53 protein-coding genes (2 of these 53 running past the window's edge) are annotated in these 55,584 nt (G+C 72.1%); 23 read left to right on the top strand and 30 right to left on the bottom strand.

Annotated features, from left to right (window positions below; all coding sequences use genetic code 11):
* A protein-coding gene (locus tag FHR33_RS04795; RefSeq protein WP_183644063.1) for an HAD-IA family hydrolase crosses the window boundary here: on the bottom strand, window positions 1-390 show its 5' portion. It extends 279 nt beyond the left edge of the window; 390 of the gene's 669 nt are visible here — the first part of the coding sequence; the start codon lies at window positions 388-390; its stop codon lies off the left edge, out of view.
* A gap of 55 nt (window positions 391-445) precedes the next feature.
* Between FHR33_RS04795 and FHR33_RS04800 the strand changes: the two genes are divergently transcribed.
* Window positions 446-1,624, top strand: a complete 1,179-nt coding sequence (locus FHR33_RS04800) for an ROK family transcriptional regulator (RefSeq protein WP_183644066.1) — start codon at window positions 446-448, stop codon at window positions 1,622-1,624.
* 28 nt (window positions 1,625-1,652) lie between these two features.
* Here the strand turns inward: FHR33_RS04800 and FHR33_RS04805 are convergent, their stop codons facing one another.
* On the bottom strand, window positions 1,653-1,976 hold the full coding sequence (locus tag FHR33_RS04805; RefSeq protein WP_183644069.1) for an NIPSNAP family protein: 324 nt from the start codon (window positions 1,974-1,976) through the stop codon (window positions 1,653-1,655).
* Between the two features lie 162 nt (window positions 1,977-2,138).
* On the opposite strand from FHR33_RS04805, the gene FHR33_RS04810 reads away from it, so the two are divergent.
* On the top strand, window positions 2,139-2,546 hold the full coding sequence (locus tag FHR33_RS04810) for a RidA family protein (RefSeq protein WP_183644072.1): 408 nt from the start codon (window positions 2,139-2,141) through the stop codon (window positions 2,544-2,546).
* 84 nt (window positions 2,547-2,630) lie between these two features.
* Here FHR33_RS04810 and FHR33_RS04815 read toward each other — a convergent pair whose 3' ends face one another.
* A complete protein-coding gene (locus FHR33_RS04815; RefSeq protein WP_183644074.1) occupies window positions 2,631-3,344 on the bottom strand; it encodes a carbon-nitrogen hydrolase family protein in 714 nt (237 codons plus the stop codon).
* 708 nt (window positions 3,345-4,052) lie between these two features.
* On the opposite strand from FHR33_RS04815, the gene FHR33_RS04820 reads away from it, so the two are divergent.
* Entirely contained in the window at window positions 4,053-4,214 is a 162-nt protein-coding gene (locus FHR33_RS04820; RefSeq protein ID WP_183644077.1) for a hypothetical protein, read from the top strand.
* Between the two features lie 101 nt (window positions 4,215-4,315).
* Here FHR33_RS04820 and FHR33_RS04825 read toward each other — a convergent pair whose 3' ends face one another.
* Both FHR33_RS04825 and FHR33_RS04830 read right to left on the bottom strand, forming a co-directional pair.
* A complete protein-coding gene (locus tag FHR33_RS04825; protein ID WP_183644080.1) occupies window positions 4,316-4,693 on the bottom strand; it encodes a GntR family transcriptional regulator in 378 nt (125 codons plus the stop codon).
* Window positions 4,690-5,268, bottom strand: coding sequence for a hypothetical protein (locus FHR33_RS04830; protein WP_183644083.1), 579 nt, complete (start codon window positions 5,266-5,268; stop codon window positions 4,690-4,692). The genes FHR33_RS04825 and FHR33_RS04830 overlap by 4 nt, the downstream gene beginning before the upstream one ends.
* Window positions 5,269-5,475: 207 nt before the next feature.
* On the opposite strand from FHR33_RS04830, the gene FHR33_RS04835 reads away from it, so the two are divergent.
* The 10 genes from FHR33_RS04835 to FHR33_RS04880 all read left to right on the top strand — a co-directional run bounded on the left by FHR33_RS04835 (window position 5,476) and on the right by FHR33_RS04880 (window position 16,827).
* A complete protein-coding gene (locus FHR33_RS04835) occupies window positions 5,476-6,909 on the top strand; it encodes an MFS transporter (protein WP_183644086.1) in 1,434 nt (477 codons plus the stop codon).
* Window positions 6,906-8,432 carry an FGGY family carbohydrate kinase gene (locus FHR33_RS04840; protein ID WP_183644089.1) on the top strand — a complete coding sequence of 509 codons (1,527 nt, stop codon included), beginning with the start codon at window positions 6,906-6,908 and terminating at the stop codon, window positions 8,430-8,432. The genes FHR33_RS04835 and FHR33_RS04840 overlap by 4 nt, the downstream gene beginning before the upstream one ends.
* Window positions 8,429-10,102 (top strand): glycerol-3-phosphate dehydrogenase/oxidase, encoded by a 1,674-nt coding sequence (locus FHR33_RS04845; protein WP_183644091.1) that lies wholly within the window; start codon window positions 8,429-8,431, stop codon window positions 10,100-10,102. The genes FHR33_RS04840 and FHR33_RS04845 overlap by 4 nt, the downstream gene beginning before the upstream one ends.
* On the top strand, window positions 10,099-11,652 hold the full coding sequence (locus FHR33_RS04850) for an FAD-binding oxidoreductase (protein ID WP_183644094.1): 1,554 nt from the start codon (window positions 10,099-10,101) through the stop codon (window positions 11,650-11,652). Before FHR33_RS04845 ends, FHR33_RS04850 begins: the two co-directional genes overlap by 4 nt.
* Before the next feature lie 10 nt (window positions 11,653-11,662).
* Window positions 11,663-12,274, top strand: a complete 612-nt coding sequence (locus tag FHR33_RS04855; RefSeq protein ID WP_221240936.1) for a glycerol-3-phosphate responsive antiterminator — start codon at window positions 11,663-11,665, stop codon at window positions 12,272-12,274.
* A 23-nt stretch (window positions 12,275-12,297) separates the two neighbouring features.
* Window positions 12,298-13,197, top strand: coding sequence for a DMT family transporter (locus FHR33_RS04860; protein ID WP_183644095.1), 900 nt, complete (start codon window positions 12,298-12,300; stop codon window positions 13,195-13,197).
* A complete protein-coding gene (locus FHR33_RS04865) occupies window positions 13,197-14,297 on the top strand; it encodes an alcohol dehydrogenase catalytic domain-containing protein (protein ID WP_183644098.1) in 1,101 nt (366 codons plus the stop codon). Before FHR33_RS04860 ends, FHR33_RS04865 begins: the two co-directional genes overlap by 1 nt.
* Before the next feature lie 285 nt (window positions 14,298-14,582).
* Window positions 14,583-15,119, top strand: coding sequence for a GNAT family N-acetyltransferase (locus FHR33_RS53170; protein ID WP_376773278.1), 537 nt, complete (start codon window positions 14,583-14,585; stop codon window positions 15,117-15,119).
* 221 nt (window positions 15,120-15,340) lie between these two features.
* Entirely contained in the window at window positions 15,341-16,069 is a 729-nt protein-coding gene (locus tag FHR33_RS04875) for a class I SAM-dependent methyltransferase (protein WP_183644101.1), read from the top strand.
* Window positions 16,070-16,167: 98 nt separating this feature from the next.
* Window positions 16,168-16,827, top strand: a complete 660-nt coding sequence (locus tag FHR33_RS04880) for a class I SAM-dependent methyltransferase (protein ID WP_183644104.1) — start codon at window positions 16,168-16,170, stop codon at window positions 16,825-16,827.
* Window positions 16,828-16,935: 108 nt separating this feature from the next.
* On the opposite strand, the gene FHR33_RS04885 is transcribed toward FHR33_RS04880, so the two are convergent.
* The 5 genes from FHR33_RS04885 to FHR33_RS04905 form a co-directional block, all read right to left on the bottom strand.
* The gene (locus FHR33_RS04885; protein ID WP_312895368.1) at window positions 16,936-17,358 is read right to left on the bottom strand and encodes an HflX-like GTP-binding protein; all 423 of its coding nucleotides are present in this window, start codon (window positions 17,356-17,358) and stop codon (window positions 16,936-16,938) included.
* Between the two features lie 207 nt (window positions 17,359-17,565).
* Complete coding sequence (locus FHR33_RS04890) at window positions 17,566-17,985, bottom strand: hypothetical protein (protein ID WP_183644107.1); 420 nt, start codon at window positions 17,983-17,985, stop codon at window positions 17,566-17,568.
* Window positions 17,986-18,294: 309 nt separating this feature from the next.
* Complete coding sequence (locus tag FHR33_RS04895; protein WP_221240939.1) at window positions 18,295-19,458, bottom strand: carbohydrate-binding protein; 1,164 nt, start codon at window positions 19,456-19,458, stop codon at window positions 18,295-18,297.
* A gap of 11 nt (window positions 19,459-19,469) precedes the next feature.
* Window positions 19,470-21,866: a PQQ-dependent sugar dehydrogenase gene (locus FHR33_RS04900; RefSeq protein WP_183644110.1), complete on the bottom strand. Its 2,397-nt coding sequence runs from the start codon at window positions 21,864-21,866 to the stop codon at window positions 19,470-19,472.
* A 179-nt stretch (window positions 21,867-22,045) separates the two neighbouring features.
* The gene (locus FHR33_RS04905; protein ID WP_183644113.1) at window positions 22,046-22,684 is read right to left on the bottom strand and encodes an Lrp/AsnC ligand binding domain-containing protein; all 639 of its coding nucleotides are present in this window, start codon (window positions 22,682-22,684) and stop codon (window positions 22,046-22,048) included.
* Between the two features lie 110 nt (window positions 22,685-22,794).
* Between FHR33_RS04905 and FHR33_RS04910 the strand changes: the two genes are divergently transcribed.
* From FHR33_RS04910 to FHR33_RS04935, 6 genes are read left to right on the top strand one after another with little or no spacing between them, the layout of a single operon-like run.
* Window positions 22,795-24,372, top strand: coding sequence for an ABC transporter substrate-binding protein (locus FHR33_RS04910; RefSeq protein ID WP_183644115.1), 1,578 nt, complete (start codon window positions 22,795-22,797; stop codon window positions 24,370-24,372).
* A 9-nt stretch (window positions 24,373-24,381) separates the two neighbouring features.
* The gene (locus FHR33_RS04915; protein ID WP_183644117.1) at window positions 24,382-25,497 is read left to right on the top strand and encodes an ABC transporter permease; all 1,116 of its coding nucleotides are present in this window, start codon (window positions 24,382-24,384) and stop codon (window positions 25,495-25,497) included.
* Window positions 25,494-26,339 (top strand): ABC transporter permease, encoded by an 846-nt coding sequence (locus FHR33_RS04920; RefSeq protein WP_183644118.1) that lies wholly within the window; start codon window positions 25,494-25,496, stop codon window positions 26,337-26,339. The genes FHR33_RS04915 and FHR33_RS04920 overlap by 4 nt, the downstream gene beginning before the upstream one ends.
* On the top strand, window positions 26,339-27,154 hold the full coding sequence (locus FHR33_RS04925) for an ABC transporter ATP-binding protein (protein ID WP_183644120.1): 816 nt from the start codon (window positions 26,339-26,341) through the stop codon (window positions 27,152-27,154). Before FHR33_RS04920 ends, FHR33_RS04925 begins: the two co-directional genes overlap by 1 nt.
* The gene (locus FHR33_RS04930) at window positions 27,151-28,059 is read left to right on the top strand and encodes an ABC transporter ATP-binding protein (protein ID WP_183644122.1); all 909 of its coding nucleotides are present in this window, start codon (window positions 27,151-27,153) and stop codon (window positions 28,057-28,059) included. The genes FHR33_RS04925 and FHR33_RS04930 overlap by 4 nt, the downstream gene beginning before the upstream one ends.
* Complete coding sequence (locus tag FHR33_RS04935) at window positions 28,059-29,018, top strand: M24 family metallopeptidase (protein WP_183644125.1); 960 nt, start codon at window positions 28,059-28,061, stop codon at window positions 29,016-29,018. The genes FHR33_RS04930 and FHR33_RS04935 overlap by 1 nt, the downstream gene beginning before the upstream one ends.
* 7 nt (window positions 29,019-29,025) lie before the next feature.
* On the opposite strand, the gene iolD is transcribed toward FHR33_RS04935, so the two are convergent.
* From iolD to FHR33_RS04980, 9 genes are all read right to left on the bottom strand, one after another.
* Entirely contained in the window at window positions 29,026-30,867 is a 1,842-nt protein-coding gene (gene iolD, locus FHR33_RS04940; protein ID WP_183644128.1) for a 3D-(3,5/4)-trihydroxycyclohexane-1,2-dione acylhydrolase (decyclizing), read from the bottom strand.
* Window positions 30,864-31,046, bottom strand: a complete 183-nt coding sequence (locus tag FHR33_RS04945) for a hypothetical protein (RefSeq protein WP_183644130.1) — start codon at window positions 31,044-31,046, stop codon at window positions 30,864-30,866. Before FHR33_RS04945 ends, iolD begins: the two co-directional genes overlap by 4 nt.
* A complete protein-coding gene (locus FHR33_RS04950; protein WP_183644133.1) occupies window positions 31,043-31,918 on the bottom strand; it encodes a Cgl0159 family (beta/alpha)8-fold protein in 876 nt (291 codons plus the stop codon). The genes FHR33_RS04945 and FHR33_RS04950 overlap by 4 nt, the downstream gene beginning before the upstream one ends.
* Complete coding sequence (gene iolC, locus FHR33_RS04955; protein ID WP_491565883.1) at window positions 31,915-33,057, bottom strand: 5-dehydro-2-deoxygluconokinase; 1,143 nt, start codon at window positions 33,055-33,057, stop codon at window positions 31,915-31,917. Before iolC ends, FHR33_RS04950 begins: the two co-directional genes overlap by 4 nt.
* Window positions 33,054-33,932, bottom strand: a complete 879-nt coding sequence (locus FHR33_RS04960; RefSeq protein ID WP_183644136.1) for a sugar phosphate isomerase/epimerase family protein — start codon at window positions 33,930-33,932, stop codon at window positions 33,054-33,056. The genes iolC and FHR33_RS04960 overlap by 4 nt, the downstream gene beginning before the upstream one ends.
* Entirely contained in the window at window positions 33,929-35,011 is a 1,083-nt protein-coding gene (locus FHR33_RS04965) for a Gfo/Idh/MocA family protein (RefSeq protein WP_183644139.1), read from the bottom strand. Before FHR33_RS04965 ends, FHR33_RS04960 begins: the two co-directional genes overlap by 4 nt.
* Window positions 35,012-35,037: 26 nt before the next feature.
* Window positions 35,038-35,205 carry a hypothetical protein gene (locus tag FHR33_RS04970; protein ID WP_183644141.1) on the bottom strand — a complete coding sequence of 56 codons (168 nt, stop codon included), beginning with the start codon at window positions 35,203-35,205 and terminating at the stop codon, window positions 35,038-35,040.
* Window positions 35,202-35,537 carry a hypothetical protein gene (locus FHR33_RS04975; protein ID WP_183644143.1) on the bottom strand — a complete coding sequence of 112 codons (336 nt, stop codon included), beginning with the start codon at window positions 35,535-35,537 and terminating at the stop codon, window positions 35,202-35,204. The genes FHR33_RS04970 and FHR33_RS04975 overlap by 4 nt, the downstream gene beginning before the upstream one ends.
* Window positions 35,538-35,763: 226 nt before the next feature.
* On the bottom strand, window positions 35,764-36,819 hold the full coding sequence (locus tag FHR33_RS04980; RefSeq protein WP_183644146.1) for a protein kinase family protein: 1,056 nt from the start codon (window positions 36,817-36,819) through the stop codon (window positions 35,764-35,766).
* 134 nt (window positions 36,820-36,953) lie between these two features.
* Between FHR33_RS04980 and menC the strand changes: the two genes are divergently transcribed.
* From menC to FHR33_RS05000, 4 genes are all read left to right on the top strand, one after another.
* Window positions 36,954-38,057, top strand: coding sequence for an o-succinylbenzoate synthase (menC, locus tag FHR33_RS04985; RefSeq protein ID WP_183644149.1), 1,104 nt, complete (start codon window positions 36,954-36,956; stop codon window positions 38,055-38,057).
* Between the two features lie 86 nt (window positions 38,058-38,143).
* On the top strand, window positions 38,144-39,172 hold the full coding sequence (locus FHR33_RS04990) for a dipeptidase (protein WP_183644152.1): 1,029 nt from the start codon (window positions 38,144-38,146) through the stop codon (window positions 39,170-39,172).
* A complete protein-coding gene (locus FHR33_RS04995) occupies window positions 39,169-39,903 on the top strand; it encodes a GNAT family N-acetyltransferase (RefSeq protein ID WP_183644155.1) in 735 nt (244 codons plus the stop codon). Before FHR33_RS04990 ends, FHR33_RS04995 begins: the two co-directional genes overlap by 4 nt.
* A 41-nt stretch (window positions 39,904-39,944) precedes the next feature.
* Entirely contained in the window at window positions 39,945-40,472 is a 528-nt protein-coding gene (locus FHR33_RS05000; RefSeq protein WP_183644158.1) for a universal stress protein, read from the top strand.
* Between the two features lie 19 nt (window positions 40,473-40,491).
* Here FHR33_RS05000 and FHR33_RS05005 read toward each other — a convergent pair whose 3' ends face one another.
* The 11 genes from FHR33_RS05005 to FHR33_RS05050 form a co-directional block, all read right to left on the bottom strand.
* Entirely contained in the window at window positions 40,492-41,169 is a 678-nt protein-coding gene (locus FHR33_RS05005) for an ABC transporter ATP-binding protein (protein WP_183644161.1), read from the bottom strand.
* Window positions 41,166-42,974, bottom strand: a complete 1,809-nt coding sequence (locus tag FHR33_RS05010) for a dipeptide/oligopeptide/nickel ABC transporter permease/ATP-binding protein (RefSeq protein WP_183644165.1) — start codon at window positions 42,972-42,974, stop codon at window positions 41,166-41,168. The genes FHR33_RS05005 and FHR33_RS05010 overlap by 4 nt, the downstream gene beginning before the upstream one ends.
* On the bottom strand, window positions 42,974-43,900 hold the full coding sequence (locus FHR33_RS05015; RefSeq protein ID WP_312895995.1) for an ABC transporter permease: 927 nt from the start codon (window positions 43,898-43,900) through the stop codon (window positions 42,974-42,976). Before FHR33_RS05015 ends, FHR33_RS05010 begins: the two co-directional genes overlap by 1 nt.
* A gap of 8 nt (window positions 43,901-43,908) precedes the next feature.
* A complete protein-coding gene (locus FHR33_RS05020; RefSeq protein ID WP_183644168.1) occupies window positions 43,909-45,492 on the bottom strand; it encodes an ABC transporter substrate-binding protein in 1,584 nt (527 codons plus the stop codon).
* Between the two features lie 86 nt (window positions 45,493-45,578).
* Window positions 45,579-47,162, bottom strand: coding sequence for a PucR family transcriptional regulator (locus tag FHR33_RS05025; protein WP_183644171.1), 1,584 nt, complete (start codon window positions 47,160-47,162; stop codon window positions 45,579-45,581).
* Window positions 47,163-47,191: 29 nt separating this feature from the next.
* Window positions 47,192-48,040, bottom strand: a complete 849-nt coding sequence (locus FHR33_RS05030) for a serine hydrolase (protein ID WP_183644174.1) — start codon at window positions 48,038-48,040, stop codon at window positions 47,192-47,194.
* Window positions 48,033-49,355 (bottom strand): serine hydrolase domain-containing protein, encoded by a 1,323-nt coding sequence (locus tag FHR33_RS05035; RefSeq protein ID WP_183644177.1) that lies wholly within the window; start codon window positions 49,353-49,355, stop codon window positions 48,033-48,035. The genes FHR33_RS05030 and FHR33_RS05035 overlap by 8 nt, the downstream gene beginning before the upstream one ends.
* A gap of 10 nt (window positions 49,356-49,365) precedes the next feature.
* A complete protein-coding gene (locus FHR33_RS48955) occupies window positions 49,366-50,676 on the bottom strand; it encodes a serine hydrolase domain-containing protein (RefSeq protein WP_312895369.1) in 1,311 nt (436 codons plus the stop codon).
* Window positions 50,640-52,475 carry a S9 family peptidase gene (locus tag FHR33_RS48960; RefSeq protein WP_221240941.1) on the bottom strand — a complete coding sequence of 612 codons (1,836 nt, stop codon included), beginning with the start codon at window positions 52,473-52,475 and terminating at the stop codon, window positions 50,640-50,642. Before FHR33_RS48960 ends, FHR33_RS48955 begins: the two co-directional genes overlap by 37 nt.
* Window positions 52,476-52,764: 289 nt before the next feature.
* On the bottom strand, window positions 52,765-53,931 hold the full coding sequence (gene tuf, locus FHR33_RS05045; RefSeq protein ID WP_183644180.1) for an elongation factor Tu: 1,167 nt from the start codon (window positions 53,929-53,931) through the stop codon (window positions 52,765-52,767).
* Between the two features lie 699 nt (window positions 53,932-54,630).
* Window positions 54,631-55,584, bottom strand: partial view of a YihY/virulence factor BrkB family protein gene (locus tag FHR33_RS05050; protein WP_183644183.1) — the 3' portion only. The gene runs 120 nt beyond the window's last position; the window shows 954 of its 1,074 coding nt (coding positions 121-1,074); the start codon falls outside the window, past its right edge; it ends in the stop codon at window positions 54,631-54,633.

Genomic DNA, 55,584 nt, shown 5'->3' on the forward strand with positions numbered 1-55,584 from the left:
TTCGATCCCGGCCGTGGCCAGCCGCGCCTTCGCCAGCCGTCCGTCGGCGCTCGTCACCACCGCCCACGGCAGGCCCGACTCCTCCAGCGCGGCGAGCAGGTCGGACGCGCCGATCGCGGCGGCGACGTCCGACAGGTCGTCGTACTGCAGAGCGAGCTGCCGCTGGGCCGCGATCGCGGCCGCCTCCTCGTCGAGCTGCGGGAAGAGCTGTCGCACCGTACGGCCTGACGGGTTGCCATGGGCGATCGCGAGCACCGTTTCCACCGCGACGCCGTACTCGCCTGCCCAGATGGTCCAGGCGCGCTCGACGCAGGCGTCGGAATCGACGAGAGTGCCGTCCATGTCCAGAAGTACCGCCTCCACCTCACCGAGGTCCGGCCGTCGTGTCATGGGGCCTCCTTCTGTATAAACTCGTCCATCGAGCATAAAGGAGACAGTGGTGCGGATGGCAAGCCCCTCTCGCGTCGGCGACGCTCGCTGGCGCGGGGCGTTGGCGGTTCTCGAGGAGATGCGCCGCGAGCCGGGGGTGACGAGAGCGGTGGTGGCGCAGCGGCTCGGGCTGAGCAGCGGCTCGGCCACCGAGATCACCGCGCGCCTGCGTGAGCTGGCGCTTCTGTCCGAGGCTCCGGCCGCGGCCTCGGGACGGGGCCGTCCCACCACCGTCCTCGGCCCGCACCCCGAAGGCCCGCTCGTGATCGCTGTCGACCTGCGCCAGGAGGACTGGCGGTGCGCGGTCGCGGCCCTCGACGGCAGGCCGGAGATCGTCGAGGCGGGTGTCCACGCCGGGCGCGGCCCCGAGCAGGTGATCGGCCCGATCGCCCAGGCGGTGCGACGCGTCCACACTCGCCACGGACGGCGGGTCAGGGCCGTCGGGGTGGCCGTCGCCGCGACCGTGCAGCACGGCAGGGTCGTCCAGGCCGCCACGCTGGGCTGGGACGCGGTGGACCTCGGCGCGCTCGCCTCCGACGCGCGGCTGCCCCTGCTCATCGGCAACGACGCGACGCTCGCGGGGGTCGCCGAGGCCCGCGAGGGCGCCGCGGCGGGCGCGGCGACGGCGCTGCACGTCATGATCGAGGTGGGGGTCGGCGGCACCCTGGTCGTCGACGGGCGACCGGTCAGCGGCGCGACGGGAGCGGGCGGCGAGTTCGGCCACCTCCCGCTCGGGGAGCCCGGGCTGCGCTGCCCGTGCGGGGCCACCGGCTGCTGGGACCTGGCCGTGGACGGCAGAGCCATCGCCCGCCATCTGGGCGAGCCGCCGCCGGACGATCCCCGGACCTACGCGCTGGCCGCCATCGCCCGGACCTCAGCGGACGCGGCGACAGCCGCGGCCGTCGGCCGTACGGCAGGCAGCTTCGGCGGCGGCCTGGCAGGGCTCATCAACGCACTCGACCCCGACGTCGTCACACTCGGCGGACTCGCCCAGCCGCTGCGGGCGGCGGCCACGCCGGAGTTCGAGGCCGCGCTGACCGGCGGTCTCATGCGCTTTCGCCGGGCGGACCCGCCGCGCGTGGTGGCCGCCGTCCTGGGCCAGGACGGCGCGCTGCACGGAGCCGCCCTCACCGCGCTGGACCACGTCCTGACCGAGGCGGGGATGAACGCGTGGACGGCCGCGCTGCGGCCCTGAGCTGTCGTGGAGGCGTGCGGCCCCCGGCTCATCCCTCGTCCGGAGGTTCGGGAAGCAACGGCCGCATGAAGGTCCGCTCGTAACGGAGGACGCACCCGCTCTCGTCCCTGATGCGGTCGGCTTCGACGAAGTCGGGATGGACGCCGAAGAGGGCGCGGTACTCCTCGTAGGCGGCCAGGCTGGGAAAGCTGAACAGGGCCAGGGCCTTGTCGCTGGCGCCCTCCGCCGGCAGGAAGTAGCCGTGGTGCGTGCCTCCGTGGCGGTTGACCAGTTCGATCCAGCGGCGGCCGAAGCGCTCGAAGGCGTCGATCTTCGAAGGGTCGATCACGTACTCGACGACACAAGTGATCACAGTTGACCCTAGCAACCGGCGGCCGCTTCGCTGTTCCGACGGGCAGACCGTAGGGCGCGCCGTCGAGCGCGGTGAGCACGCCGTACCCCCACGTCACGGCTCACAGCACGAACAATATGCTTTGACGCACAATAAGCATGAGGACACCATAGGCGGATGCCTATGAACTCTGGTGTCCGACTGATTCGCAACGACCGGCTCACGCAGGCGGTCGACTACGCCTACGCCGCCGTCGCCGACGCGCCCGTGCGCTCCATCTGGGTGGCCGGCGCGTGCCCGCTCGACCTCGACGGCAACACGGTCGCCGTCGGCGACTACGCGGGGCAGACCCATCAGGTGATGCGCAACCTCGTGACCGCGCTGGAGGGCGCGGGAGCGTCGCTGGCCGACGTCGCCAAGACCACCGTGTACGTGGCCTCCTCCCGGCAGAGCGACCTGGGCAGCGCGTGGAAGGTCTACCGCGAGTACATGGGGGAGCACGACGTGCCCAGCACCCTGCTCGGCGTCACCGTTCTCGGCTACAACGACCAGCTGGTCGAGGTCGAGGCCGTCGCGGTGATCCCTGGCTGACGGGGTCGGCCCACAGAATCCTGGCCGTGGCGCTCGCCGTGGCAGGGTACGGGCTGCTGCCCGGCGACGCCGCGGGCCGGCGGCTCAGCCGGTGAGCGTGGCGCGGGCGAGGGAGCCTGGGTCGGCGTCGGCGCGGGCGATCACGGCGCCTTCGGGCGACCAGATGCCCGAGCGGCCCGCGGTGCGCGCGAACCCGCCTCCCGTCGGTCCGGCGAAGCTGGCCACGGCGACCCAGACCCCGTTGTCGGCGACGACGCGGCGGGCCCGTTCCTCCATGATGGGCAGGTCCTCCTCCAGCTCGCACACGCCGGCCACGTAGGCGTCCATCCCCAGTTCGGCGGTCTCGGCAGCCTGCCGCGGCACGCCCATGTCCTTGCAGATGGCCAGGCCCAGCCTCCAGCCGTCGACCTCCAGCACCGACGGCTTCTCACCGGGCTGGAAGCGCTCCGACTCCTGCCCGCCCAGGCACATCTTGCGGTAGGCGACCAGGACACCGCTCGCGTCCACGGCCAGCGTCGCGATGGACGGGCGGCCCTGCTCGCCCCGCACGAGGGCGCCCGCCAGGGCGACCGATCCCGTCTCGGCACACGCCTCGACGATCGGGATGAGACGCGGGTCCTCGCAGGTGATGGCGGGGGCGTCCAGTTCGTAGCCGGTCAGCGACAGCTCGGGGAAGACCACCACGCGCGCGCCGGCCGCGCGGACGACGGCGGAGTGGGTCCGCGCGTTCGCAGCCACGTCGAACGCCATGGTCGGCGGCTGGGCGACCGCGATCGTCAGAGGGTCACGATGAAGCATGTCTCGCCCCAGGATCAGGTGATCGTTCGGATGCAGACTACCGGGCGGCTCCCACGGCGCTCAGCCGCCGGTGGCGTCACGAGACGCGCGGGACGGGGTGTCGAGAAGGTTCCGGTCCTGTAGCTCGGCGGCAAGCGAGGTGGACCATGACGCCAGAGCCGAAGAAGGGGCCGACGGACGACGCCCAGACCTCGGTCATGGCCTCAGAAAAACGCCCGAAAAGACTCCGGGCCGCCCGGGAGGCGCCATTCTTGTGCCATTCTCCTCGCGCCTGGAACGGCGATTTACCCCTTTCGGAATTGTTGAACAATCCTGGCGCCGATCCTCACCAGGGATTACTTCTCTCACGGCATGCCGAACGGCAGCCGCCGACGCGCCAGGAGCCCGTCACAAGCTGCGCAAACACTCCATCGACATGCGCTGGGAATGACGCCAAGAAAGCCGAGGACCGCCCATTTCACAAGCGGTCTTATTCGCACGCCGAAAAGCCCTCCGCGCCGCAGGGGCAGAACTGCCGAGCCGAGGGCGGCATGGAAACCGGCGCCTCCGCCGTCCTATGGCGAATTAGAGTTGTGCCCGTCCCCCCGAACAGGCGGAGGGACGGGCAACGGCGCGAGCCGTGCCGGAGCAGGGCGTCGCGGCCGGTGATTCAGCACCTCCAGCCTACGACCTCCCCTCCGCCCGGGTCGCGCCCGAGAGGGAGTGATCATGTTCAACGACTTCAGTCTGGTGTCCATCAGCGTCCCGCTCACCGGCGACCAGGCTCGGTGGCTCGCGCGACTCGGCTGTCTTCTGGTGGTGATCGTCGTGCTGGTGCTCGCGTCGCGGCCCGGCACGGGCTGCCCCTGCCTGATGGACGTCCAGCTGTAGCGCGGCGACCGCTGCCCCGCGCTCGGTGGGCGCGGGGCAGGAACCAGAAGCCGGAGTCGAGGGTGAGAGTGACGGCGACGCGTGCCTCGAGGCGCGGCGGGTCAATCGCCAGGGTCGGTGAGGTGGTGCCGGGCGGTGGCGAGGGCCACGTCGACGTCGACGCCGAGTTCGCGGACCGCGGCGGCGTAGGCGCGGGCGGCGTCGGCGAGGCGGGCGGTGCGTTCAGATTCGGGCAGGTGGGGGATGTCGCGCACGACGGTGCCCTGGCCCGCCCGACCGCGCAGGTAGCCCGCGGCCTCCAGTTCGCGGTAGGCGCGGGCGACCGTCCCCGCCGCCAGACCGAGGTCGTGGGCCAGGTGCCTGATGCTCGGAAGGCGGTCGCCGACCGACAGCCTCCCGGTCCGGATCAGCGCCGCGATCTGGGCCCTGAGCTGCTCGTACGGCGGCGCGACCGCGTCCGGATCGATCTCGACGATCATGCCGAGGCCTTCGGGGCGCGCAGCACCACGAACCGGCACGACAGCCACAGAACGGCCGTGGCCAGTCCGATCCCCGCCAGAGCCAGCATCACCTGGGACGGCGAGACCCTGTCGCGCCCGGCGGTGGACCACGCCTGGTAGATCCAGGTGTGAACGCCCAGCGTCGCCACGATGAGGACGGGCCCCCAGCGCGCTCCCCACGTCAGGCGGTCGCTCGGCCTGCGCACCACGAGACTGGCCCGGCGACGGCCTTCGGGCACCGGCAGGGACGCCCCGACCTCGGCGACCAGCGCCCCCGCCAGATATCCGGCGACGCCCAGGAAGTAGTGGTAGCCGCCGCTCCCGGAGGCGAACGCGCCGGCAGCGAGCCACCCGATGGCCCCGCCACCGGCCCGCCATCTGCTGGTTCTGGTCAGGTAGGCGGAGAGAACCGGCCGGGTGTCGCTGGTGAGGGCGACGTCGTACGCGGCGGCGAAACGGGAGACTCGCCTGCCGGACACCGGCAGGAACCCGATCAGCAACGCCAGGAGGGGCACGCCGAGCAGCCCCACGAGCGTCGCCGTCATCGGTGACATGGCAGACCTCCTCTACCCGCTCAATGTACCAATACAACGCTACATTCGGGCCCCGCCTGTTGCTTGACATTCCGGACGACGGGGGCATAACGTCCCGTCAATCGGCAGGCACAGACGAAGACATCCCTGTCAGTGGTCTTCGTCTGTGCTTTTGTCATTTCCGGACCGCTGGCAAGGGACCTGAACCCCCCTGAAAGGCGGCTGGGCATGAGCGACGCCCCCGTGGCCACCAGTACGACCCGCATCCGCAACGCCGCAGACGCGGCCGGCCTCATCGACACCCTCACGCGCCTGACCGGCAGGGCCAGCTGGATCTGGTTCCTCGCCCTGGCGGGTCTGTTCCTCGACGCCTACTCCAACGCGGCGCTGGGCGCCGGGCTGTCTCCGATGGTCAAGCAGCTCGGCCTGTCTCCCACCGAGGTGGGACTGCTCACCGCGATGGCGCCGGCCATCGCCATCGTCTCCAACCCTTTCGGCGGCTGGCTGGCCGCTCGGATCGGCCGGGTCAAGCCGCTGCTGATGACCAAGGTCGTCTTCGCGCTCGGCGCGCTGCTGACCGCGGCCGGCTCCGATTTCCAGACCGTCTTCGCCGGGCGGGCCCTGGTCGGCATCGCCTACGGCATCGACTTCGCCGTGGCCATGGCGCTGCTGGCCGAGTACACCCCGGCCTCGCTCAAGGGCAGGCTCAACTTCTGGCAGGGCGTCTGGTACACCGCCACCACCACGAACCTGCTGCTCACGCTGGTGTTCTATCGCTTCGACGTGGGCGCAGACATCTGGCGCTGGTCCGTGGCCTCCTCGGCCGCCTTCGCGCTCGCGCTGTTCCTGCTCCAGCTGACCTTCCTCGTGGAGAGCCCGACCTGGCTGGCCGCCAAGGGCCGTCTGCGCGAGTCCGCCGCGGCCCTGCGCCGGCTGTACGGCTTCGCCGTCCAGGAAGGGCCTCAGGAGGGCGGATCCGAGGGCGAGTCCGCCAGGCAGGTGGGGATACGCGACGCCGGCGTGCTGTTCCGCCCGCCCTACCTGCCGAGAACGGTGCTGTCCACGGTCATCTCGCTCACCCAGGCCATGCAGTACTTCGCGGTCGGCTGGTACCTGCCGGTGATCAGTCTGGAGCTGTTCGGCAGGGAGTTCGAGAAGGCCACGCTCGGCTCGATGGTCTTCAACGCTGTCGGCATCGTGGGCGGCTGCCTGTCGGCCTACGCGGGCCGCCGGTTGGGGCTGCGCGTCAGCTCGATGACCGGCTACGCGGTGGTGTTCGCCGCGCTGCTGCTGATGGGCGCCACGTTCAAGGAGCTGCCGGTCGCGCTGGCCGCGCTGCTGCCCGCGCTGTTCATCTTCTTCCACTCCGCCGGGCCTGGACCGAACGGCAAGTCGATCGCCGCGCTGTCCTACCGCAGCGACATCCGCACCTTGGGCACCGGCGTGACCGGCATGCTCGGCAGCCTCGGCTCGGTCGCGGGCCTGTACCTGTTCCCGCAGTTGCAGGCCGGTATCGGGGTAGGCGCCAGCCTCATGGTGCTGTCAGTGGTGCCGCTGGTCGGCCTGTTCACCTGCCTGGCGATCAGGTGGGATCCCACGCGCATCACGATCAACCTGGAACAGGAGGACATCGCGCTGCCGACGGGGGGTCCGCGCGGATGACGGCCAACCGCCGCAGGGGCGTACTCAGCATCGACGAGGGCACCACGGGCACGCGCGCGGCCATCGTGCTGGACGACGGCCGCGCCACCCCACCCGTCTACCTGCCCATCTCCGTCCACTCCCCCGACCATCTGCGGGTGGAGCAGGACGCGGCCGAGATCTGGGCCAAGACCTCGCAGGTCTGCCGGGAGGCGCTGGAATGGGCCCAGGCGCACGACGTGGAGATCATCGGCGTGTCGATCGCCACCCAGCGCGCCACGGTCCTGCTGTGGGACACCGTCACAGGGGAGCCGCTGACCCCGGCCGTGGTGTGGCAGGACCGCCGGTACGCTGCCAGGCTGCGCGCGTGGGAGCCCGGCTGGGACGCCCACCTGATCGAGCACACCGGCCGGCCGGTCGGTTCGCGCGCACCGCTGCTGTGGGCCGCGCGGGAGATCGACGCCAACCCGGCGGCCCGCCGGGCGCACGCGGCGGGCCGGCTGGCCTTCGGGTCGATCGACACCTGGCTGGTGTGGAAGCTGACCGGCGGTGCCGTCCATGCCATGTCCGCCACCAACGCCGTCGCCGCCGGCGGCTACGACCTGCGCACCGGCGGTTGGCACGAGCCATGGGTGGACTTCCTCGGCTGCCCGCGCGACGTGCTGCCGCAGATCCTCGACGAGGACGGCGACTACGGGGTCACCGACCCTTCGGTCCTCGGCGCGCGGCTGCCCGTGCTGTCGGTGATGGGCGACCAGCACGCGGCGCTGATCGCGCTCGGCGCGCACCGGCCCGGCCAGGCCATGTGCGTGCACGGCACCGGCACCTTCCTCGACGCCGTCGCCGGCGACCGGCCGCCCGTCCACCGGCGGCAGGTGCCCGGCGTGCTCACGCTCGTCGGCTGGCGCTCGCGCGGCTCCGCGGTTTTCAGCCTGGAGGGCTACGCCGCCACCACCGGTTCGGCCGTGCGGTGGTTGTGCGAGGAGATCGGGCTGTTCGAGTCGCCCGCCCAGCTGGCCGCGCTCGCCCGCGAGCACCCTGGGCCCAGCCGGGTGCGCTTCGTGCCCGCGCTGGCCGGGCTGCGCACTCCCGTCTGGTCGCCCGAGGCCACCGGCGTCCTCACCGGCCTCAGTTTGTCCACCACCAGGGCCGACCTGGCTCGCGGCGTGCTCGAAGGCATCGCCCACTCGGTGGGCGACCTGCTCGACGGCGTGGAGGAGGCGATGGGCGCGCCGGTGACCGAGCTGTTCTGCGGCGGCGGCCTGGCCGGCAGCGACGAGCTGATGGCGAGCCAGGCCGACCTCATCGGCCGGCCCGTGCGCCGCGCCGGCGCCAACGAGAGCGCCAGCCTGCGCGGCGCCGCCTATCTCGGCGGCGTGCGCGCGGGGCTGTGGCCGGACCTGTCCACCGTCGTCGCCGGCCTCGGCGACGTCCCCGTCTTCGAGCCCGCGCTTCCCGACGCCGCGCGCAGGCAGGCCCGCGCCGAATGGCGCGACCTGCTCACCCGGCACATCGCTCACGCACAGGAGGAAACCCCCTCGTGATCCGGCTTCCCGAACGCAGACCCAGATCGGAGACCAGGAGCGCCATCCGGCGCACGCCGCTGCGGCTAAACCGCCAGGCGCAGATCGAACGGCTGGCCTCAAGGTCGGTCGACGTCCTCGTCGTCGGCGGCGGCGTGACCGGCTGCTACACCGCGCTGGACGCCGCCGCCAGAGGCCTGAGCGTGGCGCTGGTGGAGCGGGACGACTTCGCCTCGGGCACCTCCTCCAAGTCCTCCAAGATGGTGCACGGCGGCCTGCGCTACATCGAGCAGGGCAACCTGCCGCTGGTGCGGCGCTCGCTGCTGGAGCGCCAGCGGTTCCGCCGCAACGCGCCCCACCTGGTACGGCGGCTGCCGTTCGTGCTGCCCATCCTCACCCACGACGGCGTGTTCGACGCCCGCATCGCCAAGGCCTTCGAGGGCCTGTTGTGGACCTACGACCTGGCGGGCGGCTGGCGCATCGGCCGGCTGCATCAGCGGCTCAGCGCGTCCGAGGTGCTGGCCAGGGCGCCGCGGCTGCGCGCCGACCGGCTCAGGGGCGGGCTGCTCTACTACGACAGCCGCGCCGACGACGCCCGGCTGACCCTGACCATCGCCAGGACCGCCGCCCACTTCGGCGCGACCGTGCTGAACGGCGCCGCCTGCCGCGAGCTGGTCAAGGAGGGCGGCCGGGTGCGCGGCGCGCGCGTCGAGGTGGACGGGCGGACCGTCGAGGTGCGTGCCGGGGTGGTCGTCAACGCCACCGGCGTCTGGTCCGACACCCTCGACGCCTACTCCGACGCCGCTCACCGGCCGCGCGTCCGCCCCGCCAAGGGTGTGCACATCGTGGTGCCGTGGACCCGGCTGCCCGTCGACGGCACCGTGACCGTGCCCGTGCCCGGCCGGGCACGGCGCGCCACCTGCACCCGCTGGGGCGACGTGGTCGTGATCGGCACCACCGACACCGACTACGACGGCTCCCTGGAGGAGGTGCTGTGCACCCGCGAGGAGATGCGCTACCTGCTCGACGGCGCCAACACCGCCTTCGACGCCAACCTCAGCCCCGACGACGTGGTCGGCTCGATGGCCGGGCTGCGGCCCCTGGTGGGGTCCAAGGAGGGCGCCACCCTCGACATGAGCCGCGACCACCGCATCTCCACCGACGCCAACGGCCTGGTCACCGTCACCGGAGGCAAGCTCACCACCAGTCGGCACATGGGCGAACTGGTGATCGACGAGGCGCTGAGGGTGCTCGGACGCCGGGCGCGCTGCCGTACGGCACGCCTGCCCCTGCTCGGCGGCGCGGGCTACGACGCGGAGGCGACCACCGCCACCGGCGGCCTCGGCGCGCACCTGGGCGAGCGGTACGGGACCGAGACCCGCTTCCTCGCCGACCTCATCGCCGAGGACCCTGCGCTGGCCGAGCCGGTCGTGGAGGGCAGCGAGCACCTGCGGGCCGAGGTGGTGTACGCGGCACGGTGCGAGCTGGCCAGGAACGTCGACGACGTGCTGTCGCGGCGCACCCGTATGCGGCTGTTCGCCCGCGACCTGTCGGTGAAGGCCGCCCCCGAGGTCGGCCGGCTGCTGCAGCGCGAGCTGGGGCTCTCCGACCACGAGGTGGCCAGGCAGGTCGAGGACTACGTACGCGGCGTCGACCGCGAGAAGAGCGTTCTGATGGAAGGACTTTCATGATCAGCAGGCAGACCGTCACCCATCCGTTCAACAGGGGCGACTACGTCGTCGGCGCGCCCACCCCGCCGCGCTGGGCCGCCGACTGCCCGCCGGGGAAGGGCGAGGCCAGCCTGCAGGGCGAGGTGGTGCGCGTTCCCGAGGAGGTGGTCGCCGAGCTTCGCGCGGTCTGCGCCGCGGTGCACACCGCCAGGGACGAGGTGATCCTGCGCACCCGCGACTGGTGGGCGGGCACCTCCATCGGCGAGACCGACGGCAACCCGGCCACCCCCGAGGCGGTGGTCGTCGAGGCGGCCGACGAGGAGCAGGTGACGGCCGTGGTGCGGATCTGCCATCGGCACCGCATCCCGCTGACCGTCTCCGCGGGGCGCAGCAACGTGCTGGGCGCGGCGCTGCCGGTGTTCGGCGGGGTCGTGCTGGACGTGTGCGGGCTCAACCGGATCCTCTCCTACGACGCCGAGTCGATGATCGTCGAGGTGCAGGCGGGCATGTTCGGCGACCTTTTCGAGAAGGAGTTGCAGGAGGTGCACGCCGCCACGACCGGGCACTGGCCCTCCGCTTTCGCCATCTCCACCGTCGGCGGCTGGGCGGCCTGCCGCGGCGCGGGCCAGCTGTCCACTCGGTACGGCAAGATCGAGGACATGGTCGTCGGGCTGGACGTGGTGCTGCCCGACGGAACCACCGCCACCTACGGCGCCTACCCGCGCGCCGCCGTCGGGCCGGACCTGCGGCAGCTGTTCATCGGCTCGGAGGGCACCCTCGGGGTGATCACCCGGCTGCGGCTGCGCACCCATCGGCTCCCGGCGTACGCCGTGGCGCGCGCCTACGGGTTCGACACCTTCGCCGCCGGGCTGGAGGCGTGCAGGGAGATCCTGCAGCGCGGCGCGACCCCCGCCGTGCTGCGGCTGTACGACGAGCAGGAGAGCGGCACCCACTTCGGCGAGCCGGGCACCAACCTGCTGCTCGTCGCCGACGAGGGAGAGCCCGTGCTGGTCGACGCCACCATGGCGGTGGCCGCCGAGACGTGCGGGGAGCGCGCGTCGGTGACGCTGGACGGCGAGGCGGTGTTCGCCAGGTGGCTGGATGAGCGGATGCTCGTCGGCAAGGCCGGCGACGGCTTCGCCAAGGGGCCGGGGTTCGTCGCCGACACCTGCGAGATCGCCGCCCCCTGGGCCGCGCTGCCGGACATCTACCGCGAGGTGGTGGCCGCAATCGAGGGTGTGCGGGGCACCCTGCGCGCCTCGGCGCACCAGTCGCACGCCTACACCGACGGCGCCTGCCTGTACTTCTCGCTGCGCGGCGACGTCGAGCGCGGCCGCCGCCGGGAGTGGTACCGGGCCGCCTGGGACGCCGCCGCGCAGGTGCTCATCAGGCACGGCGCCGCGATCAGCCACCACCACGGCGTCGGCCTGCTGCGCTCGCCGTACATGGAGGAGGCGCTCGGCAGTGGCTATCCCACTCTGGTGGCGGTCAAGCAGGCCCTCGACCCGCACGGCATCATGAACCCGGGCAAGCTGGGCCTGCCCAGCCTCTTCGGATCTGTCGCTCATTAAGGTGGATGCGGTGAACCATCGTCACAAGCGTCCCATCGACCGGCGGCTGCTCTCCGCGCTGGCCGAGCACCCCGTCGTGGCGTCGCTGGTGGGGGTGGAGACGGTGGAGCGATTCACCACCACCGCCGCCCCGCTCGGCATCCTGGCCTCCATCCCGCTCGGAGACCTGGCGGCGACCGTCAGGCAGACCCTGGCCGCGGGGAAGATCGGGTTCGTCAACATCGACTCCACCCCCGGGCTGGGCCACGACCCCGGCGCGCTGGCCTACCTGCAGCAGATCGGGGCGGTCGGGATCTGCTCCACCCGGCAGGCGATGATCGAGCGGGCCGCCGGGCTCGGGCTGCTGACCATGCAGAAGGTGTTCGTGACAGACCGGTCCAACCTGCGGCGGAGCATGCAGTCCATCGCCAGGTCGCAGCCCGACCTGGTGCAGCTCATGCCGGCCGTGGTGCTGCGCTACGTCGAGCGGCAGGCCAGGGAGGTCGGCGTGCCGTACCTGGCCGCGGGGTTCGTGCAGGCGGAGGACGACGTGGTGGAGGCGCTGGGCCACGGCGCCGCCGGCGTGTGCACCTCCGAGGAGCGGCTCTGGGAGCTGCGCCGCGCCGCGCTGCGCGCCTCCTGATCCGCACGCGGAAGGACCGTTCGATGACGCCTGTCCAGGTGCGGGAAGCCTCGCGTGCCGCGCCCGCCCGGTGGTCGCCGGCGCCCGCGGTGTTCGTCGTGCTGTGGAGCAGCGCGTTCATCGCCGGCATCCCGGGGGTGCTGGCCGCGCCGCCGCTGCTGCTGATGTTCGCCCGGTTCGCCGTGGCCGGGGTGCTGCTCACAGGGTACGCGCTGGTCAGACGCGCGCCGTGGCCGCGAGGGCGGACGCTGGCGCACGTGGCGCTCTCCGGGCTGCTGATCCAGGCCATGCAGTTCGGCGCCTTCTACAGCGCGCTCGGCGCCGGGCTGCCCGCCGCGGTCGTCTCCCTGGTCCAGGGGCTGAACCCGGTCGTCATCGTGCTGGCCTCGCGCGTGCTGGGTGAGCGGATCGGCGCCGGGCAGTGGGCCGGTTTCGCGCTCGGCGCGGCCGGGGTGGTTCTCGCGGTGGCCGACCGGGTCAGCCTGTCCCCTCTCGGGGTGGCGCTGTGCCTGGCCGGGCTGGCGGGGCTCAGCGCGGGCACGCTCTACCAACAGCGCTTCGTGCCCCGCATGCACGCGCTGACCGGCACCGCCGTACAGCTGCTCGTCAGCGCCCCTGCGGTCGGCCTGGCCTGCTTGGCGGCAGGGCCCGTGCGCGTGTCCGACTGGAGCGCCTTCGGGCTGTCGGTGGCGTGGATGGCGCTGGTCAACTCCATCGCGGCGTTCATCCTGCTCAACCGGATGCTGCTGCGCTCGCCTGCCAGCCGGGTCAGCACGGTGTTCTTCCTGACCCCCGCGGTGACCGCCGTGCTGGCCTGGCTGCTCGCAGGGCAACCACTGCACCCGCTCGCGATCGCCGGCCTGGTCCTGGGCGGCTGCGGAGTGCTGCTCGCCAACCTCTCGACAAGAACAAGGGTGATCTGATGCGGATTCGCGGAGCGGTCCTGGAAGAGATCGGCAGGAGCAGGCCCTACGCCGAGTCGCGGCCGCTGTCGGTCTGCGACCTGGAGCTGGACCCGCCCGGCCCTGGCGAGCTGCTCGTCAGGGTGGAGGCGGCGGGCGTGTGCCACTCCGACCTGTCGGTGGTCGACGGCAACAGGACGCGCCCGGTGCCGATGCTCCTCGGACACGAGGCGGCAGGCGTGGTGGAGCAGGTCGGACCGGGAGTGACCGGCCTCGCCCCGGGGCGACGCGTCGTCATGACGTTCCTGCCCAGGTGCGGCGGCTGCGACGGCTGCGCCACCGACGGCGTCGCGCCCTGCCTTCCCGGCAGCGCCGCCAACAACGGCGGCACCCTGCTGAGCGGCGCCGTCCGCCAGCACAGGGACGGCACGCGGGTGCTGCACCACCTCGGGGTGTCGGCGTTCGCCACCCACGCGGTGGTCGACCAGCGCTCGGCCGTCCCCGTCGACGACGACGTGCCGCCCGAGGTCGCCGCGCTGCTCGGCTGCGCCGTACTGACCGGCGGGGGCGCGGTGCTCAACGTCGGCAGGCCCCGCGCGGGGCAGACCGTCATGGTCGTCGGGCTCGGCGGCGTCGGCATGGCGGCGCTGCTCACCGCACGCGCCCTCGACGGCGTCAGGGTCGTCGGCGTGGACGCCAACCAGGACAAGCTCGCCACCGCCCGCGAGCTGGGCGCGCACGAGGCGTACCTTCCTGCCGACCTGCCGGAGAAGGCGGAGATCGTGGTGGAGGCGGCGGGCAGCGCCCCGGCGTTCGAGACGGCGGTGAACGCGACCGCCCCCGGCGGCCGCACCGTCAGCGTGGGGCTGCCCGCGCCGCACGCCCGCGTCTCGATCTCGCCGCTGGCGCTGGTGGCCGAGGGTCGCAGCATCGTCGGCAGCTACCTGGGCTCGGCGCTGCCCGCCAGGGACATCCCGGTGTTCGCGCGCATGTGGCGCGAGGGCAGGCTACCGGTGGAGAAGCTGATCTCGGCCAGGATCGGGCTCTCGGCCGTCAACGAGGCGATGGATCACCTGGCCGACGGCACCGCGCTCCGCCAGGTGATCGTCTTCGACCGATAGGCGCCTGCCGCGTCGGGGGCGTCGGCCCGCCGAGCGGCGGCGACGGTCGCGGCTGCGGGCGGGACGCGTGCGGGAGCGGGCGTGCGAGAGGAGGCGGGTGTGCGGGACGCGTGCGGGAGCGGGCGTGCGAGAGGAGGCGGGCGTGCGGGAGCGGGCGTTCGGGGGCGGGCGTTTCGGGGCGGGCGTTTCGGGGGCGCGGAGCAGCGCGCCGGACGGTCGTGCGAGGATCCGGGGATCGTGCACGACCACTGTGGAGGATGAGAATGTTCGCCGTTCCCCTGGGTGATGGAGCTGAGCTTCGGCCACTGGAGCCCTGGCAGGCCGAGGAGTTCCTCGCCCACATGGATCGCGGCCGTGAGTTCGTCGGCCAGCACATCGGGCTTCCCGACGTGGTGGGCGACCTCGACTCCGCGCGCAGATGGCTCCAGTCGTACGCCGACAGGGCCGCCGCCGACACCGGGCGGCTGTACGGCATCTGGCTCGACGGGCTCCTCGTCGGCGGCGTCCTGTTCAGGGTGTTCGACGCGGGCATGGGCACCTGCGAGGCCGGGTGCTGGCTGGAGCCGGCCGCCGCGGGACGCGGCCCTGGTCACCCGCGCGGCGCGCGTCATCATCGACTGGGCGATCACGGAGCGCGGCATGCACCGGGTGGAGTGGCAGGTCTCCTCCAAGAACACGCCGAGCATCAACGTGGCCAGGCGCCTGGGCATGAGCCGCGACGGGGTCCAGCGAGAGAACAGCCTCCACCGGGGCGTACGGCAGGACACCGAGATCTGGTCGGTGCTCGCGCCCGAATGGCGTTCCGCGCACGGCACCGCCTGACGGGCTCTCCCGTCAGACCGCGTGCGATCACGTGAGACGGAGGAGGGGGGTGACGGTGTGACGGTAGTCGCCCGCGCTCCCCTGGCCGCGCGTCCCCCGTGCAGACGGCCGGGGCTGCTACCGCGGGTCTTTCAGCGAACCGGACGATGGGCGGACCCTGCGAGCTCGCGCCGGCCGAAAACACCTCGCCGGAGCGCCTGATCGCCGGATATGGTCGCCGGGTGCCCGATGCGATCTTCTCCCACCCTCGTCTCGCACCCGTCTACGACGCCTTCGACGGCGAGCGCGATGATCTGACGGCCTACCTCGACATCGTCGAGGAGCTGGGCGCCGACCAGGTGCTCGACGTCGGCTGCGGGACAGGATCCCTGGCCGTCCTGCTCGCCGAGAGGGGCCGCACTGTCGTGGGAGTCGATCCGGCCGAGGCGTCACTTGAGATCGCGAGGTCGAAGGATCGAGCCGCAAGCATCACCTGGGTCCACGGGGATGCCACGGCAGTGCAGGGGCTCGGCGCCGATCTCGCCGTGATGACGGGAAACGTGGCGCAGGTCTTCCTCACCGACGACGACTGGACACGGACGCTTCAGGGCATCCACGCCGCACTTCGTCCGCACGGCCACTTCGTCTTCGAGACCAGGCGCCCCGAACGCCGGGCGTGGGAGGACTGGGCCGCCGACCCTGCTCCCATCGTCCTCGACGTCCCGGGAAGCGGGCCGGTGGAGCAGCGCCTTGAGGTCACCGACGTCAGCCTTCCGCTGGTCTCCTTCCGCCACACCTACAGGTTCCTGTCGGACGGCGCGGTGGTCACCTCCGACTCCACTCTCCGCTTCCGCGGCCGCGAGGAGGTGGAGTCGAGCCTGGTCGCGCACGGTTTCCGCGTGCTGGACGTGCGAGAAGCCGCTGATCGTCCAGGTCGCGAGTTCGTGTTCGTCTCCGAGCGCACGACCTGAGGTCGTCGGGGCGGTCCGCGTCCGCACCAGTCACCATCCGGTCCCGGAGGCAGCGGGAAAGACCGCGCGTGGGAGCGCTGATCGTTACGGTGATCGTCATGACGCTGCTGTCTCGCCTCGACCGTTTCAACCGGCGGCACCCGTGGAGCCACAACGACCACTACGGCCCGTGGGTCGCGTCCCAGGTGGCCTCCTCAGGGGCGGGCACCGTTCTCGACGTCGGATGCGGCACAGGCAACCTCGTCGCGCTGCTCAGCCGGCGCCCCTCCACCGTCACCGGGCTCGAGCCTCATCCCCCGACCGCCCGCGCCGCGGCGGAGCGCTTCGCCGGCGAGTCCGCGGTCACCATCGTCAACACCGACTTCGCCGGGCGTCCCCAGGGGCGCTGGGACGCCGTCACCCTCGTCGCCGTCCTGCATCACCTCCCCCTGGCACCCACCCTTCGTGAGCTGCGCGGCTGTCTGACCCCAGGCGGGCGCCTCGTGATCGTCGGCTGCTACCGGGAGTCAGGACCCGCCGACCTGCTCGCCGCCCTGCCTGCCATGGCGGCCAATCCGATCATGGGGCTGGTCAAACACCCGGCCCGCGCCGAGGCGCCGCCCCTGCACATGACGGCGCCCACCACCGAGGCCCGGGAGACCCTCGCCGACATCCGGGCCGCGGCAGCGAGGGAGCTGCCCGGCGCCCGGATCCGGCGTCGCCTCTTCTGGCGATACACCCTGGTCTACGACGCCCCGCCGGCCGCGGCGGGGCTCTGACGCCGCATCCGGCACCGCTGACCAGCCGGGACACGCCTCCACGGCCCTCCGCCGCCGTCTCCGCCTTCCGCGCGGCCGGCCTTCATCCCGCGGCAGGACGCCCCGAGGTCACACCCGCAGGTCGGTGGAGCTGATCACGGGGCAGCCGACGAGCTCCGCGAGCACGTCGCGCTGGTGATCCGTCAGCGGAGGGAGAAAGACGACCGCGTCGGCGCCGCTCTGCTCACGAGCCAGCGCGATCTCACGCGCCTTGCCCGCGCTCACCAGCGTGCGCGAGGAGTAGGGCCTGTCCATCGCCTTCACGCCGCCGTCGGAGACCCCCCTGCGCTGCACCACGCACCCCACCACGCGAGCGCCGAGGGCCGTCACCGCCTCGGCGAGTTCGGCCATGAGGATGGCGTGCCGCCGCTGCCTGGCGGAGAAGAAGCCGACGAGGAGGACGTCCCCGCCCGACAGCGTCACCGGCGAGGAGTCCCGCCGCCTCTTCGGGCGCGGGGCGCGGCCCCGCCGTTGACGTCCGTGCCACTTCACGACGGACACGGTAGCGCTCGCCCGCCAGGCGCCCTGCCTGGCTTCCCCGGCGGGACCCGCGATCAGCCGGGCCATCACCCCCAGGCGGCCGGCATCCGCTAGGCGCGCGGCCGCCGGGCCTGGCCAGCAGCGCGGGGGCGGCCACCAGGCTCGAGGCGGCGAGGAACGGCGCGCTCAGCCCGAACAGGCGCGCCAGCACGCCGCCCATCAGCGCCCCCAGGCCCGCCGCGCCCATCCCGAAGAGCCGGAACGCCGCGCCCACGCGTCCGAGCAGGTCGTCGGGGGCAGGGCCTGGCGGGCCGACCCGACGGCCACGCTGGTCAGCGTCGCTCCCGCGCCGCCGACGGCGAGCAGGCCGCCCGTCATCCAGACGTTCGCGTCGGCGAGGACGCCCAGCCACACCAGCGCCTGGACGCCGAGTGCGAGAGCCGTCGTCTGCCGGTAGGACAGCCGCCTGGTGAGGGCGCGGGCCCGCCATCCGGCGACGACGCCGCCGACCGCGCCCGCGGCCACCAGCGCGCCGTACGCCGCGGCCGGTACGGCGAGCACGTCCGTGGCGTACAGCACGAAGGTGGCCAGGACGAGGTTGAAGCCGCAGTTGTAGGCGCCGAGGCTGAGCGCGAGCACCCACAGCTCCCGCCTTCGGAACACGTGGCGCGGGCACGCTCGCGCCGCCGGTGACGACCAGGACGGCGGCCACGGTGAGGACCAGCGCCCTGACCAGGTCGGCCGCCAGCATGATCCGCCGCCGGTTCCAGCGATCGACGAGAGCACCCGCGGGCAGGCCGATGACCAGCCAGGGCACGAAAAGGCGGCCGTCACCGCCGCGACGGCGAGCGGATCCCTGGTCAGGCAGCCGGCGAGGAGCGGGGCAAGCCCTTGACATGCGGGCGCGCCACCGCGGGCGCGACGACCCTCGGTGGCGCGCGCGGGCCGTCAGGCCAGGATCTCCAGGTAGTCGAAGTTGGGGCAGCCGCCCGCCGTGATGGCGGTGGCCCTGATCGTGTTGGCGCCAGCGACGAGCGGGACCGTGATGCTCCTGTTCTGCCAGGTGCTCCACGCGCCGGTGGCGGGGAAGTCCACGTTCGTGCTCGCCCCGTTGACGGCGATGGCCACCTGCCTGCTCGTCGTGGTGCCGTTGGCGTAGCGGAAGGTCAGGGTGGCGCTGCCCGCCGCGGGGGCGTGGTGCGCCCACTGGACGTAGGCGCCCGCCACGTTGTCGGTGTTGACGAAGCCGGTGCCCGAGTAGCCCGCGTGGTCGGAGTTCACCACGCCGCGCGAGATCGTCGCGTTCTCAGCCTCCAGCCTCGTCCCTGTCGCCTCCACCAGCTTGTAGGCGCGCAGGTCGGTCAGCAGCAGGTGGCAGTTCTGCAGCGATCCCGAGGTGTCGCCGAGCGAGCGGTAGATGCCCCACTTGGGGCGGACCCTGTCGCCGAGGAAGGTGTCGACGCCGGTCTTCGTGGCGTCGACGACGGTCGTGCCCGCGCTCCTGACGACCCATCTGACCGAGCCCGCGCCGCCGTCGCCGATCTTCATCTCGTACTCGATGTCGATCCACCTGTTCTGCAGCGGCACCAGGTCGGTCCGGCCGACCAGGATGTCCTGCTCGAAGATCTTGTGCTCGATGGTCTGCGCGCCGTTGACCCTGCGCAGCGAGGTGACGGTGATCGGACCCGTGCCGGTGCCGGGCATCTTGGTCTGCATGATGTGGGTGAAGGAGGTCGTGGCCTTCAGCGAGGAGGGGATGTACATCGAGTACGTCAGCCGCCAGGTCTCGCCGTTCAGCCACCGCAGGTAGCCGCCGGGCGTGCGGTTGCCCGTCACCTCGTGCCGCTGCCTGTCGGTGGAGGTGTCGCGGTCGACCGTGTGCATGGTGAAGCGGAAGTTGTCGCCCTCGGTGGAGATGTGCGGGGCTCCGGCGGGGTGGGAGCCGGCCCTGTCGTCCTCGATCGTCTCGAAGGCGCGCAGGCCGTCCACGCCCGCCCTGGGCGACCACATCAGCTTCCAGGCCGGCGCGGCCACGGCCGGGCGGCCCTGCAGCTGCGGGGCCAGGACCGCCGCTCCGACGAGCGCGCCGAGCTGGCGTCGCGACAGACGCATGGCGGTCCCTTCTACTGGATCGTCGAGCGCCTGATCACGTCGGCGCTCCCGTTGCCGTTGTTGTCGGAGTTGCTCGATCCGAACCAGATGGCGCCGGCGTTGGGCACCTTCTCCACCAGGCGGAGCCTGCCGTACGTGCTGGTGAAGTAGGAGTTGACGGAGGAGACGTTCTCCCCGTTGAGCACGACGCGCCACAGCCGCTGGCCGCGCAGGGTCGCCACGAAGACGGTGTTGTTGACGATCGCGATGCCGCTGGGCGAGGCCTCGGAGACCGTCCAGGTGTGCTTGGGGTTGGTCATGCCGGAGACGTTGCAGGTGCCCTCGCAGGTGGGCCAGCCGTAGTTCTTGCCCGACTGGATCAGGTTGAGCTCGTCACGGGTGGCGTTGCCGAACTCCGAGGACCACAGCCGTCCCGCGGAGTCCCACGCCAGGCCCTGCGGGTTGCGGTGGCCGTAGCTGTAGACGCGGGTGCCGAACGGGTTGCCGGGGGCGGCGGCGCCCGTCTTGGTGATGCGCAGGATCTTGCCGTTGAGCGAGGAGAGGTTCTGGGCGGTGCTGGTCTGCTGGGCGTCGCCGGTGGTGACGTACAGGTGGCCGTCGGGGCCGAACCTGAGGCGGCCGCCGTTGTGGTAGCGGTTCTTGGCGATGCCCTGCAGGACGGAGGCGTAGCCGCTGAGCGAGGTGCCGTTGAAGTTCATCTTCGCGACCCTGTTGCCCTCCGAGGCGGTGTGCATGAAGAACACCTCCTGGTCGGTGGTGCCGTTCCAGCCAGGCGAGAAGTCGATGCCCATCAGGCCGCCCTCGCCGTCGGTGGTCACGACGTTGGGCACGGTGCCGACCTGTGACTTGGCGCCCGAGGGTGTCACCTTGAAGACTCTGAACGTGTCGCGCTCGGTCACCAGCGCGTAGCTGCCGTCCGGGGCCCACGACAGGTCCCACGGCACGTCCCAGCCGCCGGCGATCGTCGTCGGGGTCTGCGGCACGCTCCCGCACGAGCCCGTCGTGAAGGCGGCCGACGGCGCGCTCGGCGTGGAGAGCTGGTTGGCGGTGTCACGGGCGACGACGCGCAGCTGGTAGGTCCTGCCACACTCGAGAGGGACCGTGGCGGTGGTCGCGGGCGGGCTGCCCGTGATGGTCTGTAGCACGGTGTCGGCGGCGTCGCGGATCAGGTAGGCGCGCACGCCGGTGTCGTCGGTCGAGGCGCCCCACGTGAGCGTGGCCTGGGTGGGCCGCACGCCTGAGACGGTCGGCTGGCCAGGCTGGGTGGGCGGGTTGTCCGCCGGTGCGGGCAGGGTGCGGCAGGCGGCCTCGGGGCTGCTGAGTGAGACGTTGCCCGAGGCGTCGCGGGCGAAGACCGACAGCTGGTAGCCGAAGTCGGGGTTCAGGCCGCTCAGCGTGTACGGCGAGGCCGGCGCCGTCGCGATCTGGGTGCCCTGGTGGAAGATGTCGTAGGCCACGACGCCGAGGTTGTCGGTGGAGGCGCCCCAGGTCAGCTTGAGGCTGTTGTGTGTGATCTCGCTGCACGACGGCTGTCCTGGCGGGGTGGGCTTCTCGGTGTCGCCGGGGCCGCTGACGCGCAGCCTGTCGAGGTTGGGCCCGCCGTTCGCGGTGGCGGCGGTGGCCCTGACGACGTTCGCGCCCGCGTTCAGCGTCGCGTTGACGGTGACCTCCTGCCAGGTGGTCCACGCGCCGGTGCCGGGGAAGTCCCTGGCGACGACGGTCCCGTTGACCGAGATGTCCAGCGGCCTGTTGGTCGTGGTGCCGTTGGCGTAGCGGAAGGCCAGCGCCTGCTGTCCTGCGGCGGCCGCGCTGACGGTGAACTCCACGTAGGAACCCGCGACGTTGGCGTAGTCGACGAATCCCGAGCCCGTGTAGCCGGCGTGCTTGGTGTCGACGACGCCCTGGGAGATCGTCGCGCTCTCGGCCTGGTAGTCGGTGAAGTCGCTGGGCGCCTGCACCTCGAAGTCGAGGAAGTCCCAGTTGGGGTTGCCGCCGACGGCCGAGGCGGTCGCCCTGATCGTGTTCTGGCCGGCGACCACGGGGGCGGTCAGCGTGCTGGTGGCCCAGGTGGACCAGGCGCCCGTGGGGCCGAAGGCGCGGTCGTCGGCGACGAGCGTGCCGTTGACGGAGATGTCGCTCGGCCGGTTGGCGGTGGCGCCGTTGGCGTAGCGCAGGGCGATGGTGGCGGTGCCCGCGTGCGGCGCGGTGACCGTCCACTGGGTGTAGGCGCCGGCCACGTTGTCGGCGTTGACGAAGCCGGTGCCGGAGTATCCGGCGTGGTTGGACTCGACCACGCCCTGGGAGACGGTGGCGTTCTCGGCCTCGTAACGGGTGGGCGCGGCGAAGGCGAGCGAAGGGGCGGACACGACGAGTAATCCCGTAAGGGCCAGAAGGGTGCGTAACGTCATCTGGGTCTCCGTGAAGAGATAGGAGCTTTGCACCGTGATCCCACAGAAAGTCACGGGGGTCAACGGAATTTAGGAAACTTTCCTAACTTCCATTCGCGGGCCGCCCTTCAGAAGATCCACCTGAGGAGGACCGGTCCGGCCGGCCCTCCTCGGCCACGCGGCGAAAGACATGGGAGGTCTCAGCCTCCCTCCTTCCTGAGCGCCGCCCTGCCCTCGGCCGCGCCGACGAAGCGCATCTTTCCCAGCGGCACCTCCGCGGGCTCCGGAGCGGCGGGCCGCCTGGCCGTACGGCCTGCGTCCCTGTCGGTGGGCAGCACGTACGGCCGCCTGAGCACCTCGTCGAGGATGAAGACCGTCTCGGTCGCCTTCACCGCGGGGATGTTGGCCATGCGCTCGGTCACCAGCCTGTGCACCGCCGCCACGTCGGCCATCCGCACCTGGATCATGGCGTCGTGCTGGCCGGTGGTGATCGCGCAGTACTCCACCTCGGGCATCCTGGCCAGCTCGGCCCTGAACTGCTTCCACATCTGCTGCCGCACGGTCACGAAGACCAGCGCGGTGATGCCGAGCCCCGCCCTGACGTGGTCGATCTCCGCGGTGAACCGCTTGATCGCCCCGTCGGCCCTCAGCGCCTCGAACCTGGTGTAGGCGTTCGCCCGCGAGATCCCCACCCGCTCGGCCAGCGCCGCCACCGAGATCCTTCCGTTCTCGCGCAGGACCTCGAGGATCTTCATATGGATGCCGTCCAGTTCGAGCCCGATGCCGATCCGTCCAGAAGGATCAGCTGGGCGTCCGCTATTTGAAGACATTTCCGTCATTAGGTGATCAATCCCTTCACGTACGTCTCAGTCTTGTGACATGAGCTGGACATTCTGCCGGACAATCCAGCACCAATCGCAACCAACCGTCCAGCTTCGGAGGACACCCCATGGCGACCCGCTCTCAGACGGCAGCTCTGCTGGTCGTCGGTGCTCTCGCGCTCGCCGCCTGCTCCGCCGGCGGCGTCAAGCCGTCGTCCGCACCGCAGTCCGGCGCCAAGACCCTCGTCATCGACACGTCCTTCGACCTGAAGACCGCCGATCCAGGCCGCACCTACGAGCCGACGGGCCTGTTCGTCGGCAAGGCCGTCTACGAGACGCTGCTGACCTTCGACGGCGCGGACGTGACCAAGCCGGTCCCCGCGCTGGCCGAGTCGTACGAGCTGTCCGAGGACGGCAAGGTGCTGACCCTCAAGCTGAAGAAGGGCGCCACCTTCGCCGACGGCTCGCCGCTGACGGCCGACGACGTGGTCTTCTCGCTGACACGGGTGCGCGACATGAAGGGCACCCCCTCGTTCCTGCTCGACGGGGTCGAGATCGCCAAGACCGATGACACGACGATCACGCTGACGTCGAAGGCGCCCAACCCCGCGTTGCCCTACATCCTGCCCAACCCCGCCCTTGGCGTGATCAACAGCAAGGTCGCCAAAGAGCACGGGGCGACCACCGACGCCGGTGACAAGGCCGAGCAGTACCTGAACACCGCCTCCGCGGGCTCGGGGCCGTACACGATCGAGTCGTTCAACCTGTCGAGCCAGGTCGTGCTCAGGGCCAACCCCAAGTACTACGGCGCCAAGCCCGCCTACGACAGGGTCGTCATCCGCAACGTCGAGGCCGCCACGCAGAAGCTGAACGTGCAGCGCGGCGACAGCCAGGTGGCGCTCAACCTCTCCGGCGACCAGGTGACCGGCATGCCGGCGAACCTGCAGGTGAAGAAGACCGCCTCGGCCAACGTCATCTTCCTGCTCGCCAACCAGGACTCCTCCGTCAGCAAGACCACGCCCAACGCCAAGTTCGTCGAGGCCCTTCGCAAGGGCGTCGACTACGCGGGGCTGCTGGAGCTGGCCGGTGAGGGCTCGACGCAGGCGCCTGGGATCATCCCCTCGCAGCTGCTGGGCGCCCTGCCGCAGGACCAGGCGGCCAAGCGCGACGTCGAGGGCGCCAAGGCGGCGCTGGCGGCCAGCGGGCTGTCCAACCCGACCGTGAAGCTGGAGTTCCCGAGCGAGCTCACCGTCAACGGGCTGTCCTTCCAGCCGCTGGCCGAGCGGATCCAGGCCAACCTGAAGGAGGTCGGCATCACCGTCGACCTCGCGCCCGCGCCGGTCACCACCGCGCTCGACAACTACCGCAACGGCAAGGAGGAGCTCGGCCTGTGGTACTGGGGCCCTGACTACCCGGACCCGAGCGACTACCTGGCCTTCCTGCCCGGCAAGCTCGTGGGCCTGCGGGCCGGGTGGAAGGACGGCGCCGACAAGGCGGTCTCCGCCGCGGGCGACAAGGCGGCCACGACCATCGGCGACGAGGCCCGCAAGGCCGCCTACGCCGACGTGCAGACCAAGCTCAACGCCTCCGGCCCGTTCATCCCGCTCATCCAGCCGAGCCAGAACATCGTCACCGCCGCGTCGGTGACCGGACTGGAGTACCACCCGGTCTGGACGGTCGACCTCGCCGACCTCGGCGCCAAGTAGGCCGTCGCGATGACCGACCCCGACGGCCCCTCCGGTACGGCCACGGCCGTACCGGAGCCCCCAGAGAAAGCCGCAGGGACACGGGGGCGGCGGCGCGCCCTGCGGCATCCCCTCGCCAGGTTCCTCCTGCGCAGGGTCCTCATCGCGGTCCTGCTGGCCTGGGGCATCACGGTGGTGACCTTCGTCCTGACCAACCTCGTCCCCGGCGACCCCGCGACCGCCAACCTGGGCCAGCGCGCCCTCGGCGACCCGGCGATCGTCGCCCAGTGGCGGCAGGACCACGGCCTGGACAAGCCGCTCCCGCAGCAGTACCTCATCCACCTGGGCGGCATGCTGCAGGGTGACCTCGGCGTCAGCCAGCAGAGCCACCGCCCTGTCAGCCAGGACCTCGCGGAGACCGTCCCCGCCACGCTGGAGCTGGCGGGAGCGGCCATCGTGGTCTCCCTGATCCTCGGCGTCGCGTTCGGCGTGGTGGCGGCGCTGCGCAGGGACCGCCTGCCCGACCACGTGCTGCGGGTGCTCAGCCTGATCGGCATCTCGGTGCCGACGTTCTGGCTGGCCCTGGTGGCCTTCTACGTCTTCTTCTACCGGCTCCAGATCACCCCGGGCAGCGGTCGCATCGACCCCGGCCTGCAGGCCCCGCCGCCCGTCACCGGCCTCGCCACAGTCGACTCGGCGCTGGCGGGCCAGTGGGACGTCTTCGCCAGCGCGGTCGGCCATCTGCTCACCCCCGCGCTGGTCCTCGCCCTCTACACCATCGGCCTGCTCACCCGCTTCACCAGGAGCGCGGTGCTCGAGGTGCTCGGCCAGGACTACGTCCGCGCCGCCCGCGCCAAGGGCCTGCCCGGCAGGGTGATCCTGTTTCGGTACGTGCTCCGCTCGGCGCTGGTGCCCATCATCACGGTGGCGGGCCTCGCCTTCGGCAGCCTGCTGTCGGGCACCGTCCTGGTCGAGGCGATCTTCGCCTGGCCCGGTGTCGGGCAGTACGCCTACAAGAGCGCCACCACCCTCGACCTGCCCGCCGTCATGGGCGTGGGCCTGGTGGTCGGCGGGGTCTACCTGGTCATCAACCTGATCGTGGACGTGCTGTACGGCGTCATCGACCCCCGAGTGAGACTGCAGTGAGACGACGACTGCCCGAAGCATGGCGGCAACCCCTGGCCATCGTCGGCGGGGTGATCGCGCTCGCCTGGCTGGTGATCGCGCTGGCCGCCCCGCTGCTGGCCCCGCACGACCCGCTCGCCCAGGACCTGCCGAGGCTCGCCCCGCCGGGCGCCGACCACTGGTTCGGCACCGACCAGCTCGGCCGCGACATCCTCAGCAGGGTCATGTACGGCGCGCGCGTCTCCATCCCGTTGACGCTCCTCCTGGTCGTGCTGAGCCTGCTGATCGGCGGCCTGCTCGGCGCCTGCGCCGGCTACTTCGGCAGGTGGGTGGACGAGACGATCATGCGGGTCGCCGACCTCGTCTTCGCCTTCCCCACGGTCATCCTGGCCATGGTGGTCGCGGCGGCGCTGGGCGCGAGCCTGGTCAACGCGGTGCTCGCCGTCCTGGTGGTGGCCTGGCCCGCCTACGCCCGCGTCACGCGCGGGCTGGTGCTCGGCGTGCGGGAGCGGGAGTTCGTGCTGAGCGGCAGGCTGCTGGGCTTCTCGGTGTGGCGCTCGCTGCGCGTGGACGTGCTGCCGAACGTCACCGGCCCCGTGCTCGTGCTGGCCACGCTCGACATCGGCACCGCGCTGCTGCTGCTGTCGGGGCTGTCGTTCCTGGGCCTGGGCGCCAAGCCGCCCTCCCCCGAGTGGGGCGCGATGGTCGCGGGCGGCGTGGAGGTCTTCGACAGCTGGTGGGTGGCCACCTTCCCCGGTCTGGCGATCCTGACCGTGGTGCTGGCCTTCAACTTCCTCGGCGACACGCTGCGCGACGCCCTCGACCCCCGTACGGCCCGCGCCATCAAGGAGCGTGCGCTCTGATGCTCGACATCACCGATCTGAGGGTCACCATCGGCGGCAGGGACATCCTCGGCGGCGTCGACCTGTCGCTGCGGCAGGGCCAGGTCCACGGCCTGGCGGGCGAGAGCGGGTCGGGCAAGACCATGACCGGCCTCGCCGTCCTCGGCCTGCTCCCGCACGGCGCCAGGGCCACGGGCTCGATCGCGCTGGAGGGCAGGGACCTGCTCGGCCTGCGGCCCAAGGAGCTCAACAGGGTGCGCGGCGGCGAGATCGCCATGGTCTTCCAGGACCCCGCCACCAGCCTGCACCCCATGCTGACCATCGGCAGGCAGCTCACCGAGCACATGCGCCACCACCTCGGGCTCGGCCGCTCGGAGGCCAGGTCGAGGGCGGTGGAGCTGCTGGCGAAGGTCCGCATCCCCGGGCCTGAGGAGGCCTTCGGCCGCTACCCGCACCAGTTCTCCGGCGGCATGCGCCAGCGCATCGCCATCGCCATCGCGCTGGCCTGCTCGCCGAAGGTGCTCATCGCCGACGAGCCGACGACCGCGCTCGACGTCACCGTCCAGGCGGGAGTTTTGCGGCTGCTGCGCGGCCTGTGCGACGACCTCGGGCTGGCGGTGCTGCTGGTCACGCACGACCTCGGGGTGATGTCGGCGGTGGCCGACGAGGTGAGCGTGATGAAGGACGGCCTGGTGGTCGAGTCGGGCCCGCGCGGGCAGGTCCTGCGCACGCCCTCCCACCCCTACACCCGCTCCCTCCTGGACTCCCTGCCCGAGGCGCACGCCGTCCCGGGCGAGTCCGGGCAGCAGAGCGCAGGAGACGGAGAGACGGCATGACGACGCTGACGATCAGCGACCTGGTCGTGGAGCACCGCTCTCCAGGGCGGCCCGTGGTGCGGGCGGTGGCGGGGGCGAGCCTGACCGTCTCCCCCGGCGAGGTGGTCGGGCTGGTGGGCGAGTCGGGCTGCGGCAAGTCCACGCTGGCCAGGGCCGTGTGCGGCCTGCACCCCGCCGCCGAGGGCGAGATCACCTTCGGCGGCCGCCCGGTCAGCCCGCTGGGCCTGCGCAGGCGCGAGCTGACCGCGATCCAGATGGTCTTCCAGGACCCCTACGCCTCGCTGAACCCGCGCCGCCGCGTCGGCGACCAGATCGCCGACGGCCTGCGCACCGCAGGCGACACCACCACCGCCCCCGCCGACCTGCTGGAGCGCGTCGGCCTGCCCCGCGAGTTCGCCGGGCGGCACCCGCACGAGTTCTCCGGCGGCCAGCGTCAGCGCATCGCGATCGCCAGAGCCCTGGCGGCCAGGCCGTCGCTGCTCATCGGTGACGAGCCGATCTCCGCGCTCGACGCCTCGGCGCAGTCGCAGGTGGCCAGGTTGATGCGCGACCTGGCGGTGGACTCGGGCGCGGGGCTGCTGTTCATCAGCCACGACCTCTCGGTGGTGCGGCTGATCGCCGACAGGATCGCGGTGATGTACCTCGGCAAGATCGTCGAGGTGGGCCGGACGGAGGAGGTGTGGGCCGACCCGAAGCACCCCTACACCAGGGCGCTGCTGGGCGCGATCCCGCAGCCCGACGGCCTGGGCGTGCTGCCGGCGGAGCTGCCGGGCGACGTCCCAGATCCGGCCGACCCGCCCCACGGGTGCAGGTTCCACCCGCGCTGTCCGCTGGTCATGGACGTGTGCAGGGTGAAGGAGCCCGACTTCGGCCCCGTCGCCTGCTGGCTGCACGCCCCCGAGTGATGAGGGAGCAGCTGGTGCGCCAGGCGATGGCGGCGGCGGGCGTGGACGCGCTGGTGCTGCGCCCCTCCCCCGACCACCGCTTCCTCGGCGGCACGGGCGAGTCCTTCCTCGTCGTGCTCCAGGGCCGCCCGCCGGTCGAGACAAGCGATCCGGCCTCACTCGTGCCCAGGGGGGCGCGCAGGGTCGGCGTGGACGACGAGATGCGCGTCGCCGAGCTGTTCGCGATGCGGATCGACGCCGAGCTGATCCCCGCCTCGGCGGTGCTGCGGCCGCTGCGGCTCAGGAAGTCGAGCGAGGAGGTCGAGGCGGTGGCGCGGGCGGCGCGGGCGGCCGACGCGGTCCTGGCGGCCGCCCGTGAGCTGGCCTGGTTCGGCGCGACCGAGAGGGAGATGGCCGCCAGGCTGCGGACGCTCATGGTCCAGGGCGGCTGCGAGGAGATCCTGTCGGTACGGGTCGCCGCAGGAGAGCACACCGCCTCACGCGCGCAGCCGCCCACGGCGCGGGTCATCAATCCGGGCGACGCGCTGCAGGTGTCGGTCTGCGGCAGGTGGGACGGCTTCTGCGCCGAGGTGGCCAGGGTGTTCGCGGTGGCCGAACCTCCCGAGGACTTCGAGGCGATGTACTCGGTGGTGCTGGCCGCCAGGGCGGCGGCGCTGGAGGCCGTACGGCCGGGCGCCGCAGCCCTGCAGGTCGCGGTCCGCGCGCGCCAGGTGATCGAGGACAGCGGCTACGGCGACTTCGGCCAGGTGGGCGGCAGAGGAGTGGGCTGGGGCCACGACGAGGGGCCCAGGCTGGACGAGCCCGAGCCCCTGGCCGACGGCATGACCCTGTGCCTGGAGCCCGCCATCCACCTGAGCGGGCTGTTCGGCGCGCGGGTGGCCGACACGATCGCGTGCGGGCGCGACGGCGCGCTGCTGCTCACTCCCAGCTCCCCCGCCCTCCACGTGCTCGACCGCTGAGCCGTCCCTACAGCAGCGGGCGCTGGGCGCGCCTGCCCTCCTCGTAGGCGACGCGCGCCCGCCTGGTGCTCTCCAGCTCCGAGACCTGCGCGACGGGCACGTCCCACCACGACTCCGAGTCGGGCGCGGGCACCGAAGGGTCGGTCTCGACGTGCACGACCGTGGTCACCTCGGCCGCCCTGGCCTGCGCCAGCGCCTTCCTGAACTCCTCCACCGTGCTCGCCCTCAGCACCTGGGCGCCCAGGCTGGCCGCGTTGGCCGCCAGGTCGACGGGCAGCAGCGCGTCGGCGCCCCTGTAGCGGTAGCGGGTGCCGAAACGCTGCGAGCCGAGCGACTCCGACAGCGCGCCGATCGACTGGAAGCCGTGGTTCTGCACGAGCACGATGGTGAGCTTCACCCCCTCCTGCACGGCGGTGGCGATCTCCTGGGCCATCATCAGGTACGACCCGTCGCCCACCATGACGGTCACCTCGCGCGAGGGGTCGGCCATCTTCACGCCGAGCCCTCCGGCGATCTCGTAGCCCATGCAGGAGTAGCCGTACTCGACGTGGTAGCCCTTCGGATCGCGGGTGCGCCAGAGCTTGTGCAGGTCGCCCGGCATGCTGCCGGCCGCGCACACCACCACGTCGGCGGGCTCGCTCAGCTCCTGCACGACGCCGATGATCTCCGACTGGGCGGGCAGCGGGCCGTGGCCGAGGGTGTGGGCGCGGGTGACCGTCCGCTCCCACTCCTGCGCCAGCCGTACGGCCAGCGCGGCGTAGTCGCCCTCCACCGACCAGCCGCGCAGCCCGTCGGCCAGCGCGAGCAGTCCCGCGCGCGCGTCGGCGACCAGCGGCACGCCCGCATGCTTGTAGGCGTCGACGGGCGCGACGTTGAGGTTGACGAAGCGCACGCCGGGGTGCTGGAAGGCGGTGCGGGAGGCGGTGGTGAAGTCGCTCCACCTGGTGCCCACGCCGATCACCACGTCGGCCTCGCGGGCCAGCGTGTTGGCGGCGGTGGTACCCGTCGCGCCGATCGCGCCCACGGCGGAGGGGTGGTCGAAGGGCAGTGAGCCCTTGCCCGCCTGCGTCTCGGCGACCGGGATGCCCGTCGCCTCGGCCAGCGCCCGCAGCGCGCCCGTCGCCTCGCTGTAGATGGTGCCGCCGCCGCTGACGAGGAGCGGCCTGCGCGCGGTCCTGATCAGCTCGACGGCCTCGGCGAGGTCCTCGGCGGCCGGGGCGGGGCGGCGGACCTTCCACACCCGCTCGGCGAACAGCTCCTCGGGGAAGTCGTGGGCCTCGGCCTGCACGTCCTGGGGCATCGCGAGCGTCACCGCGCCGGTGGCGGCGGGGTCGGTGATCACCCTCGTCGCCGCCAGGAGGGAGGAGGCCAGTTGCTCGGGCCTGCTGATCCTGTCGAAGAAGACCGACACGGGCCTGAAGCAGTCGTTGACGCTGACGTCGAGGGAGCCTGGCAGCTCCAGCTCCTGCAACACCGGCGAGGCCACGCGCGTGGCGAAGGTGTCGGCGGGCAGCAGCAGGACGGGCACCCTGTTGATCGTGGCCAGCGCCGCGCCCGTGACCATGTTGGTCGCGCCAGGCCCGATCGAGGTGGTGCAGGCGAAGGTCGACAGCCTGTTCCTCATCCGCGCGTAGCCGACGGCTGTGTGCACCATCGCCTGCTCGTTCCTCGGCAGGTGGTAGGGCAGGGCGTCGCCCGCCTCCAGCAGCGCCTGGCCGAGGCCCGCGACGTTGCCGTGCCCGAAGATGCCGAAGCATCCCGCGAACAGTCGTTGCCGCACGCCGTCGCGCTCGGTCCACTGGTTGGCGAGGAACCTGACGGTCGCCTGCGCGACGGTCAGCACGGTCATGACGTCCTCCCGAAGGACAGCCCGGGGTCGGCGGGCAGTCCGGCACAGGTGTCGCGGATCCAGGCGTGCGCGGGGTCGTCGCACGACAGCCGGACCCGCTCGCCGGGACCCGCGAGCTCGGGCGTGAGCTCCGGTTCGTACGGCCCAGCCGCCGGCGAGCCCCTGCGGTGGCGGCTCACAGCAGCCCCACCGCCGCGTCGACGGCGGAGACGACGTCGTCGTCGGGCGGGTAGAGCAGCGACCTGCCGACGGCGAGGCCGCGCGCGGTCGGGCAGGCCAGCGCCTTGCGCCATCGGGCGAACACCGCCTCCTGGTCGGAGTCCACCTCGCCGCCGAGGATGACGACGGGCAGCGTGGTGGCGGCCATCACGCGCTCCATGTCGTCCACCACGGGCAGCTTGAGCCAGGTGTAGGCGGAGGTGCTGCCGAGCGCCGCGGCGATCGCGGCCGCCTTCACCGTGGCGTCGGCGGTCAGGACGTTGCGCACCAGGCCGTCCACTCGGTGCGAGATGAACGGCTCGACCATCGCCAGCAGGTCGCGCCTGGCCAGGTCGTTGACGGCCCTGGCGGTCGCCTCGAGGGTGTCGACGCTGGCGGGGTCGGCGTAGTCGATCCTGGTCAGCGTCTTGCCGCCCTCGAACCGCATCGCCTGGATCCTGGCGGCGTCGTAGCCGGTGAACCTGTCGTCCATCTCGAAGGCCGAGCCCGCGAGGCCGCCGCGGTTCATCGAGCCGATGACGACCTTGCCGTCGAGCGCGCCGAGCAGCAGGAGGTCCTCGAGGATGTCGGGGGTGCCGAGGACGCCGTTGACGCCTGGCCTGGCCAGGGCGGTGCAGAGCCGGTCGAGCAGGTCGAGCCTGTCGGCCATGGCCATGGGGCGGTTGCCCGCGCTGAGCGCGCCTCTGGCGGGGTGGTCGGCGGCGATCACCATGAGCTTGCCGTGCTCGCCGAGCAGGCTGTCGGGGCGCAGCCGCAGGGCGGCGGCCTCGGCGATGGCGGCGGGCCTGTTGGCTCTGGTCTCGACGAGCGTCGCGAGCCTGTCCTGGATCATGAGCGCTCTCCTGTGAGGTTCGTCGGCGGATCGAAGGCGGGCACGGGGCCAGGGTCGCGCGGCGGTCCGGCCACCGGGACGGGGCGGGAGCTCTCCGGGGGCTTCGACGAGGGTGCGGGGCCGGACACCGGGGCGAGAGAGGCGGAGTGGGCGGCGGTCAGGGTGGTTCCCGACCCGGCCAGCTCCAGCACCGCCTCCACCTCGGCGGAGGTCGGCATGGCGTCGGCGCACGACAGCCGTGAGGCGACGATCGCGCCTGCCGCGTTGGCGAAGCGGACGGTCCGCTCCAGGTCCCAGCCGGACAGCAGGCCGTGGCACAGGGCGCCGCCGAAGGCGTCCCCCGCGCCGAGCCCGTTGACGACCTCCACGGGGACGGGCGGCCCGACGACCGTGGTGACGCCGTCGGTGGCGAGCACCCCGTCCGGTCCCTGCTTGACGATCGCGATCTTCACCCCGGCGGCCAGCAGCAGGGCGGCGGCCGACTCGGCGTCGTGCGAGCCGACGGCGACCGCGCACTCCTCCAGGTTGCCGACCGCGACCGTGGCGTGCGGCAGCGCCTGCCGGACGAAGCGGGCCGCCTCCTCGCGAGAGGCCCAGAACATCGGCCGGTAGTCCAGGTCGAGCACCACCGTCCCCGTGGCGGCGCCCAGCGCGGCCAGGGTGGCCGACCTGCTGGGCTCCTGGCACAGGCCCGTCACCGTCGCCCAGAAGATCTCGGCCCGCGCGATGGCGGACAGGTCCAGCTCCTCCGGGTGGATCTGCAGGTCCGGCGCGGTCGGGAAGCGGTAGAAGTACAGCGGGAAGTCGTCGGGGGGAAACAGCTCGCAGAACGTGACGGGCGTCGGCATCCCCGCGACCGGCGTCACGTACCTGTCGTCGACGCCGAAGCCTCTGAGCGCGTCGTGCAGGAACTCCCCGAACGGGTCGGCGCCCGTCCTGGTGATGACCGCAGAGGAGCGCCCGTGCCTGGCTGCGGCCACGGCGACGTTGGACGGCGAGCCGCCGAGGTACTTGCCGAAGGTCTCGACGTGCCGGAGCGAGAGGCCGCTCTGCAGCGGGTAGACGTCCACCCCGATCCGGCCCATCGTGATGAGCTCGGTGACGAGCCCGCTGACGAGCCCTGTGGTCGGCTCGGTCACAGACGCTCCGCCAGCCAGGTGTGGTTGTGCCGCTGGTCGGCGATGACGGCGTCCCACGTCTCGGCGGTGACGGCGGCGCTGTCCTGCTCGATGACGTACCAGCCGGCGTAGCCGTTGGCCTTGAGCTGGGCCAGGAAGGGCTCGAGCGCGACGTCGCCCCGGCCGAGCGGGCAGGCCACCTCAGCCCACCACGACTCGAGATGGACGTCGCCGCGGGCCTTGGCGGCGGCGACGACGGCGTGGCGCACGTCCTTGACGTGGACGTGGTCCACGCGGTCGGCGTACTTCTCCGCGTAGGCCGCGGGCGAGGCGCCGCCGAGTTCGAAGTGGCCGCTGTCGAGGCAGAGCGAGACGTCGGTCAGCTCCATGAGCCTGTCGATCTCGGCGGCCTGCTCGACGTAGGTGGCGTAGTGGGGGTGGAAGACGGGGCGCACGCCGTACGACCTGACGACCTCGCAGGCGGCGGCGACGCGGTCGGCGGCGCGCTGCCAGGTGGCGGCGTCCCAGCCGTCTCCGGTGCGCCAGGGGTTGGCGCGCAGGGCGTCGTCGCCCTCGTCGGCGAGGACGGCCACCACGTCGGGGTTGCCCGAGGCGGCCAGCTCCTCCAGGGTGTGGCGCATGGCGGCCAGGTCGGCGGCCAGCACCTCCTCCGACAGCGACAGGTGCAGCGGCACGTAGGAGCCGACGACCGTGAGGCCGTTGTCGGCGAACAGCCTGGCGGTCTCGGCGGGCGAGCCGAAGAATCCGGGAGGGCCGAGCTCGCTGCCGGTGTATCCGGCCGCGGCCATGGCCTCGAGCAGCTCGACCGGCTTCATGTCGATGGACTGGCCGCCCAGCACTCCGTAGCTGCAGGGCGCAGAGGCGATCTTGTTCATGCGAGGCTCCTTGCGATCTGCTGGAGGGCGGCGGTGTCGTAGGCGGCGCCGGTGGCGGTGGACAGGACGGGCGCGCCTTCGGTGACGGAGGCGTGGAAGGCGAGCAGCTCGTGGACGAAGCCGGTGCGGTGGTCGGAGACGAGGCGGGTGGTGGCCCGCTCACCCCCCTGCATGCTCTCGACGACCAGCTCGGCCCTGGCGTCGCGCAGGTAGGGGCCCGGCATGCTGAGGTAGAGGCGGCCGGCCGAGCCGAAGACCGCGATCTCCTCGCCGTAGTCGGGGAAGTCGGGCAGCCAGTTCCACGACAGCGACAGCTGGGCGTCGCCGAGCGTGCCGAGCGCCTGCAACTGCGGCGGCTCCTCCAGCTTCACGCCGGGCTTGAGCCCCGCGGCCTGGGCGTGGGCGATGGTGAGCGGCTGCTCGCCGAACAGGGCGCGCAGCACCGACAGCTCGTGCACGACCGAGCCCTGCAGCACGTTGGTGTAGATCGACACGTACGGCTCGCCGAGGTCGCCGACGGCCTCGGCCGCCTTCGCCCGCTCGTAGGAGGTGTCGACGGCGGTGGGGTCGACGTCGCCGTAGCGCAGGTGGCGCTGGTGGGCGAACTGCGGGTCGTCGTCGGGGTGCAGCACGGTCACCCGCACGAGCCTGAGCGCGCCCAGGCTGGCCAGCTCGGCGCGGGCGCGGGCCATGATCGGGTCGTACATCTTCATGTAGGCCACCTGCAGCACCAGGCCCTTGGCCGCGGCCAGCGCGTCGAGCTCCAGGCACTCGGCCGTGGTGTGCGCGAACGGCTTCTCCGCCAGCACGTGCTTGCCCGCCTCGAGCGCCCTGCGGGCTAGGTAGGCGTGGGTGCCCGGGGTCAGGATGAGGACCGCGTCCACCTCGGGGTCGGCCAGCACCTCGGCGGCGTCGGTCGAGTGCCGCACGGGCCCGCCGTACTCCGCGGCGACCTGCGCGGCCAGCGTGGCCGACAGGTCGCAGACGTGGGTGACCTGGTACTTCTCGCGCAGCGTCTGGAGGTTTTGCAGGTGGACGGCCTGGGCGATGAGCCCGAGACCGATGACGCCGAGGCGCATGGGTGACTCCTGTCCGATGAGCGGCATCACGCGACGCCGGTGTCCTTGACGATGACCGTGAAGCGCTCGGCCGTCAGCCCGGCCGTCGAGCCGGTGGCCGGCGTGCGGCGGGCGGCGGTGTTCGAAGGTGACGTGCCGTCCTTGGGCCGCTCGCGCGGGCGCGGACCGCAGGCGACGTTCTCCTCGACCGTCATGTGCGGCCAGAGCGCGGCGCGGCGACCTTGTACCTGTCGAGGTCGAGCCGCACGGTCCAGCCCCCTGCGGGGATCGGGCCCGCGACGCAGCCGGGGGTGGTGTCGCTCGCCCCGACCCTGGGCACCAGGCGGCGAGGTCCTGGCCCGCCGGGGCGCTGCGCGTGCCTGCGGAAGGTGCCGTCGGGCTCCAGGAGGACGGCGGAGATCTGGACGACGTCCACGATCTTGTCGCACTCCAGCTCGCCCGTCTCCTCGGGCACGTGGTGCGGGTCGAGACCGGGGTCGTGCAGGCAGGTCGCGAGGCTGAGCGGCTCGGCGGCCATCAGGGACATCCCCTTTCGTGTCGCTTGTGGGGATTTTCTATCGAGTGGGACAGCGCCGTGTCAAACCTTTGTTAAGACATTAGGTCCAACTGATGTATGGTCCCTGATCGTGCCCATTCCGCGCTGAGCTGGAGCTTCACGGATGGAGCGGGACATTGCACGACTCAAGGGCAGCCGCCCCGACCGCCCTCGACGGGTGCGAGGAGCCCGCGTGGCGCCCCACCGGCGGCCCCGTCTAGAGCGCCACGCCGTCGGCCAGGCGGCGGGCCTCGTCGGCCCATCCGGCCAGGAACATCATCGCCGCACCGCGCTCGCGGTAGCGGCGGGCCGCCTCGACGGGCCGCCCGCCCCCGTAGTCGAGCTGCTCCCTGTCCACCGCGCGCAGCATCATGGGCACCAGCCAGTCGTACTTGACCGCCGAGGCGCACACCGCCAGCCGTACCAGCCGCTCGTCACCCGACCAGCCCGCCTCCCTCAGGCCCCGCACGTAGGCGCCGAAGACGGCGCGGTCGAGGGCGGGCAGCTCGGAGGCGGGCACGAACAGGTCGAAGGCGCTGTCGGGCACGTGGTTGCCGATGTCCTCACCGAGCGCGCCGTCACCGGCGAAGGCCCAGTCCAGCAGGACGGTCTCCGGCCCGCGCGCCAGCAGGTTGTTCGGCCACACGTCCAGGTGGCACAGGGCGCGCGGCAGCGACTCCATCAGGCGCAGGAACCACTCGCGGTCCCTGTGCAGCCTGACCAGCTCCGCGCGCAGGCCGGGCGGGAAGTGCTCGCTCACCAGCGGGTGCCGCCATGCCGCCTCGTCGTCGAGCAGCTCGTACGGCACGTCCTTCGACTCCACGTACTCGCGCAGGAACGACCTGCTCAGCCACGGCCGGTCGGGCGCGAGCGAGCCGCCCTGAGCCCTGCCCAGCTGCCTGGCCATCACCGCGTGCCGCTCGAAGGTGAGCCGCTCGCCCCCGGCGTCCTCCAGGTAGAGCGCCACGTCGCCGTCGTCCCTCTCGACCATCGCGACCAGCTCGGGCGCGCGCAGCCCGCTGCCCTTCCACAGCTCGGGCAGCCCGTCGGCGTAGACCTCGGCCTCCCTGCGCCAGTAGTTCCAGTGCCTGGGGTCGTGCGAGGCGGCCCACCCCAGCCCGCCCTCGTCCGCGCTGGTGAGCACCTTGAGGATGACGGGCCGCTCGCCGCGCAGCCGCCAGATGCCCTTGGTCACCGCGTTCATGGCGTTGTGCGTCAGCGGCTCGGCCGTCCATTCGCTCCAGCCCAGCACCGCGCGGATTTCGTCGCTCACCTGGAGATCATAGGTCCCCCTCGATTGGGGGTAGGACACGAAGAAACCGCCTGATTCGGGCGTCCGGCACGAATCGTCGGGGGACCGTCGTGGCCTAGCGTCGGACGGAGTCCGTGCTACGAAGTGGAGAGAGCATGAAAATCACCGGAGTGGAGCTGCGCCGGATCGCGATGCCGCTGGTCGCGCCGTTCCGCACGTCGTTCGGCACCGAGCACGACAGGGACGTCCTCCTGGTCAGAGTGGTCACCCCCGATGCCGAGGGGTGGGGCGAGTGCGTGGCGATGTCGGAGCCGCTCTACTCCTCCGAGTACGTCGACGGAGCCGCCGCGGTGATCCGCCGCTTCCTGCTGCCCGCGCTGCCCGACAACGTCGACGCGTACGGCGTGGGCCACGCCCTCGAGCCGATCAAGGGCCACCGCATGGCCAAGGCGGCGCTGGAGACGGCCGTGCTCGACGCCCAGCTGAGGGCCTCGGGCGAGTCGTTCGGCCAGTTCCTCGGCGCCACGAGGGACAGGGTGCCGTGCGGGGTGTCGGTCGGCATCATGGACTCCATCCCGCAGCTGCTCGAGGCGGTGGAGGGCTATCTGGACGAGGGCTACGTCAGGATCAAGCTGAAGATCGAGCCCGGCTGGGACGTCGAGCCGGTGCGCGCGGTCAGGGAGCGGTTCGGCGACGAGGTGTTGCTGCAGGTCGACGCGAACGCCGCCTACACCCTGGTCGACGCCCAGCAGCTGGCCAGGCTCGACGACTTCGGCCTGCTGCTGATCGAGCAGCCGCTGGCGAACGACGACCTGGTGCAGCACGCCGAGCTGGCCAAGCGCCTGCGCACCCCGATCTGCCTGGATGAGTCGATCGAGTCGGCCGAGCACGCGGCGGCCGCCATCTCGCTCAAGGCCTGCTCGATCGTCAACATCAAGCCGGGCAGGATCGGCGGATACCTGGAGGCGCGGCGCATCCACGACCTGTGCAGGGCGCACGGCATCGCGGTGTGGTGCGGGGGCATGCTGGAGACGGGCCTCGGCAGGGCCGCCAACGTGGCGCTGGCCGCGCTGCCCGGCTTCACCCTGCCGGGCGACACCTCAGGCTCGCGCCGTTACTACGCCACCGACATCACCGAGCCCTTCGAGCTCGACGGCGGCCACCTCACCGTGCCGTCGGGCCCCGGCCTGGGCGTCGATCCCGTCAAGGAGATCCTCGAGGAGGTCACCACCTCGACGGAGTGGATCCCGCTCGGCTGAGCGGTTGGGCTCCCGCACGAAGAACGGCCCGGTCTTGATGTCACAGGACGAATTCGGGACTTGTGCTTTGGCATAGCGTCACGGACATGTCGCTGGACCTCCACCGCCGCGCCGTGGTCGCGGACACCCATAACGACCTGTTGATGGCCGTAGCCGCGCGCCCACCCGAGCGGTGGGCGCCCTTCTTCGCCGAGCAGTGGCTGCCCCAGCTGCGCGAGGGCGGGGTGCGGCTGCAGGTGCTGCCCGTCTTCATCGACGACGCCTTCAGGCCCGAGGGCTCGCTGAGGCAGACGCTGCGCATGATCGAGTGCGCGCACGTCATCGCCGAGGGCAACGCCGACGCCGTGGCGCTCTGCCTCGACGCCGCCCAGATCGACGCCGCCCTCGCCGAGGACAGGATCGCCCTGGTCCTGGCCATGGAGAGCATGCCGGGCATCGACGCCAGCGTGGAACTGATCCCGACCATGCACCGCCTCGGCGTCCGGGTCGCCTCGATCGCCCACTGGGGCCGCACCCCCCTGGCCGACGGCAGCGGCGAGGACGCCACCGGCAGCGGCCTCACCTCCCACGGCGTCGAGGCGCTCAAGGAGATGGAACGCCTCGGCATCCTGTTCGACGTCTCCCACCTCGGCGCCTCAGGCGTCGCCCACGTGCTGGAGCTGGCCACCAGGCCCGTCATCGCCACCCACTCCTCGGCCAGAGCCCTGCGCGACCACCACCGCAACCTCACCGACGAGCAGATCAGAGGCGTCGCGGCGACGGGCGGCGTCGTGTGCGTGAACTTCTTCCCGCACTTCCTGGCAGCCGACCCCTCCGGCTACACCCTCGACACGCTCGTGGACCACATCGAGCACATCGCCTCCGTCGCCGGCGTCGACCACGTGGGGCTGGGCCCCGACTTCGTCCGCGAGGTGCTGCAGGACCTGACCCCGCCCTGCTGCGAGGACCTCGGCTTCGGCGAGCTCGACCCCTACGCCACCGTTCAGGGGCTCGAAGGGCCCCGAGGGCTGCCCCTGGTCACCGAGGCCCTGCTCGGCAGGGGCGTCCCCGACAAGGACGTGCTAAAGATCCTCGGCGGCAACGTGCACCGGCTCCTCGGCGAGGCCCTGCGGTGATCGAGATCAGGGAGCTGCACCGCCTGGAGGAGTTCGCCGAGGCCTTCAGGCTCTTCTCCGGCATCTGGGGCTTCGAGCCAGGCAACCAGCCGGTCAACCCCGAGATGATGCGGGCGCTCTCGCACGCGGGCAACTACGTGGCGGGCGCCTACGAGGGCGGGCTGATGGTCGGCGCCTCGGTGGCCTTCTTCGCCGAGGGCGCCGCGCTGCACTCCCACATCACGGGAGCGCTCACCGGCAGGGGCATCGGGCTGGAGCTCAAGCGGCACCAGCGCAGGTGGGCGCTCGATCGCGGGCTCGACCGCATCACCTGGACCTACGACCCGCTGGTGCGCCGCAACGCGCACTTCAACCTGACCAAGCTGGGCGCCAGGCCCGAGAAGTACCTGCCCAGCTTCTACGGCGCGATGGACGACGCCGTCAACAAGGGGGACGACTCGGATCGGCTGCTGGCCGTGTGGCGGCTGGGCGCGCCCCCTTCGCCGTTCACCGTCGAGGGGGCGCGGGTGGCGCTGCGCGAGGAGGCGGGCAGGCCCGTCGAGGGCTCCATGGACGCCCGGGTCCTGCTGGTGGCGGTCCCCGAGGACGTGGAGTCGCTGCGCAAGGAGGACGCGGGCGCGGCGAAGGCCTGGCGGCACGCGGTGCGCGACGTGCTGGGCGGGCTGCTCAATGGTGGCGCCCGGGTAACAGGTTTCCACGCGAAGTCCTATTACGTGGTCGAGCGGCCCTGAGGGGCGCAGTATGGACGCGTACCTCTTTCGAGGAGGACGCGATGCTACCCGTGGAACCGCGTGTGATCGTCGGGGTGGACGACTCTCCCGCCTCCCGCTGGGCGCTGGCCTGGGCGGTCGGCGCGGCCCGGCTGTGGGGCATGGCGCTGGTCGCCGTCCATGTCAGCCGGGCCCCCGTGCACCCCTTTCCCGAGGCGCTGCCGTACACGCACGCGATCAGGCAGTTCGAGGAGGCCAGGAGCGTCGAGCTCATCCACGACCTGTTCGAGGACATGGCGGGCGGGACACCCTCCGACCTCACCACGGCCTCGCTCGCCAGGCTCGGCGAGCCGGGGCCGCTGCTGGTGGAGCTGGCCAGGCCAGGCGACCTGCTGGTGGTGGGCAGGGGGCGTAGGGGTGGGCTGGACAGGCTGCTGCTGCCCTCCACCCGCCGCTACTGCATCCGCCACGCGCGCTGCACGCTGGTCATCGTGCCCACCCCGCCCGCCTCCGAGCCGATGACGGGCCCCGCCGTCGCGGCCCGTCCGTCGTGGATGCGGTGGCTGTCGCCGCGGCACCACGCGAGGTGACGGCGCTCGGGCGGCCTGCTCAGGGAGCGGGCAGGCGCGGCACGGCCGCCAGCAGGTCGCGGGTGTAGGGGTGCGCGGGCGTCTCCACCACCTGCCGGGTGGGGCCGTGCTCGACCACCCTGCCCTCCCGCATCACCGCGATCTCGTCGGCGACGTAGCGCACCACGGCCAGGTTGTGCGAGATGAACAGCATCGACAGCCCCAGCTCGGCCCTGAGGCCGCGCACGAGGTTGAGCACCGCGCCCTGCACGGACACGTCGAGGGCCGAGGTGATCTCGTCGGCCACCAGCAGTCTCGGCGAGGCGCCCAGCGCCCTGGCGATCGCCACGCGCTGCCGCATGCCGCCCGACAGCTCGCGCGGATAGCGGGAGGCCAGCTGCGGGGGCAGCGACACGAGGCCGAGCAGCCGCTCGACGTCCGCGGGCGTGGGACGGCGCAGCCCTTCGGCCACCGAGGCGCCGACGGTCATCCTGGGGTTCAGCGAGGCGTAGGGGTCCTGGAAGACCATCTGCACGCCGTCGCCGTCGACGATCTCCCCCGTGTACGGCACCAGCCCGCTCACCGCTCGCGCCAGGGTGGACTTGCCCGACCCCGACTCGCCGACCAGGCCGACGATGCGGCCCTCGGGGACCTCCAGCGTGACGTCGTCCACGGCGGTGAACGCGCCGAACCTGACGGTCAGCCCTTTGATGATCATGATGCCTCCCAGCAGGCGACACGGTGCGCCTTGCCGTGCTCTTCCAGTGGCGGGCGCGTGGCCGTACAGCGGTCGGTGGACAGGGCGCAGCGCTCGGCGAACGCGCACCCCTCCCCCACCTCGGCCGGGCCGGGCTGACGGCCGGGGATGCTGGCCAGCGGGAGCGACCTGTCGGCCGACATGTCGGGCACCGAGGCGACCAGCGCGCGGGTGTAGGGGTGGGCGGCGCCCGAGACGAGCCTGTCGGCGGGCAGCTCCTCCACCACGCGGCCCGCGTACATGACCACCACCCTGTCGCACAGCGACCCGACCACGGCCATGTCGTGCGAGATGAACAGCGTCGCCGCCGCGCTCTCCTCGGTGACCTCGCGCAGCAGGCGAAGGATCTCCCGCTGGACGGTGACGTCGAGGCCGGTGGTCGGCTCGTCGGCGATGATGAGCCTGGGCACGCCCATGAGTCCCATCGCGATGACCGCGCGCTGCCGCATCCCGCCTGACAGCTGGTGCGGGTGCTGCCTCGCCCTGCGGGCCGGTTCGGAGATGCGCACGTGGCCGAGCCTGTCGACGGCCCTTTGCCAGGCCTCGGCTCTGGTCGCCCCCTGGTGGACGGTGGCCACCTCGGCGAGCTGGCCGCCGACCTTGAGTGCGGGGTTGAGCGAGGCCATCGGGTCCTGGAAGACCATGGCCAGCGAGGTGCCGAGCAGTTTCCTGCGCTCGGTGGCCGGCAGCGCGTGGACGTCCTGCCCGTCGAGCAGGACGGGGCCGCCGCCGACCACGCCGGGATAGGGCACGAGGCCGCCGACGGCGTAGGCCGTCAGGCTCTTGCCGCTGCCCGACTCGCCGACCAGGCCGACGATCTCGCCAGGCCCCACGGTGAGCGACACCTCGCGCACCGGCGTGACGCCGCCGGGGAAGGTGACGGTGAGGTTCCTGACCTCCAGCACGGCCTCGGGGTCGGCCTCCCCTGCCTCCGGCGCCGGCGCGGCGGGCGCGGCGCCCTTCGGGACGGTGGAGCGAGTGGCGCTCTTGGCCAGCGCCTCGCCCATGAGGTTGAAGCCGAGCCCCGCCAGCACCACCATGAACGCCGGCCCGAGCGCGACCATCGGATTGACGTAGATGCGCGCGAACCCGTCGAACAGCAGCCGTCCCCAGTCGTAGCCCGGCGCCTGCACGCCGAGGCCGAGGAAGGACATGCCCGCCAGGCCGACCAGGCTGGCCCCGATCATGACGGTCAGGTTGAGGATGAGGGGTTCGGCGATGTTCGGCAGCACGTGCCTGCGCACGATCGTCGCCTTCGAGACGCCCAGCATGCGGGCGGCGGCCACGAAGTCGGAGCCCGCGATGGAGGCGGCCAGCGTCTGGGTGAGCCTGGCGAAGGCGGGGGCGAGCGCCACGCCGATGCCGAGCACCGCGCCCCGCGCGCCGAGCCCCGCGACGACGGCGGTGAACATGGCCAGCAGCAGCCCTGGAAAGGCCACCAGCGCGCTGACCGTGGAGCTCACGAGCCGTCCGAGCCTGCGCGGCAGGACGGAGGGGAGGGTGCCGAGCACCACACCGATCGCCGCGCCGATGGCGGTGGCCAGCGCGGCCAGCAGCAGGGAGAGCCTGGCCGCCACGAGCACCCTGGCCAGGATGTCGCGGCCGAGGTTGTCGGTGCCCAGCGGGTGCGCGGCCGAGACGCCCTGCAACGCGGCGACGGGGTCGATCAGCTCGGCCCTGTCGCCCCAGATCGGGGGCCCTACGACGGCCAGCACGAGCATGAGCGCGACGATGGCCGCCCCTGCCAGACCTGAGGGGGTCCGCATCAGCTCTCCTTGATGGTCGACTTGGGATCGAGCACGGCCAGCGCCAGGTCCACGGCGGTGTTCACGACGAGCACGATCGCCCCGTAGACGAGGATCACGCCCTGCGCGACGGGGAAGTCCTTCTGCGTGATCGCCTCGGTCATCCGCATGCCGAGTCCCGGCCACGCGAAGACGGACTCGACCAGCACGCTGCCCGCGATGAGGCCGCCGAGCAGCAGCCCTCCCGTGGTCAGCGTGGCGGTGAGCGCGTTGGGCAGCACGTGCCCGAGGTGGACCCGCGCGGCGGGCAGCCGCTTGGCCCTGGCCAGGCGGACGTAGTCCTTGCCCAGCTCGCGGGCCGTCTCGGCCCTGACGAGGCGGGCGATGAGCGCGGCGGGCCCGATGGACAGCGCGGCCACGGGCAGCAGGTACGACAGCGCTCCAGCCTTGCCCGCGGGGGGCAGCCAGCCGAGCACGACGGCGAAGACGACGACCAGCGCGATCGAGTAGAGGAACTCGGGGACCGCGACCGCGGCGCCCGTGCCGGTGGTGAAGCCCACCTCGGTGCCCCTGTTGCGGCCGTTCTCCGTGCGGATCGCGGCCCACAGCCCGAGCGGCACCCCCACCAGCAGCGACACCAGGGTCGCGAGGACGGCCAGCGACAGCGTGTTGGGCAGCCGGTCCATCACGATCTGGCCGACCGGCTCCCCGCTGAGGAAGGAGGTGCCGAAGTCGCCGGCGAGCACGCCCCCGACGTAGTCGAGGAACTGCCGGACCAGCGAGTCGTCCAGGCCCAGGGCGGCCCTGCGGGCGGCGATCAGGTCCGGAGGGGCCTGGGGGCCGAGGGCCGCCCTGACCGGGTCGCCCGGGATGAGGTGGATCATCGCGAACGTCGCGGCCATCAGGGCGGCCAGCCCCGCCGCGAACCTGAGCAGGCGGCGCAGCACGAACAAGGTCAGCTCGCCTTCGTCATACGGATCGAGCTCGGGATGACGAGGTAGGAGACGGTCTGGACGGTGGCGCCCTTCACCGCGACGACCGCGGTGTTCTCCACCACCGGCACCAGGTCGGCCGCCTCGAACAGGGCCGACTCCGCCGCCTCCCAGTCGGCGCAGCTGGCCGGCGCCGGCTTGCTGCCCGCCTTGGCGACCAGCTCGTTGTAGCGGGGGTTGTCCAGGTGCGCGAAGTTGGCGCCGTCAGGCGCGGCGGGGCCGCTCAGGAAGCCGACGAGCTGGGACGGCAGCAGCACGCCGATCGGCAGCCAGACCACGTCCCAGTCCTGGGTGGCGTTGAGCGACTCGGCCAGCTTGGTGTCGATGACGCCGTTGAGCTTCACCTCAACGCCCGCCTTCTTCCACTCGGCGGCCAGGTACTCGGCCGCGGCCATGAAGGTCGGCCCCTTGGTCGTGACGAACAGGTAGCGCAGGGTGAGGCGCTTGCCGTCCTTCTGCCTGATCCCGTCGGGGCCCGGCTTCCAGCCGGCGGCCTCCAGGGCGGCGGAGGCCGCCTGGGGGTCGTGGGCCGGGACGTGGCCGGTCACGCTGTCGCCCTTGCACGGCCGCGGCTCCATGACCAGGCTCGTGGCCTTGCGTCCTGTGCCGCCGCTCGCGATGCCCGCCAACTGCTGGAGGTTGAGGGCCTGGGTGAGCGCCTTGCGGACGGCGGGGTCCTTGGCGGGCCTGTCGTCGCCCTGGTGGTAGAAGAACTGGCCGTTGCCCATGGCGACGACCAGCTTGGTGATCGAGGGGTCGGCCTCCACGCGCTGCCGGTCCGAGCCCGTCACGATGGTGGCGTTCACCCCTCCCGAGGCCAGCAGGTTGACCGCCGTCTGCTCGTTCGGGACGACCTTGAGCACCACCTTGGCAGGCAGCCCCGGCGTCTTGCCCGTGACGCCCTGCGGCCCCCAGGCGTAGTCCTGGCGCAGGGCGAAGGTGTAGTGGTCGCCCGAGACGGCCTCGGTGAGCTGGAACAGGCCCGAGCCCGAGGTCTGCCTGGCCAGCACCGAGCGGTCCTTGAGTCCCTTGCCGCAGACGATGTAGACGTCTCTGGCGCTCTCCAGGATGAAGGAGAACGGCTTGGGGGTGGCCAGCGTGACCGTGCCGGCGGCGTCGTCGGCCTTGGCGGTGAGGTCGGCGGGAATCAGCACGCCCCTGAGCGGCGACTTGCTGGCGGGGTCGGAGATGTGGTTGAAGTTGGCCGCCACGGTCGAGGGGGTGACGGGCGAGCCGTCGGCGCACGTGACGTTCTTGCGGAGGGTGAAGGTCACAGAGTCTGGTTTGACGTCCCATTTCTCGGCCAGCGAGGCCGCCAGGCCGCCGTCCGGCCTGGCCGCGACGAGGCTGTCGTAGGCGTAGCTCAGCACGGTGTTCGTCACCGACAGGACGGCGGTGGCGGGGTCGAGCACCCCTGGGTCCGCGGTGACGGTGCTGGTGTAGGTGGCGCCGGCTACGACGCCGCCGCCGGGAGTGGCCTGGCCGCCGCAGGAGGCGGTGAGCGCGGCCGTCGTGACGAGGACGGCCACCGACTTCGATGTGTTCATTCGGACTCCGGGGCTGTGGGGTGGCCCCACCCTCCCCTTTGCCCCTGCGCGATTCTTCGTGCGCCGCGACGAAAGGAACCGCCGGGCTAGTGCCGCTGTCCGAAGATCCGCATCATGAGCATGGCCGCCAGCCTGGCCTCGGGATCGGCCAGGTCGAGGCCGCTGATCTCGGTCAGCCTGCGCAGGCGGTACCTGAAGGTGTTGGAGTGCACGTGGACGGCGGCCGCCGCGGCGTTGACGTCGCCGAAGCTGTCGAGGTAGGCGCGCAGCGTCGCGGCCAGTTCGGTGCCGTGCTCGGCGTCGTAGCGCAGCAGGCGCTGGAAGGGGCCCGTCGGTGTCTGCTCCTCCGCGGCCGCGAGGTCACCGAGACGCAGCAGCAGCGCCTCGAAGTGGACGTCACTGTACCCGGCCACCTGCCCCGAGACCCCCCTGGAGCGCAGCACGCGCAGCGACCTGTCGGCGTCGGCCCTCGACCTGGCGACCTCGCCCAGGTCGGCCGCCAGCCTGCCCACACCGATGTTGGCGTTGTGGCGGGGGCCGACCCTGGACAGGAAGCTCTGCGCCACCCGCACCGCGCGAGCCTCCTCCTCTCCGCTGGCGTGCATCGGCAGGACGGCGTAGGCGACCGAGCCGACGAGCGCCGCCGCCGCCTTCGGGTGGATGGCGCCGACGTGCAGGGCCAGGGCGTCGCAGAAGCGCTGCCTGCTCGACTCGGACTGGGCCGCGTCGATCTGGTCGTCGGCCAGCTGGGCGGCCAGGACGCACAGCCGCTCGCTGGCGACGCCGAGCCTGCCCGCGGCCTCGGCCGCGTCCTTGCCGCCCTCCAGGACGGTGGACAGCAGGTCGGCCTGGAGCCGTCTGCGGGTGTCGGCGCCCACGCGCTGGCGCAGCAGGTGCAGCGCGACGATCTTGGCGGCGTCGATCAGCGCCCACTCGCGCTGCTTGCTGAGCGGCTCGCGCACCGCCGCCCAGATGGAGCCGAGGATCTCGTCGCCCGACCTGACCGCGATGGCCACGCGGGGCAGACTCTCGGTCAGGGGGATGTAGACGGGGCCGGGGTTCTGGTAGATCTTGCGGAACCAGCCCTGCTCGTCGAGCATCCGCTGGTAGCTCTCCGGCACCTGCCTGCCCAGCACGGTCGCGATCCTGCCGGGGTCGGCCTCGTCCTGGCGGCCGGAGAAGGCCAGCACCCGCGAGGAGCGGTCTTCAATGGTGATGGGCGCGTCCAGCAGCGCGCACAGCGCGTTCGCCAGGGAGAACAGGTCGTCGGGCGGGCTCTGCCCCGCCTCGGTGAGGTCGCCCTCGGCCAGCAGCGAGCGCAGCAGCGCCGCCACCTGCGACCAGGAGGCGGCGCGGGTGAGGCCGAGGAGGGCGACCCCCGTCTCCAGCACCTTGGCGCGCACCCGCTCGTCCACCGCCACGGGCTGCTTGACCACGATGCCCGAGCCCGCCTTCGCGGCCTCGAGCAGGTCGCAGATGTGCTCGGCGCCCTCGACCCCCACGCCGAGCAGGATGCCACCCGAAGGCAGCATCAGCTCGTCGAGGGGGTCGTAGATGTGCACGCCCGTGACCTCGGTGTCGAGACCGCCGGGGGAGGCGGCCACATCGAGCACGGTGCTGCCCAGGTCGTCGAGGATGCGACGCAGACTGGCCCTCGGCCGGGTCGTCATCTCCTCACGATAATGGACGAAACCCGACATCAGCCGCGCAGCTCGTCGACCGCCCTGCGGGCCGCCGCGCCGATCACGGCGTCCGCGGCGGGCAGGCGGTAGCCGAGCGAGCGCGGCCTGAGGTAGACCGCGACGGCGTAGCGGCCGCCGTCGGGGTACTCCACGACGCCCGCCTCGTTACGGATGCCGAAGATCGTGCCGGTCTTTCCCGACACCCGCACCTCGTCGCCGAAGCCCGACGACAGCCTGTGCGGCCAGATCTGCCTGCCCATGATCTGCCTGACCTCGGCGCACGCCTCGGCGGGTCCCGCCTCGTCGCGCCAGATCTTCGTCAGCAGCGTGGTGGTCTCACGCGGGGTGGAGGCCGAGGTCCTGACGGGGTCGAGCACCGACAGCGTGCGCAACGCGTCGGGATCGGCGTTCTCCAGTTCCTCCCACGTGCCCGCGCCCAGCTCGGTGAGCACGGAGCCGAGCAGCACGCGGCAGTCGCCGACCAGGCGCGTGTTCTTCAGCCCGAGCTCGGCGAGGGTGGCGTTGACCCGCTCCACCCCCACCCTCTCCAGCAGCGCGTCGGTGGCGGCGTTGTCGCTCATCGACATCATGAAGTGCGCCAGGTCGCGCAGCGACAACTCGATCTCGTCGGCGCAGCCGGAGGTGCCGATGCCGCCGTCGCGGTGCTCCATGGTCAGCGGCAGCCGCTCGGTCCTGCAGAGCAGGCCGTCGGCGGCCTGGCGGGCGTACTCCAGGACGATCGGGATCTTGAAGACGGAGGCGAGCACCACGGGATCGTCGGCCCCGTGGCACACCTCCTTCACTCCGTCGACCTCGCGGGCGTGCAGGAAGCCCTCCACGCCCGCGGCCTCGAACAGCTCACGCACGTGGCACCGCCCTGCCGTTGTGCAGGTAGGCGGCCCTGCCGCCCTCGAGCACGAAGGTGATCGGGAGGTGACCCCCCGACTCAGCCTCCACCGTGATGAAGGTCTGGCCCGACAGGTGCACGTACCTCTCGGTCCTCCGCTGGACGCCGGCCTTGGCCATGAACTCGCCGGGGATGGTGGTGACGTCGAGGCCGCCGTCGGCGGCCGTCACCTCCAGCACGGCGGAGGGGGCGCTGTAGGTGCCGATGTACGGCGCCGCGTCGACCTCCCGCCGCTGCTCGGGCGGGGTGGGCAGGGCGGGCACCGGCAGCCCGGTCAGCTCGCGGATGACCGGCAGGGCCAGCTCGTCGACCAGCCCGAGAAAGCCGCCGCCGTTGCCGCTCATCGCGAGCGTGACGTCGCTGCCCGGGATGATGCGCCAGAACGTGCTCTGCCCGATCGTGCCGCCGTCGTGGCCGATGACGGGCGCGCCCCAGTCGAACAGCTCGAAGCCGAGCCCCCACCGGTCGGCCATCAGACCGCCGACGCCGGGCACGTCCACCTGAGGGGTGGTCATCGCGGCGATGGTCTCGGCCTTGAGCACGCCCTCGCCGCCGTTGAGGAACATCCGGCCGAAGCGGACCAGCTCGCGCGGGGCCAGACACATCGTCGATCCCGCGGGAGCGTTGGAGCGCGGCATCTGCCAGTGGGGGTTCACCGCGTTGTCAGGCCCGACGTGCCCCGCCGAGGCGCGGAACAGGATCGCCTCCTCCGGCAGCAGGCCCACGTGCGTGACGCCGAGCGGGTCCAGCAGCCGCTCGCGCATCGTCTCCTCCCAGGTGCCGCCGCCGAACCTGGCCGCCAGGGCGCCGAGCACGACGAAGCCGGAGTTGCAGTAGGAGAACAGCTCCCCTGGAGCGTGCGCCTGGCCCGCGTCGTGCAGGAACGCGATGTAGCGGTCGAGGCTGTCGTCGCCGCGGCCGGTGTCCTCGAACAGGTCGCCGGCGATGCCGCTGGTGTGGGTGAGCAGGTGCCTGACCGTCACCGTCTCGCTCACCTCGGGGTCGGCCACGGCGAACTCGGGCAGGTACGTGCGCACCGGCGTGTCGAGGTCGACCAGCCCCTCCTCGACCAGGCGCATCACCAGGGCGGAGGTCCAGATCTTGGTCGTTGAGCCGACCTGGAACAGGCTGTCGGTGGTGGTCTCCACGCCCGTGTTCCTGTTGAGCACGCCGGTGGCGGCCTCGACGAGCTCCGTGCCGGTCCAGACCGCGATGGCGGCTCCCGGCACGTCGTGGCGGCGGGCGGCCTCGTCGAGACGCTTCTGCAGGTCCATGTCGCGCTCCTCAGGAGATCTTGGGGGTGGCCCGGGCGCCCAGGTGGACGTATGGTGAGCCGTCGGCCAGCTCGTAGAAGACCGCCGACAGCCATTGCGGGTCTCCCGGCATGCGGCCGACGAAGGTGACCTCGTCCACGGCGGTCAGGTCGAAGGTGACCGGCTCGTCAAGGACCTTCAGAGCGCCGGTCGACTCCATGCTCAGCGAGAGGCCGCCGTCGCGCTCGGCGACCGTGATTCGCGCGCCGACCCGCTCGTACACGCCGGCGAAGCGGCTCTCGTCCACCTCCACGGGCTGCTCGGGCGGTCCCAGCACAGGCGGCACGGCCACGCCGTCGAGGTCGCGGAACAGCTCGGTGGACAGGGCATGCATGAAGGCGGCGCTGTGGCCGCCGTTGACCACGGCGCACGCGATCGTGCCGGTGTCGGGCAGCATCCACAGCATCGCGGACTGGCCGATGGTGTTGCCGCCGTGGGAGACGACGCGGTGACCGTCCCACTCGTCGAGAATCCAGCCGAGGCCCCAGTGCCTGCCGAGGGTGTGCGGGTTGGGGAGCTCGACCTGCGGCTCCCACATGGCCCTCGGGTCCTTGAGCAGGCCGCCCTCGAGGTGGGCGCGGGCGAAGGCGACCACGTCGGCGGGGCGGGCGTTGATCAGGCCGGCCGGGCCGCAGGAGCGCATCAGGCCCCAGGTGGGTGCCGGCTCGCCGTCGACGTGGCCGACGGCCGCGCCGAAGCGCAGCACGTCCTCTGGCAGGGTCCAGGTATGGGTGAGGCCGAGCGGTTCGATGATCTGCTCGCGCAGCGCCTGGTCCCACACCTGGCCCGTCAGCCGTTCGACCAGACGTCCCGCGATGATGAAGCCGGAGTTGCAGTAGGACTGCGTGACGCCCAGCGGGTGGTTCTGCGCCAGATCGGCGCAGGCCTCGACGTAACGCTCGACGCAGTCGTCGCCACGCCCGGTGTCGAGGAACAGGTCGCCGTCGATGCCCGAGGTGTGGGTCAGCAGGTGCCGGACGGTGACCGTCCTGGTGACCTCCGGGTCGGCGACCCTGAACTCGGGCAGGAGCTCGGCGACGGGCGTGTCGAGGGTGAGCAGGCCCTGCTCGGCCAGCAGCAGGATCTGGGTGGCGGTCCAGACCTTGGTGACCGAGCCGATCTGGAACAGAGAGTCGGGGCTCGCCTTCGCGCCGGTGCGCGTGTTGAGCACGCCGGCGGCGCCCTCGTGCAGCTCGCCCTTGTGGAGGTATGCCAGTGCGGCGCCAGGGACGTCGTATTCGCTGATCAGCTCTCCGAGCCGATCACCCATTGCTCCAGCCACGCGACGATCCTTTCGTTGTAGTCGAGACGGTGGGACGGACGGCCTTGGATGATGAACAGGTGGCTCGCGCCCGGGTACCTGACCAGGCGGGCGGGCACGCCGCGCTCGCGGAGTGCGGAGAACCACTGCTCGGCCTGCCCGACGGGGCAGCGGTCGTCGCGCTCGCCGTGCAGGAGGAGGGTGGGGGCGGTCACGGCGGCGACGTGGGTGAGCGGCGACTGCGCGGCGAGGTCGCCGCAGCATTCGAACATCTTCAGGAAGTAGCCCGCGTCCGAGGTGCCCGACATGCTGGTCAGGTCGCTGACGCAGCCGCCGGGAACGGCCGCCTTGAACCTGCCGTCGGTGGCCGACAGCCAGCAGGCCATGTAGCCGCCGTAGCTGTAGCCGGTGACGGCGAGACGGTCGGGGTCGGCGACGCCCTCGGCCACGAGCGCGTCGATCGGGGAGAGGAAGTCCTCCGCGTCGGACAGGCCCCATGCGCCGACCGCGGCGGTGTAAAAGGCCTCGCCGTAGCCGTCGCTGCCGCGCGGGTTGAGGGTGAGCACGCTCCAGCCACGGGCGGCGAGCACCTGGTGGTAGAGGTGGACGCCGTCGAAGACCGGCCCCCACGCGTTGTGCGGGCCGCCGTGCACGTCGAGCAGGAGCGGGCCCGCTCCCGTCCGCTCGGGGTCGCGCAGCAGGAAGCCCTCGACGGGGGTCCCGTCGGGGGCGGTGAACAGGCGCCGCTCCAGCGGGAAGAGCTCGAGGTCCGGCAGCGTGTGGTCGGTCAGCCGCTCGCCGTCGAGGTAGATGTCGCCAGGGCTGGACGGGGTGGCGGCCACGTAGGCGAGGCGAGCGCCGGCGACGCTGACGCCGCTGACGCTGTGCTCGCCGCCGACCTTCGTCCGGCCCGGCGCGCCGTACAGGTGGGTGAGGCCGCCGTCGCGGGCGCAGAACAGCAGCTCCTCGCCGAGCAGGACGGGCGGGGCGCCGGGATAGCCGGAGTGGCCGAGCATGACGTTGCGGTCCAGGCCCGTCTCGACCTCGGCCAGACCGCCGGCCTCGAGGGTGAACAGCCTGGTGTGGCCGGTGGGGTCGCCCTTGAAGCCCGCGACCACGAGGCGCTCGCCGAGCCACCAGACACCCGCGCAGATGACGTCCTGCTCGGTCAGCCGCTTGGGTGCGGCCCCCTCCAGCCCGACGACGTAGACCGCGCCCGCGGGGGTGAGGTCCCTGTCCTCCTCCATACTGGTGACGAAGGCCAGCTGCTGCCCGTCGGGCGACCAGGACGGCGGGCCCGCGTGGAAGTCGCCGTCGGTGAGCTGGACGCGCTCCCCCGTGGCGACCTCGACGACGAACACGTGGGAGCGCACGCCGCGCAGCAGCCCTGGTCCGTCGGCCTTGTACTCCAGGGTGTCGGCGACGACCGGCGCGTTCGCCTCGGGCTCGCCGTGGGGGGCGGTGAAGGCCAGGCGGCTGCCGTCCAGCGACCAGACCGCGGGGCCCGCCGCGGCGCCGGTGAGCGCTCGCGGCTCGCCGCCGTCCATGGGCAGCAGGTGCAGCTGCGGCCTGCCGTCCACGGGGCGCAGGAACGCGAGCGTGCGGCCGTCGGGCGACCAGCGGGGCGCCAGGTCGTGGGGGCCGCTGGTGAGACGGCGGGGCTCGGCGCCGGGCGCGGCCAGCCAGATCTCCGACCGGTTCTCGTCGGAGTCCTTGTCCGCGGTGGTCACCGTGTAGGCGACGGCCGCGCCGTCGGGACGCAGCTGTGGATCTCCCGGTACGGCGATGCGGTACAGGTCGGTCAGCGAGAGGCGGGACATGGTCGAACGGTAGGCCAGTGATCATGGGTCATCTTCGGCCGTCCGCACAAAAGCCGGACCGCTTCGTTGTGCGCGCCGACGAGGAGGAGCGAGGCCTCCGGAATGGTCACCAGGGCCCGGCTCCGGCCTCCGCCCGACAACGATCACGGTCTTCTGGTCGCGGCGCGGCCGGCACCGCCTCCATCCGGCCGTCCGCTGGTGGGCCGCCCCGCGGTCGGGATCACCTTCGCCAGGCGAAACAGCCGGACCCCCGAAGGGGTCCGGCCGTCGCGGCCCGGATCGGGCCTGGCTAGTCCTGGACGGCCAGGACCGTGCCGGCGCCGACCGTCAAGCCGCCTTCGCGGATCGCGAAGCCCAGCCCGGGCTCCAGGGCCACCGCCTTGCCCAACTCCACCACCGCCTCGACCGTGTCTCCCGGCTCGGCCGGCGCGTCGATGACGATCTGGCCTGGCACGTCGGTCGTGCGGAGGTAGAACTGTGGCCGGTAGCCGTCGGCGATCGGCTTGCGCCGCCCGCCCTCGGCCTCCGTGAGCAGGTAGATCCTGGCCGTGAGCCGCCGGTGGGCGGTCTGCGAGCCGGGCGTGGCCAGGACCATCCCGCGGCGTACCTGCTCGCGCCGTACCCCGCGCAGGAGCACCGCGGCGTTGTCCCCGGCCTCGCCCCTCTCCATGGTTCGGCCGAACGTCTCCACCCCGGTCACCACCGCGGTGAACGTCTCGCCGAACCCGACCACCTCGACGGTGTCGCCCAGCTTGACGACGCCGCGCTCGATCGCTCCGGTGACGACCGTGCCGCGCCCTGTGACGGTGAGCACGTTCTCCACCGGGAGCAGGAACGGGGCGTCGACGTAGCGGACCGGCATCGGAATGTGCTCGTCGACGGCCCGCAGCAGCGCCTCGATGGAGGCCGTCCACTCGGGGTCACCCTCGAGCGCGCGCAGCCCGGAGACCCGGACCATGGGCACGTCGTGGTAGCCGTGCTCGGCCAGCAGCTCGCCCAGCTCCAGCTCGACCAGGTCGGCCAGCTCGGGGTCGGCGCCGTCGGCCTTGTTCAGCGCGACGACCAGGTGCTCGACCCCGACCCGCTTGGCGAGCAGCACGTGCTCACGGGTCTGCGGCATGATGCCGTCCTGCGCGGAGACGACCAGGATCGCCCCGTCGAGCTGCGCCGCCCCCGTGATCATGTTCTTCACGTAGTCGGCGTGACCGGGCATGTCGACGTGCGCGTAGTGACGGGTGTCCGTCTCGTACTCGACGTGCGAGATGTTGATCGTGATGCCCCGCTGCGCCTCCTCGGGCGTGCGGTCGATCCTCTCGAACGGCGTGTACGTCGCCCCGCCCCGCGCGGCGAGCACCTTGGTGATCGCGGCGGTCAGCGTGGTCTTGCCGTGGTCGACGTGACCCATCGTGCCGATGTTGAGGTGCGGCTTGTTGCGCACATAGGCCTGCTTGGCCATGGTTCCTTCCCTTGACGCCTGAGATGTGGTGTGACCCGTGTGCGGGTCGGTCAACCTCCCCCCGCCGGGTCACATCAGGACTTACGGGAAGAGGTCAGCGCTCCAGGCCGTCGAAGGCACGCTCGAACGCGCCCGCGGCTGCGGGCGTCGTCAGGTGAGCGTGGCGGAACATGAGCGTCATAGTGCCGGATACGAGCACCGACGGGCAACGGATTATTCCGGAGGCTCTGTGTCGCCCACCTCCGGTGTGCACCTTCCGCCGTTTGATACCTTTTGGCCCCGACCGAAATGAGGGGCTTTGGCAGGTCTTCACTTCAGACATGCATGGACGACGTTCGAGGCGATCGGCCTGGTGGTCACACAGCGTTGCGACATTTGCGGCAAAACCCGGGTTCGCATACAGAGCAAACCCATCGCCCAAGAACCCAGTTGTCGCCTCGAGTCACTTATGGACAGCCCAGAGACTGTCGACGACTCGAGCCTGCGCCGCGCGAGCTAGATTCAGCACGTTATTGCCGCCCCAAAGACAGACAACATCCTGACAGTCCTACACAGTTCGGATTGGTCTACGCAGTCAGCTGGCTGAGACGGCACCTTTGCCGCTCGGCGGGCACCCACCCTCCGGTCGCGGCAGTACGCGTGGAGGGGTCGACCGACTCCTCCACGACGCGGCGCGCCAGGGCTGGGGCAGCCGAACGCTCAGGCCTCCGGACGGCCGGGATCACCGTCGCGCGATAGTGGTGGACCGCCGCGATGGGTCAGCCGGATGAGGCGGCGGCCGGCGGCGATGGCGGCGGAGCCGACCGCGCCGACCAGCGGTTCGCGCTCCTCTTGGGCAGTCGGGCCCTTGTCGGGCAGGGCGGGTTCCACGCAACCGGCCCGACAGCTCTCCAACTGGGCGGCGAAGGCCAAGCCGAGGAACAGGGCGATCGAGCTGAGGAACGCCCACAGCAGCAGCGCCATGACCGCGGTCAGCGGGCCGTACGTGCTGCCGAAGGTGCCGCTCGTGCCGGTGTAGAGGGCCAGGCCCATCGTGAAGGTCATCCACAACGCCAGCGTCACCAGCGCACCGAACGCCAGCCAGGTGTGGCCGGGCTGCCTGCGCCTGGGCGCGGCGCGGAAGAGCACCGAGGTCGAGGCGAGGGCCAGCAGGAAGCCGACAGGCCAGCGCGTCAGGTCGAAGGCGCCGCGCAGGCCAGGACCCCACTGGTACACGCTCGCCAGCGCGTCGCCGATGGCCGCGCCGCCGACCATGACGACGAACCCGGCCACCATGAGGGCTCCGGCGGTCAGCGCCAGGATGATCGCCCTGCCGTACTTGCGGTGGAAGGGCCGGTCGCGCTCCATTCCGTAGATGCGGTTGGCGCCCCGCTCGACCTGGGCCATCGTGCTGGTCAGCGAGGCCAGCGCGGTGCCGAGGCCGAGCCAGAGCGCCACCGCGTCGCGGGTGCGCGCGCCCTGGTTGAGGATCTCGAGCACCGCGGCCCCGCCCTCGCCAGGGGCCAGGTTGCTCAGCGCCTGCTGCAGCACCTGGCCGAGGTGCTCCTGATGGGCCACGGAGGCGAGGCCGACCAGCGCGATCGTGCCGGGGATGATCGACAGACACAGCTGGAAGGCCAGGGCACGCGAATGGCTCATGCCGTCGCCGTAGCG

The sequence above is a fragment of the Nonomuraea dietziae genome (assembly GCF_014195505.1).
Lineage (GTDB): Bacteria > Actinomycetota > Actinomycetes > Streptosporangiales > Streptosporangiaceae > Nonomuraea > Nonomuraea roseola.

Excerpts from the sequence above, each read along its gene's own strand:
- FHR33_RS04800 (WP_183644066.1), top strand. The coding sequence starts at position 446 with ATGGCAAGCCCCTCTCGCGTCGGCGACGCTCGCTGGCGCGGGGCGTTG.
- FHR33_RS04810 (WP_183644072.1), top strand. The coding sequence starts at position 2,139 with ATGAACTCTGGTGTCCGACTGATTCGCAACGACCGGCTCACGCAGGCG.
- FHR33_RS04815 (WP_183644074.1), bottom strand. The coding sequence starts at position 3,344 with ATGCTTCATCGTGACCCTCTGACGATCGCGGTCGCCCAGCCGCCGACC.
- FHR33_RS04820 (WP_183644077.1), top strand. The coding sequence starts at position 4,053 with ATGTTCAACGACTTCAGTCTGGTGTCCATCAGCGTCCCGCTCACCGGC.
- FHR33_RS04825 (WP_183644080.1), bottom strand. The coding sequence starts at position 4,693 with ATGATCGTCGAGATCGATCCGGACGCGGTCGCGCCGCCGTACGAGCAG.
- FHR33_RS04830 (WP_183644083.1), bottom strand. The coding sequence starts at position 5,268 with ATGTCACCGATGACGGCGACGCTCGTGGGGCTGCTCGGCGTGCCCCTC.
- FHR33_RS04835 (WP_183644086.1), top strand. The coding sequence starts at position 5,476 with ATGAGCGACGCCCCCGTGGCCACCAGTACGACCCGCATCCGCAACGCC.
- FHR33_RS04840 (WP_183644089.1), top strand. The coding sequence starts at position 6,906 with ATGACGGCCAACCGCCGCAGGGGCGTACTCAGCATCGACGAGGGCACC.
- FHR33_RS04850 (WP_183644094.1), top strand. The coding sequence starts at position 10,099 with ATGATCAGCAGGCAGACCGTCACCCATCCGTTCAACAGGGGCGACTAC.
- FHR33_RS04860 (WP_183644095.1), top strand. The coding sequence starts at position 12,298 with ATGACGCCTGTCCAGGTGCGGGAAGCCTCGCGTGCCGCGCCCGCCCGG.
- FHR33_RS04865 (WP_183644098.1), top strand. The coding sequence starts at position 13,197 with ATGCGGATTCGCGGAGCGGTCCTGGAAGAGATCGGCAGGAGCAGGCCC.
- FHR33_RS53170 (WP_376773278.1), top strand. The coding sequence starts at position 14,583 with ATGGAGCTGAGCTTCGGCCACTGGAGCCCTGGCAGGCCGAGGAGTTCC.
- FHR33_RS04880 (WP_183644104.1), top strand. The coding sequence starts at position 16,168 with ATGACGCTGCTGTCTCGCCTCGACCGTTTCAACCGGCGGCACCCGTGG.
- FHR33_RS04895 (WP_221240939.1), bottom strand. The coding sequence starts at position 19,458 with ATGCGTCTGTCGCGACGCCAGCTCGGCGCGCTCGTCGGAGCGGCGGTC.
- FHR33_RS04900 (WP_183644110.1), bottom strand. The coding sequence starts at position 21,866 with ATGACGTTACGCACCCTTCTGGCCCTTACGGGATTACTCGTCGTGTCC.
- FHR33_RS04905 (WP_183644113.1), bottom strand. The coding sequence starts at position 22,684 with ATGACGGAAATGTCTTCAAATAGCGGACGCCCAGCTGATCCTTCTGGA.
- FHR33_RS04910 (WP_183644115.1), top strand. The coding sequence starts at position 22,795 with ATGGCGACCCGCTCTCAGACGGCAGCTCTGCTGGTCGTCGGTGCTCTC.
- FHR33_RS04915 (WP_183644117.1), top strand. The coding sequence starts at position 24,382 with ATGACCGACCCCGACGGCCCCTCCGGTACGGCCACGGCCGTACCGGAG.
- FHR33_RS04925 (WP_183644120.1), top strand. The coding sequence starts at position 26,339 with ATGCTCGACATCACCGATCTGAGGGTCACCATCGGCGGCAGGGACATC.
- FHR33_RS04930 (WP_183644122.1), top strand. The coding sequence starts at position 27,151 with ATGACGACGCTGACGATCAGCGACCTGGTCGTGGAGCACCGCTCTCCA.
- FHR33_RS04935 (WP_183644125.1), top strand. The coding sequence starts at position 28,059 with ATGAGGGAGCAGCTGGTGCGCCAGGCGATGGCGGCGGCGGGCGTGGAC.
- iolD (WP_183644128.1), bottom strand. The coding sequence starts at position 30,867 with ATGACCGTGCTGACCGTCGCGCAGGCGACCGTCAGGTTCCTCGCCAAC.
- FHR33_RS04950 (WP_183644133.1), bottom strand. The coding sequence starts at position 31,918 with ATGATCCAGGACAGGCTCGCGACGCTCGTCGAGACCAGAGCCAACAGG.
- FHR33_RS04960 (WP_183644136.1), bottom strand. The coding sequence starts at position 33,932 with ATGAACAAGATCGCCTCTGCGCCCTGCAGCTACGGAGTGCTGGGCGGC.
- FHR33_RS04965 (WP_183644139.1), bottom strand. The coding sequence starts at position 35,011 with ATGCGCCTCGGCGTCATCGGTCTCGGGCTCATCGCCCAGGCCGTCCAC.
- FHR33_RS04970 (WP_183644141.1), bottom strand. The coding sequence starts at position 35,205 with ATGACGGTCGAGGAGAACGTCGCCTGCGGTCCGCGCCCGCGCGAGCGG.
- FHR33_RS04975 (WP_183644143.1), bottom strand. The coding sequence starts at position 35,537 with ATGTCCCTGATGGCCGCCGAGCCGCTCAGCCTCGCGACCTGCCTGCAC.
- menC (WP_183644149.1), top strand. The coding sequence starts at position 36,954 with ATGAAAATCACCGGAGTGGAGCTGCGCCGGATCGCGATGCCGCTGGTC.
- FHR33_RS04990 (WP_183644152.1), top strand. The coding sequence starts at position 38,144 with ATGTCGCTGGACCTCCACCGCCGCGCCGTGGTCGCGGACACCCATAAC.
- FHR33_RS05000 (WP_183644158.1), top strand. The coding sequence starts at position 39,945 with ATGCTACCCGTGGAACCGCGTGTGATCGTCGGGGTGGACGACTCTCCC.
- FHR33_RS05005 (WP_183644161.1), bottom strand. The coding sequence starts at position 41,169 with ATGATCATCAAAGGGCTGACCGTCAGGTTCGGCGCGTTCACCGCCGTG.
- FHR33_RS05010 (WP_183644165.1), bottom strand. The coding sequence starts at position 42,974 with ATGCGGACCCCCTCAGGTCTGGCAGGGGCGGCCATCGTCGCGCTCATG.
- FHR33_RS05020 (WP_183644168.1), bottom strand. The coding sequence starts at position 45,492 with ATGAACACATCGAAGTCGGTGGCCGTCCTCGTCACGACGGCCGCGCTC.
- FHR33_RS05025 (WP_183644171.1), bottom strand. The coding sequence starts at position 47,162 with ATGACGACCCGGCCGAGGGCCAGTCTGCGTCGCATCCTCGACGACCTG.
- FHR33_RS05035 (WP_183644177.1), bottom strand. The coding sequence starts at position 49,355 with ATGGACCTGCAGAAGCGTCTCGACGAGGCCGCCCGCCGCCACGACGTG.
- FHR33_RS48960 (WP_221240941.1), bottom strand. The coding sequence starts at position 52,475 with ATGTCCCGCCTCTCGCTGACCGACCTGTACCGCATCGCCGTACCGGGA.
- tuf (WP_183644180.1), bottom strand. The coding sequence starts at position 53,931 with ATGGCCAAGCAGGCCTATGTGCGCAACAAGCCGCACCTCAACATCGGC.